64 protein-coding genes (2 of these 64 only partly in view) are annotated in these 54253 nt (G+C 63.5%); 51 read left to right on the top strand and 13 right to left on the bottom strand.

Annotation, left to right across the window (positions count from 1 at the left end; genetic code table 11):
- The 3 genes from CHB90_RS07065 to CHB90_RS07055 form a co-directional block, all read right to left on the bottom strand.
- Positions 1 to 197: the 5' portion of a VOC family protein gene (locus CHB90_RS07065; RefSeq protein ID WP_089277155.1), read on the bottom strand. It extends 187 nt beyond the left edge of the window; only the first 197 of its 384 coding nucleotides appear in the window; it begins with the start codon at positions 195 to 197; its stop codon lies off the left edge, out of view.
- Positions 197 to 1195, bottom strand: coding sequence for a pyruvate dehydrogenase (acetyl-transferring) E1 component subunit alpha (pdhA, locus tag CHB90_RS07060; RefSeq protein ID WP_089277154.1), 999 nt, complete (start codon positions 1193 to 1195; stop codon positions 197 to 199). The genes CHB90_RS07065 and pdhA overlap by 1 nt, the downstream gene beginning before the upstream one ends.
- A gap of 113 nt (positions 1196 to 1308) precedes the next feature.
- A complete protein-coding gene (locus CHB90_RS07055) occupies positions 1309 to 1611 on the bottom strand; it encodes an FtsB family cell division protein (protein WP_089277153.1) in 303 nt (100 codons plus the stop codon).
- 228 nt (positions 1612 to 1839) lie between these two features.
- On the opposite strand from CHB90_RS07055, the gene CHB90_RS07050 reads away from it, so the two are divergent.
- Both CHB90_RS07050 and CHB90_RS07045 read left to right on the top strand, forming a co-directional pair.
- A complete protein-coding gene (locus CHB90_RS07050) occupies positions 1840 to 2850 on the top strand; it encodes an alpha/beta hydrolase (protein WP_141135812.1) in 1011 nt (336 codons plus the stop codon).
- Between the two features lie 84 nt (positions 2851 to 2934).
- Positions 2935 to 3972, top strand: a complete 1038-nt coding sequence (locus tag CHB90_RS07045; protein WP_089277151.1) for an alpha/beta hydrolase — start codon at positions 2935 to 2937, stop codon at positions 3970 to 3972.
- A gap of 24 nt (positions 3973 to 3996) precedes the next feature.
- Here the strand turns inward: CHB90_RS07045 and CHB90_RS07040 are convergent, their stop codons facing one another.
- The gene (locus CHB90_RS07040) at positions 3997 to 5199 is read right to left on the bottom strand and encodes a phosphoglycerate kinase (protein ID WP_089277150.1); all 1203 of its coding nucleotides are present in this window, start codon (positions 5197 to 5199) and stop codon (positions 3997 to 3999) included.
- A gap of 124 nt (positions 5200 to 5323) precedes the next feature.
- On the opposite strand from CHB90_RS07040, the gene CHB90_RS07035 reads away from it, so the two are divergent.
- The 3 genes from CHB90_RS07035 to CHB90_RS07025 all read left to right on the top strand — a co-directional run bounded on the left by CHB90_RS07035 (position 5324) and on the right by CHB90_RS07025 (position 7569).
- Entirely contained in the window at positions 5324 to 5836 is a 513-nt protein-coding gene (locus CHB90_RS07035) for a peptidylprolyl isomerase (RefSeq protein ID WP_089277149.1), read from the top strand.
- Positions 5823 to 6500, top strand: a complete 678-nt coding sequence (locus CHB90_RS07030) for a peptidylprolyl isomerase (protein ID WP_089277148.1) — start codon at positions 5823 to 5825, stop codon at positions 6498 to 6500. The genes CHB90_RS07035 and CHB90_RS07030 overlap by 14 nt, the downstream gene beginning before the upstream one ends.
- 94 nt (positions 6501 to 6594) lie before the next feature.
- On the top strand, positions 6595 to 7569 hold the full coding sequence (locus tag CHB90_RS07025; protein WP_089277147.1) for a DUF3179 domain-containing protein: 975 nt from the start codon (positions 6595 to 6597) through the stop codon (positions 7567 to 7569).
- A 4-nt stretch (positions 7570 to 7573) separates the two neighbouring features.
- On the opposite strand, the gene CHB90_RS07020 is transcribed toward CHB90_RS07025, so the two are convergent.
- A complete protein-coding gene (locus CHB90_RS07020) occupies positions 7574 to 8467 on the bottom strand; it encodes a GNAT family N-acetyltransferase (protein WP_089277167.1) in 894 nt (297 codons plus the stop codon).
- A gap of 48 nt (positions 8468 to 8515) precedes the next feature.
- On the opposite strand from CHB90_RS07020, the gene CHB90_RS26500 reads away from it, so the two are divergent.
- Positions 8516 to 8665: a hypothetical protein gene (locus tag CHB90_RS26500; RefSeq protein WP_170940998.1), complete on the top strand. Its 150-nt coding sequence runs from the start codon at positions 8516 to 8518 to the stop codon at positions 8663 to 8665.
- A gap of 13 nt (positions 8666 to 8678) precedes the next feature.
- Here the strand turns inward: CHB90_RS26500 and CHB90_RS07015 are convergent, their stop codons facing one another.
- Both CHB90_RS07015 and tyrS read right to left on the bottom strand, forming a co-directional pair.
- The gene (locus CHB90_RS07015; protein ID WP_089277146.1) at positions 8679 to 9857 is read right to left on the bottom strand and encodes a COG3904 family protein; all 1179 of its coding nucleotides are present in this window, start codon (positions 9855 to 9857) and stop codon (positions 8679 to 8681) included.
- Positions 9858 to 9973: 116 nt separating this feature from the next.
- Positions 9974 to 11227: a tyrosine--tRNA ligase gene (gene tyrS, locus CHB90_RS07010; protein WP_089277145.1), complete on the bottom strand. Its 1254-nt coding sequence runs from the start codon at positions 11225 to 11227 to the stop codon at positions 9974 to 9976.
- Between the two features lie 62 nt (positions 11228 to 11289).
- Between tyrS and CHB90_RS07005 the strand changes: the two genes are divergently transcribed.
- Positions 11290 to 12396, top strand: a complete 1107-nt coding sequence (locus CHB90_RS07005; protein ID WP_089277144.1) for an anhydro-N-acetylmuramic acid kinase — start codon at positions 11290 to 11292, stop codon at positions 12394 to 12396.
- A 338-nt stretch (positions 12397 to 12734) separates the two neighbouring features.
- Here CHB90_RS07005 and moaA read toward each other — a convergent pair whose 3' ends face one another.
- Positions 12735 to 13742 (bottom strand): GTP 3',8-cyclase MoaA, encoded by a 1008-nt coding sequence (gene moaA, locus CHB90_RS07000; protein WP_089277143.1) that lies wholly within the window; start codon positions 13740 to 13742, stop codon positions 12735 to 12737.
- A 75-nt stretch (positions 13743 to 13817) separates the two neighbouring features.
- Between moaA and CHB90_RS06995 the strand changes: the two genes are divergently transcribed.
- The gene (locus CHB90_RS06995; RefSeq protein WP_245823187.1) at positions 13818 to 14315 is read left to right on the top strand and encodes a hypothetical protein; all 498 of its coding nucleotides are present in this window, start codon (positions 13818 to 13820) and stop codon (positions 14313 to 14315) included.
- 4 nt (positions 14316 to 14319) lie between these two features.
- Here the strand turns inward: CHB90_RS06995 and CHB90_RS06990 are convergent, their stop codons facing one another.
- Genes CHB90_RS06990 through glmU form a run of 3 tightly spaced genes read right to left on the bottom strand, consistent with a single transcriptional unit; the run spans position 14320 to position 18230 of the window.
- The gene (locus CHB90_RS06990) at positions 14320 to 14997 is read right to left on the bottom strand and encodes a DNA alkylation repair protein (protein ID WP_089277142.1); all 678 of its coding nucleotides are present in this window, start codon (positions 14995 to 14997) and stop codon (positions 14320 to 14322) included.
- A 20-nt stretch (positions 14998 to 15017) separates the two neighbouring features.
- Positions 15018 to 16835 carry a glutamine--fructose-6-phosphate transaminase (isomerizing) gene (gene glmS / locus CHB90_RS06985; RefSeq protein WP_089277141.1) on the bottom strand — a complete coding sequence of 606 codons (1818 nt, stop codon included), beginning with the start codon at positions 16833 to 16835 and terminating at the stop codon, positions 15018 to 15020.
- Positions 16836 to 16874: 39 nt separating this feature from the next.
- Entirely contained in the window at positions 16875 to 18230 is a 1356-nt protein-coding gene (glmU, locus tag CHB90_RS06980; protein WP_089277140.1) for a bifunctional UDP-N-acetylglucosamine diphosphorylase/glucosamine-1-phosphate N-acetyltransferase GlmU, read from the bottom strand.
- A 107-nt stretch (positions 18231 to 18337) separates the two neighbouring features.
- Here glmU and CHB90_RS06975 point away from each other — a divergent pair, with 107 nt between their 5' ends.
- Positions 18338 to 19012, top strand: a complete 675-nt coding sequence (locus CHB90_RS06975; protein WP_089277139.1) for an HAD hydrolase-like protein — start codon at positions 18338 to 18340, stop codon at positions 19010 to 19012.
- 113 nt (positions 19013 to 19125) lie between these two features.
- Here the strand turns inward: CHB90_RS06975 and CHB90_RS06970 are convergent, their stop codons facing one another.
- The gene (locus CHB90_RS06970) at positions 19126 to 20427 is read right to left on the bottom strand and encodes an MmgE/PrpD family protein (protein WP_089277138.1); all 1302 of its coding nucleotides are present in this window, start codon (positions 20425 to 20427) and stop codon (positions 19126 to 19128) included.
- Positions 20428 to 20541: 114 nt separating this feature from the next.
- On the opposite strand from CHB90_RS06970, the gene CHB90_RS06965 reads away from it, so the two are divergent.
- Entirely contained in the window at positions 20542 to 21753 is a 1212-nt protein-coding gene (locus CHB90_RS06965) for a DegT/DnrJ/EryC1/StrS family aminotransferase (RefSeq protein ID WP_089277165.1), read from the top strand.
- Positions 21754 to 21784: 31 nt separating this feature from the next.
- On the opposite strand, the gene CHB90_RS06960 is transcribed toward CHB90_RS06965, so the two are convergent.
- The gene (locus tag CHB90_RS06960; protein ID WP_170940997.1) at positions 21785 to 23392 is read right to left on the bottom strand and encodes a tetratricopeptide repeat-containing sulfotransferase family protein; all 1608 of its coding nucleotides are present in this window, start codon (positions 23390 to 23392) and stop codon (positions 21785 to 21787) included.
- A 133-nt stretch (positions 23393 to 23525) separates the two neighbouring features.
- On the opposite strand from CHB90_RS06960, the gene CHB90_RS06955 reads away from it, so the two are divergent.
- The 41 genes from CHB90_RS06955 to nuoL form a co-directional block, all read left to right on the top strand.
- The gene (locus CHB90_RS06955; RefSeq protein ID WP_089277136.1) at positions 23526 to 24689 is read left to right on the top strand and encodes an isovaleryl-CoA dehydrogenase; all 1164 of its coding nucleotides are present in this window, start codon (positions 23526 to 23528) and stop codon (positions 24687 to 24689) included.
- Positions 24690 to 24787: 98 nt separating this feature from the next.
- Positions 24788 to 25150, top strand: coding sequence for a hypothetical protein (locus tag CHB90_RS06950; protein WP_212591575.1), 363 nt, complete (start codon positions 24788 to 24790; stop codon positions 25148 to 25150).
- Between the two features lie 11 nt (positions 25151 to 25161).
- The gene (locus CHB90_RS06945; protein ID WP_089277135.1) at positions 25162 to 25650 is read left to right on the top strand and encodes a lysozyme inhibitor LprI family protein; all 489 of its coding nucleotides are present in this window, start codon (positions 25162 to 25164) and stop codon (positions 25648 to 25650) included.
- Complete coding sequence (locus CHB90_RS06940; protein WP_089277134.1) at positions 25650 to 27191, top strand: AMP-binding protein; 1542 nt, start codon at positions 25650 to 25652, stop codon at positions 27189 to 27191. The genes CHB90_RS06945 and CHB90_RS06940 overlap by 1 nt, the downstream gene beginning before the upstream one ends.
- 40 nt (positions 27192 to 27231) lie before the next feature.
- Positions 27232 to 28830 carry a carboxyl transferase domain-containing protein gene (locus CHB90_RS06935; protein WP_089277133.1) on the top strand — a complete coding sequence of 533 codons (1599 nt, stop codon included), beginning with the start codon at positions 27232 to 27234 and terminating at the stop codon, positions 28828 to 28830.
- Positions 28831 to 28858: 28 nt separating this feature from the next.
- Positions 28859 to 29284 carry an ASCH domain-containing protein gene (locus CHB90_RS06930; protein ID WP_089277132.1) on the top strand — a complete coding sequence of 142 codons (426 nt, stop codon included), beginning with the start codon at positions 28859 to 28861 and terminating at the stop codon, positions 29282 to 29284.
- 24 nt (positions 29285 to 29308) lie between these two features.
- Positions 29309 to 31249: an acetyl/propionyl/methylcrotonyl-CoA carboxylase subunit alpha gene (locus CHB90_RS06925; RefSeq protein ID WP_089277131.1), complete on the top strand. Its 1941-nt coding sequence runs from the start codon at positions 29309 to 29311 to the stop codon at positions 31247 to 31249.
- A complete protein-coding gene (locus CHB90_RS06920; protein WP_089277130.1) occupies positions 31246 to 31932 on the top strand; it encodes a glutathione S-transferase family protein in 687 nt (228 codons plus the stop codon). The genes CHB90_RS06925 and CHB90_RS06920 overlap by 4 nt, the downstream gene beginning before the upstream one ends.
- 117 nt (positions 31933 to 32049) lie before the next feature.
- On the top strand, positions 32050 to 32904 hold the full coding sequence (locus CHB90_RS06915; RefSeq protein ID WP_089277129.1) for a hydroxymethylglutaryl-CoA lyase: 855 nt from the start codon (positions 32050 to 32052) through the stop codon (positions 32902 to 32904).
- A gap of 89 nt (positions 32905 to 32993) precedes the next feature.
- Entirely contained in the window at positions 32994 to 33770 is a 777-nt protein-coding gene (locus CHB90_RS06910) for a crotonase/enoyl-CoA hydratase family protein (RefSeq protein ID WP_089277128.1), read from the top strand.
- A gap of 152 nt (positions 33771 to 33922) precedes the next feature.
- Positions 33923 to 34303 carry a hypothetical protein gene (locus CHB90_RS06905; RefSeq protein ID WP_089277127.1) on the top strand — a complete coding sequence of 127 codons (381 nt, stop codon included), beginning with the start codon at positions 33923 to 33925 and terminating at the stop codon, positions 34301 to 34303.
- A 357-nt stretch (positions 34304 to 34660) separates the two neighbouring features.
- Positions 34661 to 35026 (top strand): NADH-quinone oxidoreductase subunit A, encoded by a 366-nt coding sequence (locus CHB90_RS06900; RefSeq protein ID WP_089277126.1) that lies wholly within the window; start codon positions 34661 to 34663, stop codon positions 35024 to 35026.
- Entirely contained in the window at positions 35017 to 35550 is a 534-nt protein-coding gene (locus tag CHB90_RS06895) for a NuoB/complex I 20 kDa subunit family protein (RefSeq protein WP_089277125.1), read from the top strand. The genes CHB90_RS06900 and CHB90_RS06895 overlap by 10 nt, the downstream gene beginning before the upstream one ends.
- 10 nt (positions 35551 to 35560) lie before the next feature.
- Entirely contained in the window at positions 35561 to 36172 is a 612-nt protein-coding gene (locus tag CHB90_RS06890) for an NADH-quinone oxidoreductase subunit C (RefSeq protein WP_089277124.1), read from the top strand.
- Positions 36169 to 36294: a hypothetical protein gene (locus CHB90_RS27295; protein WP_281256083.1), complete on the top strand. Its 126-nt coding sequence runs from the start codon at positions 36169 to 36171 to the stop codon at positions 36292 to 36294. The genes CHB90_RS06890 and CHB90_RS27295 overlap by 4 nt, the downstream gene beginning before the upstream one ends.
- Positions 36294 to 37514: an NADH-quinone oxidoreductase subunit D gene (locus CHB90_RS06885; RefSeq protein WP_089277123.1), complete on the top strand. Its 1221-nt coding sequence runs from the start codon at positions 36294 to 36296 to the stop codon at positions 37512 to 37514. The genes CHB90_RS27295 and CHB90_RS06885 overlap by 1 nt, the downstream gene beginning before the upstream one ends.
- Complete coding sequence (locus tag CHB90_RS06880; RefSeq protein ID WP_089277122.1) at positions 37511 to 38071, top strand: hypothetical protein; 561 nt, start codon at positions 37511 to 37513, stop codon at positions 38069 to 38071. The genes CHB90_RS06885 and CHB90_RS06880 overlap by 4 nt, the downstream gene beginning before the upstream one ends.
- A gap of 56 nt (positions 38072 to 38127) precedes the next feature.
- Complete coding sequence (locus tag CHB90_RS06875; protein ID WP_089277121.1) at positions 38128 to 38433, top strand: hypothetical protein; 306 nt, start codon at positions 38128 to 38130, stop codon at positions 38431 to 38433.
- Between the two features lie 92 nt (positions 38434 to 38525).
- Complete coding sequence (locus tag CHB90_RS06870) at positions 38526 to 39725, top strand: NADH-quinone oxidoreductase subunit E (RefSeq protein ID WP_089277120.1); 1200 nt, start codon at positions 38526 to 38528, stop codon at positions 39723 to 39725.
- A 76-nt stretch (positions 39726 to 39801) separates the two neighbouring features.
- Entirely contained in the window at positions 39802 to 40809 is a 1008-nt protein-coding gene (locus tag CHB90_RS26750; protein ID WP_212591574.1) for an NADH-quinone oxidoreductase subunit E, read from the top strand.
- 166 nt (positions 40810 to 40975) lie between these two features.
- Positions 40976 to 41824 (top strand): NADH-quinone oxidoreductase subunit E, encoded by an 849-nt coding sequence (locus CHB90_RS06860; RefSeq protein WP_089277119.1) that lies wholly within the window; start codon positions 40976 to 40978, stop codon positions 41822 to 41824.
- A gap of 14 nt (positions 41825 to 41838) precedes the next feature.
- Positions 41839 to 42057, top strand: coding sequence for a DUF5337 family protein (locus tag CHB90_RS06855; protein ID WP_089277118.1), 219 nt, complete (start codon positions 41839 to 41841; stop codon positions 42055 to 42057).
- A gap of 3 nt (positions 42058 to 42060) precedes the next feature.
- Positions 42061 to 43359, top strand: a complete 1299-nt coding sequence (gene nuoF, locus CHB90_RS06850; RefSeq protein ID WP_089277117.1) for an NADH-quinone oxidoreductase subunit NuoF — start codon at positions 42061 to 42063, stop codon at positions 43357 to 43359.
- A gap of 4 nt (positions 43360 to 43363) precedes the next feature.
- Positions 43364 to 43594 carry a hypothetical protein gene (locus CHB90_RS06845; RefSeq protein ID WP_089277116.1) on the top strand — a complete coding sequence of 77 codons (231 nt, stop codon included), beginning with the start codon at positions 43364 to 43366 and terminating at the stop codon, positions 43592 to 43594.
- A 2-nt stretch (positions 43595 to 43596) separates the two neighbouring features.
- Positions 43597 to 44001 (top strand): hypothetical protein, encoded by a 405-nt coding sequence (locus CHB90_RS06840; protein WP_089277115.1) that lies wholly within the window; start codon positions 43597 to 43599, stop codon positions 43999 to 44001.
- The gene (locus CHB90_RS06835; RefSeq protein WP_089277164.1) at positions 43998 to 44477 is read left to right on the top strand and encodes a DUF3291 domain-containing protein; all 480 of its coding nucleotides are present in this window, start codon (positions 43998 to 44000) and stop codon (positions 44475 to 44477) included. Before CHB90_RS06840 ends, CHB90_RS06835 begins: the two co-directional genes overlap by 4 nt.
- A 2-nt stretch (positions 44478 to 44479) precedes the next feature.
- Positions 44480 to 44962 carry a DUF3291 domain-containing protein gene (locus CHB90_RS06830; protein WP_425426592.1) on the top strand — a complete coding sequence of 161 codons (483 nt, stop codon included), beginning with the start codon at positions 44480 to 44482 and terminating at the stop codon, positions 44960 to 44962.
- Positions 44963 to 44979: 17 nt separating this feature from the next.
- Positions 44980 to 45312: a hypothetical protein gene (locus CHB90_RS06825; protein ID WP_089277113.1), complete on the top strand. Its 333-nt coding sequence runs from the start codon at positions 44980 to 44982 to the stop codon at positions 45310 to 45312.
- A 1-nt stretch (position 45313) separates the two neighbouring features.
- Complete coding sequence (locus tag CHB90_RS06820) at positions 45314 to 45658, top strand: hypothetical protein (protein WP_089277112.1); 345 nt, start codon at positions 45314 to 45316, stop codon at positions 45656 to 45658.
- A gap of 126 nt (positions 45659 to 45784) precedes the next feature.
- On the top strand, positions 45785 to 46177 hold the full coding sequence (locus tag CHB90_RS06815) for a DUF5333 domain-containing protein (RefSeq protein WP_089277111.1): 393 nt from the start codon (positions 45785 to 45787) through the stop codon (positions 46175 to 46177).
- Positions 46178 to 46388: 211 nt separating this feature from the next.
- Positions 46389 to 48407: an NADH-quinone oxidoreductase subunit NuoG gene (gene nuoG, locus CHB90_RS06810; protein ID WP_089277110.1), complete on the top strand. Its 2019-nt coding sequence runs from the start codon at positions 46389 to 46391 to the stop codon at positions 48405 to 48407.
- Positions 48408 to 48800, top strand: coding sequence for a hypothetical protein (locus CHB90_RS06805; protein WP_170940996.1), 393 nt, complete (start codon positions 48408 to 48410; stop codon positions 48798 to 48800). It begins immediately after the preceding gene.
- A gap of 7 nt (positions 48801 to 48807) precedes the next feature.
- Positions 48808 to 49845, top strand: coding sequence for an NADH-quinone oxidoreductase subunit NuoH (gene nuoH, locus CHB90_RS06800; RefSeq protein WP_089277109.1), 1038 nt, complete (start codon positions 48808 to 48810; stop codon positions 49843 to 49845).
- Positions 49846 to 49980: 135 nt separating this feature from the next.
- Entirely contained in the window at positions 49981 to 50301 is a 321-nt protein-coding gene (locus CHB90_RS06795; RefSeq protein WP_089277108.1) for a hypothetical protein, read from the top strand.
- Position 50302: 1 nt separating this feature from the next.
- On the top strand, positions 50303 to 50797 hold the full coding sequence (gene nuoI / locus CHB90_RS06790; RefSeq protein WP_089277107.1) for an NADH-quinone oxidoreductase subunit NuoI: 495 nt from the start codon (positions 50303 to 50305) through the stop codon (positions 50795 to 50797).
- A 22-nt stretch (positions 50798 to 50819) separates the two neighbouring features.
- Positions 50820 to 51326 carry a hypothetical protein gene (locus tag CHB90_RS06785; RefSeq protein ID WP_089277106.1) on the top strand — a complete coding sequence of 169 codons (507 nt, stop codon included), beginning with the start codon at positions 50820 to 50822 and terminating at the stop codon, positions 51324 to 51326.
- Positions 51323 to 51730 (top strand): carboxymuconolactone decarboxylase family protein, encoded by a 408-nt coding sequence (locus tag CHB90_RS06780; protein WP_089277105.1) that lies wholly within the window; start codon positions 51323 to 51325, stop codon positions 51728 to 51730. The genes CHB90_RS06785 and CHB90_RS06780 overlap by 4 nt, the downstream gene beginning before the upstream one ends.
- Complete coding sequence (locus tag CHB90_RS06775) at positions 51727 to 52329, top strand: NADH-quinone oxidoreductase subunit J (protein WP_089277104.1); 603 nt, start codon at positions 51727 to 51729, stop codon at positions 52327 to 52329. The genes CHB90_RS06780 and CHB90_RS06775 overlap by 4 nt, the downstream gene beginning before the upstream one ends.
- Positions 52326 to 52523 carry a hypothetical protein gene (locus tag CHB90_RS06770; RefSeq protein ID WP_089277103.1) on the top strand — a complete coding sequence of 66 codons (198 nt, stop codon included), beginning with the start codon at positions 52326 to 52328 and terminating at the stop codon, positions 52521 to 52523. Before CHB90_RS06775 ends, CHB90_RS06770 begins: the two co-directional genes overlap by 4 nt.
- A gap of 150 nt (positions 52524 to 52673) precedes the next feature.
- Positions 52674 to 52979 (top strand): NADH-quinone oxidoreductase subunit NuoK, encoded by a 306-nt coding sequence (gene nuoK, locus CHB90_RS06765; RefSeq protein WP_023849383.1) that lies wholly within the window; start codon positions 52674 to 52676, stop codon positions 52977 to 52979.
- A 4-nt stretch (positions 52980 to 52983) separates the two neighbouring features.
- A protein-coding gene (gene nuoL / locus CHB90_RS06760) for an NADH-quinone oxidoreductase subunit L (protein WP_089277102.1) crosses the window boundary here: on the top strand, positions 52984 to 54253 show its 5' portion. 860 nt of this gene lie beyond the right edge of the window; 1270 of the gene's 2130 nt are visible here — the first part of the coding sequence; it begins with the start codon at positions 52984 to 52986; its stop codon lies beyond the right edge, outside the window.

Genomic DNA, 54253 nt, shown 5'->3' with positions numbered 1-54253 from the left:
GGCCCACGCGGGGCAGGGGCCGCGCCCATGCGTTTCATCAGGCCGCCGGACAGTCCTGAACCAAGGTCAGACCCGGAGATCAGGTGATAGTCGACCTCCTCGGCACCGTCCATCGGGTCAAAGCCCCAGCCAAACAGCCCGGCGTAGAACCGGCGCGCGCGCGCCGTGTCGGTCGCGTGAATTTCAAAATGCGGCATCAGCCGGCCTCCGCGTAAATGTCCGTCCACAACTCATCCAGCGCCGGCTCGGGGCTTTCGCGGGCGAAATCGGCCGAGGCGCTGACCACGGCCTTGATCTCTTTGTCGATGGCCTTCAGGTCGTCCTCGGTCGCGTGGCCGCCTTGCACCAGCAATTCGCGCACATGGTCGATGGCGTCGCGTTCCTCGCGCATCTTCGACACCTCTTCGCGGGTGCGGTACTTGGCCGGGTCGGACATCGAATGGCCGCGATAGCGGTAGGTCTTGACCTCTAAGATATATGGCCCCTTGCCAGAGCGGCAGTGTTTGACCGCCTTCAGACCCGCATCGCGCACTGCCAGCACATCCATGCCGTCGACCATCTCACCGGGGATGCCAAATGCCGCGCCGCGGTGGTAGATATCAGGCGTCGAGGTGGACCGTTTCATCGCCGTGCCCATGGCATACTGGTTGTTTTCAATCACAAAAATCACCGGCAAGTCCCGCAGCGCCGCCATGTTGAAGGTCTCATAGACCTGACCCTGATTGGCCGCACCGTCGCCGAAATAGGTGAATGTCACACGGTCGTTGCCCCGGTACTTGTCAGAGAACGCCAGCCCCGCGCCCAGCGGCACCTGCGCGCCCACGATGCCGTGCCCGCCGTAGAAATCCTTTTCCCGGCTGAACATGTGCATGGAGCCGCCCTTGCCCTTGGAATAGCCGCCCTCGCGCCCGGTCAGTTCGGCCATCACCCCCTTTGGGTCCATCCCGCAGGCCAGCATATGACCGTGATCGCGGTAGGATGTGATGCGCTTGTCGCCCTCTTCGGCGGCGGCCTCCAGGCCGACCACCACGGCCTCCTGACCGATATAGAGGTGACAGAACCCGCCGATCAGACCCATGCCGTACAACTGGCCGGCCTTTTCCTCGAACCGGCGGATCAGCAGCATGTCACGGTAGAATTGCGTCAGTTCCTGAGGCGCAACATTGGGCTTTGCACTCGTCTTTCGGGCTGCCATGCCGTCTCCTCCCAGGGACTCGTTCAAGGCTGAACTACTTCTGGAAAGGATAGGCGGGCAAAGCGGCGGCGTAAAGCCTTGCGGTTGCGCCGGAAGAGGGGCGGATCAGTTGGTCAGCGCACCACGATCTCGTCGCTGCGCACCAGTCCCAGAACGTCGCGCGCCTGCCGATCCAGCAGGTCGAGGTCGAGAAAATCATCCGACAGCCGATGTGTCAGGTTCTCCATCCGCGCCACTTCGGCTTGCAGGCCAGTCAATTCCCGGTCCAACCGATCACCCTCGACGGCGATCTCGGCGCGACGGAACAGGCCAAAATCCCCCTGCACGGCGGCAAAGGTGAAATAGGCGGCCAAACCCAATGTCGCGGTGAAAAAGACGAGAGCCCCCAATGAGGGGCGCGGTCGACGGGTTGTCATCTGTCTGCCTCATGCCCGCGCCTCTTGGTTCGGGCGCGTCCGTGGACTGTGGCACAGCCTTTGGCCAAAGAGAATCCCGGACCGGCCCCGGACTGGACGGTCCCGCAAATAAGGCTTGGTGCGTTGCATTTCTGCATATGTCGCGGCGGCGCAGACCCTGTTGAAGAGATCGTGACGCAGGCAAAGAAGGGGTCGACCTTGGCGTGGGATTGGTGGATTGTCCGCCGCATGACTCGTGCACTGTTTGTCCTGTTTTTGAGTGTGAATTTTGTCCTCGTGGGCTGCGGCCCGCGTGGATTCATCACCCTTTTGCCAACGGCAAAGTCCGACCTCGATGAGGCGGCGATCCAGACTGTGTTTATCGCCACCGACCGCCGGATCGAAGGATCCGGGCCGGACGGGTTGATCGAGCAAGGCTTTGGTGAGGCGCGCGACCCCCAGCTGCGATTTGGCCGGATCGATATTTCGGTGCCGCCAGTGCATGTGCCCGGCCAGATCGAATGGCCCGGCAATCGCCCGCCTGACCCCGCGTTGCATTTCGTTGCCCGCGAAGGCACGCGCTATGTCAACGAACACGCGTTTTTCAGGGATATTCCACGCGGCGACACCGGCACGGTCGTGCTGTTTGTGCATGGCTTCAACGTCAACAACGCCGAGGCGATCTACCGGCTGGCCCAGATTGCGCATGACTACAAGACTGAGACCCCGGTGGTCTCCTTTTCATGGCCCTCGGCGGGCGATGCGCGCGGCTATGTCTATGACCGCGACAGCGTGATCTTTGCCCGTGACGATCTGGAAACTCTGTTGCTGGGGCTGGCGCGCGACGGGCGCAAGACCGTCATCCTGGCCCATTCCATGGGCGGTCAACTGGTGATGGAAACGCTGCGCCAGATGTCGATTTCGGGTAAGGGCAACGCGCTAAAGCCCATTGCGGGCGTCGCCCTGATCAGCCCGGACATCGACGAGGATGTGTTTCTGCGGCAGGCAAAACGGATCTCTCCGTTTCCCCAACCGTTCATGCTGATGGTGTCGAAACGGGACAAGGCGCTGGGGCTTGCGGCGCTGATCACCGGCAAGCCGTCGCGGCTTGGCTCTATTGAGGATCCATCGCGCCTTGAGGGATTGCCGATCGAGATCATCGACCTCAGCGATATCGAAGGCGGCGACAGGGCCGGGCATTCCACCGCCTTTACCGCACCCGCCGCCATTCGCCTGTTGCAGGATCTGGGGCCGACCTAGACGCCGTTGCATTCCTGCACGACTCGCTGGCCAAGACGCAACAAAAGGCTGGCATCGAATCAACTTGTCAGTGAATTTCCCCGCATGAAGAGAGGGTTATTCATACTGTGGCTGGGCCTGATCATGGTCGGCTGCGCCCCAAGGGGGGAAATCGACCATGTGCCGCTGGCCGTGGGCGGTGAGGCGGCGATGCGGCGCGTGTTTGTCGCCACCAACCGTAACCTTGCACCGGACGGCGATCTGAACCTTGTGCGGCAGAACTTTGGCGCGCCGCGCTCGCGGGAACTGCGCTATGGCTGGGCGGATGTTTCGATCCCGCCCACGCATCAACAGGGGGAAATCGAATGGCCCGGCCGGGCCAAACCCGATCCCCGACGCCATTTCGTCACCCGCGACGGTGGCCCCTATCCGGGGGATGCGGACAAGGCCCGGCAGAGCTTTCTCGGCGGTCTCACAGCCTCCTCGCAGCCGGGCCGCAAGGACGTTGTGGTCTTTGTCCACGGGTTCAACGTCAACAACGCAGAGGCCGTCTATCGCGTCGCGCAGGTGTCGCATGACTTTGACGCGCAGATCCCGGTGGTGCTGTATTCCTGGGCCTCGGCAGGCAAGATGCGCGGCTATGTCTACGACCGCGACAGCGTGATCTATTCGCGCGATGGGTTGGAAAAGGTGCTGACCGATCTTGCCGACAACGGCTGGCGGGTTACGCTGGTGGCGCATTCCATGGGATCGCACCTGACCATCGAAACGCTGCGGCAGGCCGCGATAGCCGGAAACACCAAGGCGTTGAAGGCGCTGCGCGGCGTCGCGCTGATCAGTCCCGACATTGATGAGGACGTGTTTATCCAGCAGGCCTCACGGATCGAACCCTTTCCGGAACCGTTCCTGGTGCTGGTCTCTACCGCCGACTCGGCGCTCAGTGCCTCGGCCTGGCTGACGGGCAAACAATGGCGGCTGGGGTCGATGCAGGACAAGACGCGGTTGGCGGGGCTTCCCGTGGACATCGTTGACCTGACAGAGTTCACCGGCGGCGACAAACGCAAGCACAACACCGCCTTTACCGCGCCGGCCGCGATCAAGTTGCTGTATGAACTGGAGCGCGGCATCGACAAGCGCCGCTAGAGCGCGGCACTTGTCACACACAGATCAGGCGTCGGTCGCCGCCTGCAGCGCCGCGACGCCTGGCAGGGTCTTGCCCTCCATCCATTCCAGAAACGCACCGCCTGCGGTCGAGATATAGGAAAAGCCGGACGCCGCGCCCGCCTTGTTCAGCGCCGCCACCGTGTCACCGCCACCGGCAACCGATACCAGCTTGCCCACTTCGCTGAGCTCGGCGGCATGTTTCGCAGCGGCATTGGTGGCCGCGTCGAAAGGCGCGATCTCGAACGCGCCCAGCGGGCCGTTCCAGATCAGCGTTGCCGCCTCGTCGATGGCCTCGATGATCGCCTCGACCGATTTGGGCCCGGCATCAAGGATCATCGCATCCGGCGGACAGGCGTCCGCCGCGACGGTTTCATTTTCAGCGCCTTCCTTGAATTCACGCGCCACGACCACATCGACCGGCAGGATGATCCGGCACCCGGCGGTCTCTGCCTTGGCCATGATGTCCTTGGCGGTGCCCGTCATCTCGTGTTCGGCCAGCGATTTGCCTACATCGATGCCCTGCGCGGCAAGGAATGTGTTGGCCATACCGCCGCCGATCACCAGCATGTCGACCTTTTCGACAAGGTTGCCCAACAGCTCCAACTTGGTAGACACCTTGGCCCCGCCGACCACCGCCAGCACCGGGCGTTCCGGGGTGCCCAGTGCGCTTTCCAGCGCCTCCAGCTCGGCCTGCATCAACCGTCCCGCGCAAGAGGGCAGGGCGTGCGCCAGCCCTTCGGTCGAGGCGTGCGCCCGGTGCGCGGCGGAAAACGCGTCGGAACAATAGATGTCGCCAAGTGCCGCCATCCCGGCGACCAGCTCGGGGTCGTTCTTTTCTTCACCTGCGTGAAAACGGGTGTTTTCCAGCAAAGCGACCTGATTTTCACCAAGCGCGTCGATCACGGCCGCAGCCGCCGGCCCGATGCAATCGGCGGCAAAAACCACCGACACGCCCAGCACGTCTTCCATTGCCGGGATCAGGTGTCGCAGGCTCATCTCGTCGCGGCGTTCCCCCTTGGGACGGCCGAAATGCGCCAGCAAGACCGGCTTGCCGCCTTTATCAAGGATGGTCTGCACCGTGGCGGCGATCCGCTCTATCCGGGTGGTGTCGGTGACCCGCCCATCCTCCATCGGCACGTTGATGTCGACCCGGGTCAGCACGCGCTTGCCCTCCAGATCCATGTCGTCAAGGGTGTTCCAGGCCATCTTTATCCCTCCGGTCCACTGTCGCGGACCACTAGACCCGATCCGCGCCGCAGGTCAACGCCGTCTTGGCATCCCCGGCGTCACGGGCTACCTCTCGTCGCAGTTTGAAAACGGAGAAACAGACATGGCCGAGATCAAGGATCCCGAAAACACCATCCTGATGGAACTCAAGGGCGGCACCGTCACGATCGAGCTTATGCCCGACGTGGCGCCCGACCACAGCGCCCGGATGAAGGAACTGGCCCGCGCCGGTGCCTATGACAACGTGTGCTTTCACCGCGTCATCGACGGCTTCATGGCCCAGACCGGCGATGTGGCCAACGGCAACATGGAAAAGGATTTCAACCTGCGCCGCGCGGGCACCGGCGGCTCTGAACTGCCCGACCTCAAGGCCGAGTTTTCCAAGCTGCCGCATGACCGTGGCACGCTGGGTGCGGCGCGGTCGCAGAACCCCAACAGCGCCAATTCGCAGTTCTTCATCAACTTTGGCGACAACCATTTCCTGAACGGTCAGTACACGGTCTATGGCCGGGTGATTTCCGGCATGGACCATGTCGACGCCATCACCCGAGGCGAGCCGCCTGCCGCGCCCGACCGCATGATCTCGGTAAAGGTGGCCGCTGATGTCGCGGACTAAGGCCCTTATTGGTGCCATTGCGGCGGTGCTTGTCATCGTCGGTGCCTTTACGATCTTCCGGAGCGTGGAACCTGAACCCGCTCCGGTGCCGGACGCGCCTGAGGTTGCAACCACACTGCCCGCGCCAGAGGTCACGCCAATTCCCGAAGGCGCCGACCTTGGCCTGCGGGTTGAGGTGGCAGGCGACGCCAATGGCACCATCGTCATTGACCTGTTCGAGGATGTCGCTGCTGGCCATGTGGCCCAGATCGCGGCCCTTGCGCGGGCAGGCTATTATGACGGTGTTGTCTTTCACCGCGTCATCGACGGCTTCATGGCCCAGACCGGCGATGTGCAGTTCGGGCGCGTGGGGGGCGAAGAATTCGACATGCGCCGCGCGGGCATGGGCGGCTCCCCCTTGCCGGATCTCAAGGCCGAGTTTTCGGACATGCCGTTTGAACGCGGCGTTCTTGGCATGGCCCGGTCGCAAAGTCCGGACAGTGCCAATTCGCAGTTCTTCATCATGTTTGAACCGGGTCCGTTCCTGAACGGACAGTACACCGTGGTGGGCCGCGTGACCGAGGGCATGGACATCGTCGATGCCATCAAACGCGGCGATGAGCGCGCCAATGGCTCTGTGACCGGCGAGCCGGATCGCATGGTCAAGGTGACCGTCACCGAATGATCCCTTCCCACGCGTTTTCACAAGCGCGTGGGAAAGACTGGGCAGACCGCGCAACAACGGGCATCCTGTGGGCAGCAACCCCGGAGGAAACCCCATGCGCTTGTTGCCAACCCTCGCCGCTGCCGCCCTGTCTGCGGCGCTGGCCATGCCCGCCGCCGCCAATCCGTCGTCGTGGAAGGCCGAATGGCCCGACACGGATTTCGAGACGACCAGCATCACCAACTGGGCAGAGATCATGTCTGGCGGCCCGCCCAAGGACGGCATCCCGGCGTTGTCGGACCCGCAGTTCATCGAGGTCGCTCAGGAAACCCGCATCAAGGGGACAGAGCCGGTCATCACCGTGGTGGTCGATGGACAGCGCCCGCGCGCCTATCCGATCCGCTATCTGACATGGCATGAGATCGTCAACGACACGATCGGCGACACCCCCGTGGCCGTCACCTTTTGCCCGCTGTGCAATTCCGCGCTGAGCTTTGACCGCCGTGTGGGCGACCGGGTGCTGACCTTTGGCGTGTCCGGCAAGCTGCGCAATTCCGACATGGTGATGTATGACCGCGAAACGCTCAGTTGGTGGCAGCAGGCCATCGGCACTGGCATCGTCGGTGAGATGACCGGCACCGAACTGACCCTGCTGCCCAGCTGGATGGAGGGATTCGCCCAGTTTGCCGACCGTCACCCGGACGGCGTTGTCATGGCGGAACCGGCGTGGAACCGGCCCTATGGGCAGAACCCCTACCGCAACTACGACAGCTCCAAACGGCCTTTCCTGTATTCGGGTGAGATGCCGCCGCATGACGTCCCGCCGCTGATGCGGGTGGTCCGCGTCGGCGACCGCGCCTGGCCGATGGACCGGCTGGCCGCCGAAAAGGAAATCGCTGAGGCAGGCGTGGTGATCACTTGGCGCGAAGGGCAGGCTTCGGCGCTGGACGCGGGGGTGATCGCCGCCGGGCGCGACGTGGGTTCGGTGCGGGTGCGCGATGCGGCGGGGGCCGACCTGCCGCATGACGTGCTGTTCGCCTTTGCCTTTCACGCCTTTTGGCCGGACGGGGACTGGATGATGGGCAACTGACGGATCACTGCAGCAACCGCCGGGGCAGGCGCCGCGCCAGCGGGGCCAGCGCCCCCATATGCAGCCACGTCCCGCCCAGGCGGTGCGCACGCGCCCCGGTGCCCAGCTTGAAATGCGCCAATCCCGGCGCGTCCTGCGCGTTGAGGATACCCAGATCAAGGCAATCATGCCCCTGCGCGGCAAGGCTCTGCATCGCGCGCCACAGCAGCAGGTTCATGGCGTGGCGCTGTCGTCCGTCGGGTGTGGTCACGCCGATCTGCCAGGTGGCCATGCGGCCATGCCGCAGCATCAGGGCCGCCGCCACAGGTGCGCCCCGCAGCCGCGCCTCAAACACCTGCGCGGCACCGGGATTGACCTGCGCATAGGCCGCGCTGAAACCGGGCGGCATCCCGCGATAGCGCCGCGCGCGCGCCTGCGCTGCCTCGGCGGTCAACAGCCAGTGATCGGGCGTCAGCGATGTCTCACGCACCTCCAGCCCCTCACGACCAGCCCGGTTCAGCCGGTTGCGCCATTTCTGTGCCATGGCGGCGCGCATGTCCGCATCTGGCCCCAGCGGCAACAGCGCAAGACTGGCCGGTGTCATCAGCGGCCAGAACCCGGCGCTGCGCAGCGCGCCCGGCTCCAGCCCGTCGGCGTTCAGCACCAGCGGCCGCCCGTCGTGCCAGCGTTGCCAGCGCGCGGTCCAGTCCGCCAGGTCACCCGCCTCTGCCGCAACCGGCCCGCGCGACACCAGATCGACCCGGCCCAGAACACCGATCCTGTGCGACTGGATCTGCCACCACAGCCGCACCCGGCGGCCAGACTCACGCTTGCACCGGCGCAGCGGGCGGCCAAGCGCCTGACAGGTGGCGGCGAACTCTTCGGATTGGGGCAAGGGAAGGGGCAGGGTGGCTGTCATGCCCCGCATTAACGGGATGGAAAGTTTCCATGCGATTAACTGCGGGCCATGAAAAGACATCCCCTGCGCCCCGCATCGTCCCGCCCCACAGCCGCCGTGCTGGCCCGTCCCCGTCCCACAGCGGCCTCCGCCCTTCTGCTGGCGGTGATGCTATCGCTGCCCTTCGCGGCAATCGCGCTGGTGCAGGCGCTGATCTGACCTCTGACCGGTGTCAGGGCTGCGGCGGGTCCATGTAGATGTCGGTGATCCGGGCATCGGGTGGAAAGACACCCATGCAGCCCAGTTCAACGTCGATATCGCAGTCATAACAATCGACCTGCGCAACAAGTTTTACCCGTGGATTCGCGCAATTGAAGCGCAGGCGCTTCATCCAGGAAGGGCTGTATTCAAAATTGGGTCCGAGCCCCCATTGCAGTCGTTCCCAGTTGGCGACCGGGATTTCACATTCGTATGGGCGCCCTGTGAGCGTGTCGACAAAAGCGCCGGTGGAGCGCATGATCTCGCCGTCCTGCCGCATCCGAAGCGCGTTGCCCTGCCGCTGCAGGTCGAAATGATTTGCCGCATAGGCGGCACTGTTCAGGCAAACCGACTCAAAAAAGGTTTCCCGTGAGTATGGGTAGACTCCGTAATTCAACACGTTCGGCTCCACGTCGATCCGCCACCTGACGGCCTGGCCGACGGTTTCAGGCACCAACATGTCGGATGGGGGATAGGTCAGCATTTCGGAAAACAGGGCATTCGGCATGAATATGTTGCCGTTGGCAATCTGACGGGAAATCAACGATGTGGCTTCCATGCCGATGCGCCAGATCTCGCGTACCGTTTCGCCGGAGTAGGCGGAGTCCCGGAATTCGATAAACGGAGCGTGAAAGCCCAGCCGCCCCAAAGGGTGCAGCAGGTGATTCGACCGTCCTTCGTAGTTCTCATTGCCCGCGAAGCGGACAAATCGACCGGCGAGGAAGACATAGGCGCAGGCGCTTTCGCAATGATCTCCCTCGGCCACGGCGGTCTGGATGCCACCCCAGCCTGATCCATTTCCGGTGCTTGCCTTGCGAAAGTAGTCAATGATCCGGATTGCCTCGGACAAGGACCCGCCCGGGCTGTTCAGGCAGAGCCGATGTGAAAAAAGGCCGTCAGGCGCATAGTCCAACGCCGGGCTGAACCGTCGAAAAACGATGTCCTCATCAAAGCCGGGGTCGCCGAAATCCGGCGACAATGGCGTCTCGAGAAACGGCTGGATACGCTCCAGATCACCCTCCTCGATCACCCCGGAGAGCCGGGCGGTACAGCCCATCTCGGCCATCTTGGGCGTGATGTCGGTCTCCAACGTGGCGGCAAACGCGGGGCTGGCAAAACACCAGATCGCGGTCAGCAGGGGAATAAGGCGCATGTCAAAACTCGTTTGAAAAATCTCATGATCCCGCAGCTTGCGACAGGATCAGGACGATTTGCAAACGATTACGCGCGGCAGACACCCAGCCCGCCGGCGCGCAAGGCCCAGTGGCCTCAGTCCTCCAGCTTGACCAGCGCGTGCCGCTTCTTGCCGGCCGACAGTTTCACCGGTGACGACAGCGCGCCGGCATCCAGCATCAGCCCGGCGTCTGTCAGCGGGGCATCGTCGATGCGCGCGCCGTTTTCAGCAATCAGGCGCTTGGCTTCTTTGCCGGACTTGGCCAGGCCTGCCCGGACGATCAGTTGCACGATGGAAATCCCCTCTGCCACGTCCGCACGCGTCAGCGCCAAAGTCGGCAGATCGTCCCCGACGCCGCCTTTTTCAAACACTTCGCGCGCCGTCGCCTCGGCGGTCGCCGCCGCCTCTGCGCCGTGGCACAGGGTGGTGACCTCATTGGCCAGCACGATCTTGGCGTCGTTGATCTCGGACCCCGCCAGCGCGCCCAGACGTGTGCATTCGTCCAGCGGCAGCTCTGTATACAGCTTGAGGAACCGGCCAACATCTGCATCGGTCGAGTTGCGCCAGAACTGCCAGAACTCATAGGGCGACAACATATCGGCGTTCAGCCACATGGCCCCGCCCTGCGACTTGCCCATCTTGCGCCCGTCCGAGGTCGTCAGCAGCGGTGAGGTCAGCCCATAGATCTGATGATCCAGAACCCGGCGCGTCAGGTCGATCCCGTTGACGATATTGCCCCACTGGTCCGACCCGCCCATCTGCAAGACACAGTCATAGCGGCGGTTCAGTTCAAGAAAATCATAGGCCTGCAGGATCATGTAGTTGAATTCGAGAAAGGACAGCGATTGCTCGCGGTCCAGCCGCGACTTCACCGATTCAAACGACAGCATCCGGTTGACGGAAAAATGCCGCCCGATGTCGCGCAGAAAATCGAGGTAGTTCAGCTCATCCAGCCATTCGGCATTGTTCAGCATCAACGCGCCGGTCGGCCCTGTCCCATAGTCGAGGTACTTGGCAAAGACCTGCTTCATCCCGTCGATATTGGCGTCGATCTGCTCGGGTCCAAGCAGCGGGCGTTCGTCGGACCGGAATGACGGATCGCCCACCTTGGTGGTGCCGCCACCCATCAGGGTGATCGGCTTGTGCCCGGTCTTTTGCAGCCAGCGCAGCATCATGATGTTCAGCAGATGGCCCACATGCAGCGACTGCGCCGTTGCGTCATAACCGATGTACGCGGTGACCACCCCGGTGCTCAAGGCGTCGTCCAACGCCTGATAATCGGTACAGTCGGCAAGGTAGCCGCGTTGCATCATCACGGCCATGAAGTCCGATTTGGGATGGTAGGTCATGCAAGAGCCCCTGTATACTGCGCGCGCCACCTATAAGCACGGGCAAGGCCGAGGGAAAGAGCATGTTGAAGGAGGGGGCCGTCTGGGCGCTCGGTGCCATGTCGGGAACATCTCTGGACGGGGTGGACGCGGCGATGTTGCATACCGACGGCGTGCGGATTCTCGATTTCGGCACCTGCGGCTATCGCGCCTATTCCGCACAGGAACGCGCCACACTGAAGGCCGCGCTGGGGCGCTGGCCCGGTGCGGGGCTGGAAAACGCGCAAGCGGTGGTGGAAGCCGCGCATGTCGAACTGTTGTCACAATTTCCCGGCGCGCAAATGATAGGGTTTCACGGCCAGACCCTGGCGCATGAGCCCAAGGGGCGCGGCACCCATCAACTGGGCGATGGCGCCGCGCTGGCAAAACAGCTGAAATGCCCGGTGGTCTGGGATTTCCGATCTGCCGACGTGGCCTTGGGGGGCGAAGGCGCACCACTCGCGCCCTTTTTCCATTGGGCCTGCGCCCGTCACATCGGTGCCACGCGCCCGCTCTGTTTTCTCAACCTCGGCGGCGTCGGTAATCTGACCTGGGTCGATCCGTCCTCCAACAGACCAGAGGCGGACGGTGCGTTGCTGGCTTTCGACACCGGACCGGCCAATGCGCCGATCAACGACCTGGTGGGCGAACGGCTCGGCCTCGATTGTGACCGCGACGGCGCACTGGCCCGCAAGGGGCAGGTCGAGGAAGGCGCCCTGGAACTTTTCCTGGACGAAGGCTACTTTCGCAAGATGCCGCCAAAGTCCTTGGATCGCGACGACTTCTCGCTGATGTTGGACCTTGTCCGCGAACTCTCGGATGCGGATGCGGCGGCGACCATGACCGGCATGGCGGCCGCCGCGGTCATGCAGGGGATGGAACATTGCCCCAGCCCGCCCGACCGTGTTCTGGTCACCGGCGGTGGACGCAAGAACCCGGTAATGATGCGGATGCTGTCCGTCGGGCTGGACTGCCCGGTTCACCCGGTCGAAGACGTGGGCCTGGATGGCGACATGCTGGAGGCACAGGCCTTTGCCTACCTTGCCGTCCGGGTGGCACGCGGCCTGCCGACATCGGCTCCGGGTACGACGGGCGTTGCGGCGCCGGTGGGTGGCGGCCAGATCAGTCGGCCCGAGGGTGTCCGATACTGAAACGCGCCTGCGGCGCGTAGCCTCCGGCGGGGATACTTTCAGCCAGAAGAAACAGGGCGCGGCGCAAGGTTCCGACCCGTCCATTGGGAACAGAGGCGCGCAAGCTGACCATTTGTTAAGCATGATGCCGGAGGCTGGGTCTTGCGGTACAGGCGGGGACGCCGATGACCGCGACAGGAGAAGCGTTGGCTTCTTGGGTCCGTCTCGCGCGGCGGGGCGGACCCATTCAAACCGGTCCGGATTTCTTCTGTCCAAAAATATCCCGGGGAGCACGAGGGGCAGCGCCCCTCGTCAAACAAACCTGTGCGGCGCAGCCGCTCCATTGTGTTCAGCTGAATTCAGCCGCCCGTGTGGGACATGTGACGCGACACGCGCCCATCGACCTTCTGACGGGAGTAGTCGAAGTCATGCCCCTTGGGTTTGAGCGCAATCGCCGCGCGGATCGCGTCTTCCAGCGGGGAGTCATCCTCCGGGAAATTGCGCAGGGCGACGCGTAGATCCGCGTTATCCTCCTGACCCAGACACATGAACAACTCACCCGTGCAGGTCAGGCGCACGCGGTTGCAGCTTTCGCAGAAATTGTGCGTCAAGGGGGTGATAAAGCCGGTTTTCTGCCCGGTTTCTTCCAGCCGCACATAGCGCGCCGGGCCGCCGGTGCGTTCCGGCAGGTCCGTCAGCGTATAGCGCTCCGCCAGCCGGGCGCGCAGGTCGTCGAGCTTCCAGTACTGGTCCAGCCGGTCCTCGTTGCCGATGTCGCCCATCGGCATGACCTCGATCCAGGTCAGGTCCATGTCGCGTTCGGCGCACCATTCCGTGATGCTGAACAGCTCATCCTCGTTGAACCCCTTCAGCGCCACCGCGTTGATCTTGACCCGCAGGCCCGCCTTCTGCGCCGCGTCGATGCCCTTGATCACCTGCGGCAGGCGTCCCCAGCGGGTGATGTCGGCGAATTTCTTCTCGTCCAGCGTGTCGAGCGACACGTTCACCCGGCGCACGCCCGCGTCGTAAAGGTCATCCGCAAACCGCCCCAACTGAGAGCCGTTGGTCGTCAGCGTCAGTTCCTTGAGCGCGCCAGCGTCCAGATGCCGGGTCATGGCGCGGAAAAACGTCATGATATCGCGCCGGACCAGCGGTTCACCGCCGGTGATGCGCAGTTTTTCGACCCCCAGTCGCACAAAGCTCGAACACATGCGATCCAGTTCTTCGAGCGTCAGAAGATCCTTTTTCGGCAGGAACGTCATGTTCTCCGACATGCAGTACACGCAGCGAAAATCGCAGCGGTCGGTGACGGAGACCCGCAGATAGGAAATCGGGCGTTGGAACGGGTCGATAAGGGGCTGTGTCATGGCGGTGACACTAGCTGTCGGCCCCTGTATGGGCAAGAGTGACAAAGGTCGCGTTTCGGTGAAGGGAGCCAGCCAGTGCGCAACGTAACAATCGCGGCAAGATTAGGTATTGTGATCCTTGGGGGGCTGTCATTGACGGCCTGCGGCAAGCTGCCGTTCCTGAAGGACCGCCCCGAGGCAGAGCGCAAGACCCCCGCCGCCAGTCGGCCCGAGCCGGTCAGCCCGCCGCCCGCCGCCAGTGCGCGCACGGTGGACCAGTTCGACACGACCACCGCGGATGAGCGCAAAAAGGCCGCCGCCGCGCCGAAACCGGGCGGCGAGACATCCTTGGGCGATACGGTGGCCAGTCTTGGCGATCCGGCCGCGCCGGGGTTCTGGCTCGAAACGCCGCTGGTCTCTGCGCCAGCCAAGGGCCGGGTGCTGAACCCGGCCACCGGCAAATCCGCGCAGGTCGATCTGATCCCCATTGACGGGCCAAAGACCGCAGGCAGTCGCATTTCTCTGGCCGCCATGCGGTTGATAGAGGCGCCGCTGACCGATTTGCCGACGCTCAGGGTTTTTGCCGGAGGGTGATGGATCAGTGCAGGTATTTGCCCGCTTCCTTGCGGGCAAACGCTTTCATGTCCGCGCCATGTGCCTCCAAAAAGGCGCGGGCGGCATCGGCGTCATGTTTCGACAGGTCGCGCACCCACCAGGCCACGGCCTTTTGAATGAACCAGTCCCGGTCCGGCACATAGCCCGCCGCCCAGTCCAGCACCCGCGCCCGGGCCTCTGATTCGTCCGGTTTGGGAAAGTTCAGCTTGGTCAGGGGCAGGGTGATCACCAGCGCCGCGCGCCGGGTCCACATGTGTGCGCTTGTGGTCCAGCCCTCGATCTCGTCCAGCCGTGACAGATCCGCCATGACGCGGCGCTGACCGGCGATGCAGGCATGATCTGCCACCGCCCAGCCGTCAAAGGACGGCACCCAGGAACAGATCAGATGCCAGACCGCCTCGTCGGGCCGGATGCGTGCCTGGGTCAGCAGTTTGGTCGCCGCCACGCGTGCCTCGTGGATGTTGCTCTGCCAAAGCGCGTCGGCCAGGGCCACCCGCGCCTCCAGATCCATCTCACGCCGCCAGCCGCGCACCATTTCGTCCAGCACAGGATTGGCCACCCCCAGATAGGGGCGGTCCACCTTGTGGTAGCTGGCCATCTGGGATGCCTTTTCAGGGTCACCTGCTGCGCGAAGCGTGTCTATTGCCGCGTCGGCGGTCATCGGGTCGTTTGGTGATGGGGTCACTCGACCGTCACCGATTTCGCCAGATTGCGCGGCTGGTCGACGTCCGTGCCCTTGGCGATGGCGGTGTGATAGGCCAAGAGCTGCGCAGGCAGCGCGTAGAGGATGGGGGACAGCACATCCGGAACCGATGGCATCTGGATCACCCGCCAGACATCCTGACCCGCCGCCGCAGCCCCTTCGGAATCGGTGATCAGGCAGACCTTGCCGCCGCGTGCCATGACCTCTTGCATGTTGGACACGGTCTTTTCGAACAGCGCGTCCTTGGGGGCCATGACCACCACCGGCACATGTTTGTCGATCAGCGCGATGGGCCCGTGCTTCAACTCGCCTGACGCATAAGCCTCGGCATGGATGTAGCTGATTTCCTTCAGTTTCAGCGCGCCTTCCAGCGCCAGTGGATACATCAGCCCGCGCCCCAGGAACAGGATGTCGCGCGCCTCTGCCAGCTTGCGGGCCACGCTGGCGATCACCTCGTCGCGGTCCAGGGCTGCGTTGAACGTACCGGGCAAGGCGCGCAGCCCGGTCAGGATCTCGTCGCGCTGCTCTGGCGTCAGACGTCCGCGCGCCTCTGCCGCCTTCAGCGCCAGCAGCAGCAGGACATTCAACTGACAGGTGAACGCCTTGGTCGAGGCCACGCCAATTTCCACACCTGCATGGATCGGCAGCGCCAGATCGCTTTCGCGGGCGATGGAACTGTCGGGCACGTTGACCACGGAAAAGATATGATCCGCCTTGTCCCGGCAGAAGCGCAGCGCCGCCAGCGTGTCGGCGGTTTCGCCCGATTGCGACACAAACAGCGCCGCGGTGCGCGGCACAATCGGCGGTTCGCGGTAGCGGAACTCGGACGCGACATCGACCTCCACCGGCAGGCCCGCCAGTTGCTCGAACCAGTATTTGGCCGTGAAACAGGCGTAATAGGCGGTGCCGCAGGCGACCATGGTCATCCGGTCGATCTTGGTGAAATCGATGCCGGGATCGGGCAGGGCGATGCCGTCGTCGGTCAGGTAGGCGTTCAGCGCGTTGGACAGGACCGACGGCTGTTCCGCGATCTCCTTGGCCATGAAATGCTTGTACCCGGCCTTGTCCACCCGCGCCGCGTCCATCTGGACCGTGCGCATCTCGCGGTTCACCAGCCGCCCCTCGGCATCGCGGATCGTGGCGCCTGCGCGGGTCAGCACCGCGCGGTCGCCTTCTTCGAGATAGGTGATGTGCGGCGTCAGCGGGGCAAGGGCGATGGCGTCGGACCCGACATACATCTCGCCCTCGCCATGACCAATCGCCAAGGGCGATCCCTTGCGGGCCGCCACCATCAGGTCCTCTTCACCGTCGAACAGAAAGGCCAGCGCAAAGGCACCCTCCAGCTTGTCGATACAGGCCATCGCGGCCTCGACCGGGCCCAGCCCGCCTTGCATCAGGTGGTGGGTCAGTAGCGCGATGGTTTCGGTATCGGTCTCGGTCTGCGGGTCCAGACCGGCGGCGGACACCTCGGCGCGCAACTCCTTGTAGTTCTCGATGATACCGTTGTGCACAACCGCCACCGGGCCAGAGCGATGCGGATGCGCGTTGTCGGTCGAGGGTTGGCCATGGGTGGCCCAGCGGGTGTGTCCAATGCCGGATTTCCCGGCCAAAGGCTGATGCACCAGCAGATCCGACAGGTTCACCAGCTTGCCCATGGCCCGCCGACGGTCCAGATGCCCGTCGTGTACGGTCGCAATCCCCGCGCTGTCATAGCCGCGATATTCCAGCCGCCGCAGCGAGTCGACCAGTTGGGGGGCCACTTCGTGCTTGCCCAGAATGCCTACGATTCCACACATGTTTTCAAATCCCTTGCCTGTAAAATCACGCGGGGCCGCTCAGCCCTGCGTCTGCTGTTGTTTTGCCTTCTTGGCGCGCAGCATGTTCATCAGCTTGGTGGCAAAGCCGGGCTTGACCTCCTGCTTGCCACGCGCCAGCGCCAGCGCCCCGGCGGGCACATCCGCCGTGATGGTCGATCCCGACCCGGTCATCGCGCCGTCCCCCAGCGTCACCGGGGCCACCAGCATGGTGTCCGACCCGATAAAGGCATCTTTGCCAATGACCGTGCGGTGTTTGAACACACCGTCGTAATTGCAGGTGATTGTCCCCGCGCCGATATTGGTGCGCGCGCCGATCTCCGCGTCGCCGATATAGGTCAGATGGTTCGCTTTGACCCCTTCGTGCAGCTGCGCATTCTTGATCTCGACAAAATTGCCCACATGCACGTCTTCGGCCAGTTCCGCGCCGGGACGCAGACGGGCATAGGGTCCAACCACCGCGCCGCGGCTGACGTGACAGCCTTCTAGGTGGGAAAACGCGCGGATGCGCGCGCCGGATTCGATGGTGACGCCGGGGGCAAAAACCACATAGGGCTCAATTTCCGCGTCGCGGCCCACCACCGTGTCCCAGCTCAGTTGCACCGTGTCGGGCGCTTGCAGGGTGACGCCGTCCGCCAGCAACGCGGCGCGGGCCGCTGTCTGAAACGCCGCTTCGGCAAAGGCCAGATCGGCGCGCGAGTTTACGCCCAGCGTCTCGGCCTCAAGGCAGCGCACAACCGTTGCGGTCCGGCCTTCAACCCGGGCCAGTCCCGGCACATCCGTCAGGTAGTATTCGCCGCTGGCATTGTCGTTGCTGACCTTTGACAACATTCCGGCCAACAGTCTCGCATCGGCGGCAATCACGCCGGAATTACAGAGCGTTATGGCGCGTTCTTCATCCGTGGCATCCTTGAACTCGACAATCCGCGTCAGATCATCGCCCTGCATGACCAGCCGCCCATAGCGGGCCGGGTCTGCCGCCTCGAATCCCAGCACCACAACATCATGGGTGGCGCGGGCGGCGCGCATCGCCTCCAGCGTCTCGGCGGAGATAAACGGCGTGTCACCATACAGGACCACCACATCGCCCTCAAACCCGTCGAGCGCGGGCAGCGCCTGCGACACCGCGTGGCCGGTGCCCAGTTGCTCGGCCTGTTCCACAACCGTGACGTCGGGGTCATAGTCGCGGGCGGCGGCGGCCACGGCGTCGAACCCATGACCCGCGACAACCACGGTGCGTTCCGGTTCCAGTGCCGCGCCTGCACGCATGGTATGCCAGAGCATCGGGGCTCCGGCGATCTGGTGCAGGACCTTGGGCAATTCCGATTCCATGCGGGTGCCTTTGCCGGCAGCCAGTATGACGAGGGCAATGCTCATGATCTGCTCCGTAATTGCGTCTTTTCGCTGCCCGTTCTATCGGGTTGGCATGGTGGCGCAAGGTGGCGTCGTTCACTCTGCATTGCGGCATGTGACAGGAGACGCAAATGACCCGGAATTGCGTAATTTTCGATCTGGATGGCACTTTGGCCGACACAAGCGGCGATCTGATCGCGGCGGCCAACGCCTGTTTTGATGGGATGGGGAATGACGTGCGGCTGGATCCGGTCGCCGATGCGGCCATCGCCGTGCGCGGCGCGCGGCGGATGCTGACAGAGGGGCTGACCCGGTCGGGGCGCTATGACGCCGCGCTGGTCGAGGAATGGTTTCCCCGGTTTCTGGACATTTACGGCGATGCCATCGACGTCCACACCCGGATGTATGACGGCGCGGTCGCGGCGGTCGAGGCACTGCGCGTGGCGGATTACGCGGTGGGCATCTGCACCAACAAGCCAGAGGCCCTGGCACAGACCCTGTTGCAGCGCCTTGGTGTGCGCGATCTGTTCGGCTCCTTGATCGGGGCCGACACCGGCCCCACGCGCAAACCCGATGTCGCGCCCTACTGGGCGGCGGTGGACGTTTGCGGCGGTCGGCGGACGGCGTCCTTGTTGGTGGGCGACAGCGACACGGACCGCAACACGGCGCTGGCGGCGGGGGTGCCTTGTGTGCTGGTCACCTTCTCGCCCGACGGGCAGGCGGTGCGCGCGCTGAACCCCGAGGCGGTGATTGACCATTTCGACGAATTGCAGGGCGCGGTGGGGCGGCTGATCGGGACACCGTGAGCCGCGCTGTTTGACCTGTCCCGGTTGGGCGCGCGGGTTAACAACAGGTGAAATCGTCTCTGTAACCTATTGAATTTTCTATGCCGTGATCGGCGCCACATGTGGACATACCCTCAGGGGGCGCGAAACAGATGTTCCGTCAGCGCCGCCAGAGGGGTCTCTTCCAGCCGGTCGATGGCCGCCGCGATTGCCTCTGCCCGGTCCCGGCCCAGAACCGGATCGGCAAGGGCATGGAACTTGTCGATCAGCTCCGCGTCCGAGGGCGGATCCTCCGCATCCCAGCGCGGCCTCATCCAATCGCCTTGCAAAACGCGCCCGTCGCGCAACACCAGCCGCACCCGTGCCAGTCTTGTGCCCGGAAAGACCCTGTTGGCCTGCGCATCCTCCGCCATGATCAGCCCCTCTGACAGGCGCAAGATCTCGGGATCACGCAGCGCCGCGCCGTCCAGATCGGCAGGCGTCAGACCGCCGCGCACCATCGCCACGGCACAGGGGAAAGTGGTCGAATACTGCGCCTCTTCGGTGGTGGCGGGCCGTGCCGTCGCCAGCCGGGTCGCCTCGTGAAAGCTGTCCACCTCGATATGATCCACGTCAGCGGCGGTCAGCCCATGAGCACGCCGCAGCGCCAATACGCCCTCAATCGGGGCCTGCGCCCAGCGGCACACCGGGTCAGGTTTGAAATACTGCCGCAAGATGCGCCAATCGGTGCCCAGACCCGTCCAATGCTCCGGCGCATCCTCAACCGTGATCGCGGGCGCGCCGGTAAAGCCGCGCCGCGCCAGCTGTACCGCCGAGACACCGCTCATCGCGCCCCAGCCCGCGCCGTCCTTGACCATGGTGGGAAAATCAATGCAGCGCATCATCTGGCTGCGCGGCCCGTGGTATTCCGCGATCCCCAGCGCGTGCCGCGTCTGGTCCCGGTCCAGCCCCAGCAGGCGCACACCCGCCGCCGCCGCCGTCACCGCGCCCCAGCTGCCCGAGGTGTGATAATCGGGGCAGGTGGCGTGCTGCGCCTCTGCTGCGCGGGCGCCAAACTCATACCCCATGACCAGCGCGGTCAGAAATGCCTCCCCCGAGATTTGCGCCTGATCGCCGAACACCAGCAGCGCGGGCAGCAGCGGGCAGCCGATGTGCCCCTTGGCCGGGTTATATCCGTCGTGACCGTCCAGACTGTCGATGCTGGTGGCCATCGCCGTGGCCGCCGTCGCGGGCGCCGAGGTGCGGGTGTCGAACAGGATCGGCGCGGCGCCGGGGAAATCCTCGGCCGCGTGGTCGCGGATGATCCGTGACATATCGGTCGCCAGCCCCCCGGCCGCCACGCCGATCAAATCCAGCAAACAGCGTTTGGTCTGTGCGCGGACGGGGTCGGGCAGGTCGCCCCACTGTAGGCCGTGGATGAAATCAATGGGTGTCATTCGTCCAGCGTAGCGCAGGCCATGTGCCCACAATTCATGAAAAGCGACGCGCTGGGTGCGGCAAAGGTCGCGAATGGATTGACCGTTGCGCCATGCCTGCGCCAAAACACGGATATGACAGAGCGTTTCACCGGCAGCTTCACCCAGCAGGAACCCATCCCCGAAGAGGCCATCGCCGCAGCGGTCGAGGTCATGCGGGGCGGGCGTCTGCATCGCTACAACACGCTTGCGGGCGAGACGGCACAGACGGCGCTTTTGGAACAGGAGTTCGCGGCGCAGACCGGCGCGCGCTTTTGCGTGGCTGTGGCGTCGGGCGGCTATGCGCTTGGCTGCGCCTTGCGCGCGGTGGGGGTGCAGCCCGGTGAGACAGTGCTGACCAATGCCTTTACGCTGGCGCCGGTGCCGGGGGCCATTGCGGGCGTCGGCGCGGTGCCGGTCTATGTGGGCGTGACCGAAGACCTGGTAATTGATCTGGAGGACCTGGCGGCCAAGGCGGACCGTGCCGAGGTGCTGATGCTGTCGCATATGCGCGGCCATCTGTGCGACATGGACCGTTTGATGCAGATCTGCGGCGACGCCGGGATCACGGTGATCGAGGATTGCGCCCATACGATGGGCGCTGCGTGGAACGGCGTGCCCTCGGGGCGGCAGGGGGCTGTGGGCTGCTTTTCGATGCAGACCTACAAACACGTCAATTCGGGTGAGGGTGGTTTGCTGATCACCGATGATGAGGACATCGCTGCCCGCGCCATTATGCTGTCTGGATCATATATGCTGTACGAACGGCATCTGGCGGCCCCGGGGCCAGAGGTCTTTGAGCGGGTGAAATACATCACGCCGAACATTTCTGGCCGGATGGACAATTTGCGCGCGGCGATCCTGCGGCCGCAGTTGCGCGCGCTGGAGGCCCAAGTGGACCGCTGGAATGACCGCTACGCAGTGGTCGAAGAGGGCCTGCGCGGCACGCCGGGCCTGCGTCTGACGAAACGGCCGGTGGCAGAGCGGTTTGTCGGCTCGTCGATCCAGTTCCTGTTGCTGGACTGGACCCGGGAGGCGGTGCAGGAGGTGCTGGCGCGCTGCGCTGCGCGCGGGGTCGAGCTGAAATGGTTTGGCGGCGCGGAACCGGCGGGCTTTACCTCGCGCTATGACAGTTGGCGGTACGCCCCGTCGCAGCCGATGCCGTCCACGGATCGCGTGTTGCGCGGGATTGTCGACATGCGACTGCCGCTGACCTTCAGCCTTGAGGATTGCGCGCAGATCGCGCGGATCATCCGGGCCGAGGTCAGCGCGGTCTTTCAGGCACAGCCCCCGGTGCGGGCCGACTAAGCGCCGGGTCGGTGGGCCGGGCGCAGGCTGATCAGATCAGGCCATGGTGGCGCAACTGGTCGACCAGCGGGGCAAGGTGGCGCTCATACCGATGCCATGCCTGATCGCGGTCACGCTGAATGCCCTCGCGCACCTGCAGCGCGCTGGCGGTCACCACGGCGCGGTCGCTGCTGGCAAAGTCCACGCAGGCGGGATCGGGCGGCAATTGCAGTCCGGCCAACAGTGCCTGAACGGTGGCGTCCGGCGCGCGGGTCAGCGCGCCATAATCAAGCCGGTGAACCGCGACGCCGGAATCCTCCCAGAACCCGATCATCTGACGGTAGAGCGCCATGGCCTCGGCAATATCCCGCAAGTCATAGGCAAACCCGTTGCCAGTCCGCACGAAACACTGCCGGAAGATGGACCAGCCAAGCGCGCGCGGCTCTCTGTGCAGCGCGACAATCCGGGTGCCGGGGATCAGTTTCGCCAAGTAGCCAGCCAGCACAAAGTTGAGCGGCATCTTGTCGACAACAAAGGGGCGGCCTTTTGCATGGGTGCGCAGAATTGCCTGATAGGCGTCGCGGACCTCTGAAAGGGTGCTGTCTGTCGGTGGCGTATCCTCCCGCAAAAGCGGCAAAAGGCGTCTCCGCAGGAAGGTCAGTTCCCCTGCGGCGGCGACCTGAGGATGCGCGGCAAGAATGCTTTCCGTCAGGGTCGTACCCGAACGGGGCAAGCCGCAGACCAGGATCGGCAGTGGGTCTGGCGGTGTGGCTTCAGGCGGTCGCAGGGCGGCAAAAGCAGTCCGCACCCGCGCGCCGTCCTCGATGTCGCGGGTCGCGCCCAGCCCGTGCAGTTTCTTCTTGAGCGCGTTGCCGCGCGCGAAATGATCAAAGGCCTTGTCGGGCAGATCGAGATCGTCAAAGGCCTTGCCAAGCGCAAAGTGGAATTCCAGTTGTTCCGCCGCAGGCAGATTGCGTGACTTCAGCAGCCGCACCATCCGCTTTAGTTGCGGGTCGCGGCTGTCGGTAAACCGGTGCAATTCGGCAAAGCCGCGATGGGCCGCGCCGTTCTGCGGTTGCAGTTCGGCCAGCCGGGCAAACCGCGCGCGCGCCATGTCACGCTCCCCCCGGATCAGCGCGGCAATCGCCCCCATGCGCTGCGCCAAAGGGTCATCGCCCAATGCCTCGGCGGCATGTTGCGCCGGGGCGCCCATGGACTCGAATTCCCCCAGCTCATACAGCGCCAGCGCCAGTTCGCGGTACAGCGTGGCCCGGTCCGGGGCGCGGACCAATGCCGTCTGCGCCGCATCGCGCGCGGCGGCGAACCGGCGTCCGGCATTGAAGGCCAATGCCATCGCCTCATGCGGACTGGCGGCATGCGGATGGTGCGCGGCCAGCTTGCGCGCCAACGTCAGCGCCGCGTCCAGACGGCGCGCGTTCAATAGCGCCGACAGCTGGTGCGCGTCCTGCGCGCGCAGGGGCTGTTGTAACAGCGCCGGCATCGTGCGGGTGAACAGCAGGTGCCGCAGGGCAAACACCTCTGGCGCAGAGGCCCACCGCGCGGGCAGGCCATCCAGCAGGGCCTGTGCCGCTGCCGTGTCCTTAGTGTCGATCAGTGCGCTGGCCTGATCAAGGGTTTGGGCAAAACTGTCTGACTGCATGGGGATCCGCTGGTTTGGCATCCTATCATGGGCCTTCCGTCAGGGCGTGCCAAGGGGGGCGGCGCAAGACCATTGACCCGACTCACCTGAGAGCGTTAAATGAACAAGCGTTCAATACTTGGGAGGGACGGGCGTGTTCACGGCATCTATGAATTTCGACCTCGGCGAAGACGTAAACAGCTTGCGCGATATGGTCCACAAATGGGCGCAGGAGCGGGTCAAACCGATGGCGGCCAAGATCGACAGCTCCAACGAATTTCCGCCCGAGTTGTGGACGGAAATGGGCGACCTTGGCCTGTTGGGCGTGACCGTGCCAGAGGAATACGGCGGCGCGGGCATGAGCTATCTGGCCCACACCGTCGCGGTCGAAGAGATCGCGCGCGCCTCTGCCAGCGTGTCACTGTCCTACGGGGCGCATTCCAACCTTTGCGTCAACCAGATCAAGCTGAACGGCACCGATGCGCAGCGCAAGAAATACTTGCCCGGTCTGATTTCCGGGGAACATGTCGGCGCGCTGGCCATGTCCGAGCCGTCCGCCGGATCCGATGTTGTCAGCATGAAGCTGCGCGCCGAAAAGCGGAACGACCGCTTTGTGCTGAATGGCAACAAGTACTGGATCACCAACGGCCCCGACGCCGACACGCTGGTGGTCTACGCCAAGACCGATCCAGAGGCCGGGGCCAAGGGCATCACCGCCTTTCTGATCGAAAAGTCGATGACCGGGTTCAGCACCAGTCCGCATTTCGACAAGCTGGGGATGCGGGGCTCCAACACCGCCGAGCTGATCTTTGACAACGTCGAAGTGCCGTTCGAGAACATCCTTGGCGAAGAGGGCAAGGGCGTGCGCGTCCTGATGTCGGGTCTTGATTACGAGCGAGTCGTGCTGGCGGGCATCGGTCTTGGCATCATGGCGGCCTGTCTGGATGAGGTCATGCCCTACATGGTCGAACGTAAGCAGTTCGGCCAGCCGATTGGCAACTTCCAGCTGATGCAGGGCAAGATCGCCGACATGTATACGGCGATGAATTCGGCCCGCGCCTATGTCTATGAGGTGGCCAAGGCCTGCGACCGGGGGCAGGTGACGCGGCAGGATGCGGCGGCCTGTTGCCTGTACGCATCCGAGCAGGCGATGGTGCAATCGCATCAGGCGGTGCAGGCGCTTGGTGGTGCCGGGTTCCTGGCGGATGCGCCGGTGGCGCGGCTGTTCCGCGATGCCAAGCTGATGGAGATTGGCGCAGGCACGTCCGAAATCCGCCGGATGCTGGTGGGCCGTGAACTGATGGGGGCGATGACCTGAATGCCGGGCAGGGGCGTCCTTCCGGACCATCTGTCCGGAACGGCGGCTGAGCCGGACCCGGTGGAGCGCCGCTGGCCCGTTGCAGGTGCGCGGCGCTGATGCCGCGCTGGCTATGGTGGATGCCTTTGGTGGCCGTGGTCTCGCTGATGGCGGTTCATTTCTTTCGGCTGGGCTGGATCGCCGCCAACCTGACGGAGACCGACGTGATCGAATCCTATGCGCAGAGATACCTTGCGGATCGTGCCCGCGACGGCACCGGAGACGGCGCGCGCATATCCGATTGTGTCGGCTATCCGGGGGCGGAGGCGGGCATCTGGCTGCATGTTGTCTGCGGCCCACCCGGTGATCCGTCCCGACAGTACGAGTACGAGGTCGACCGTCTGGGCCAGTTCGTGAGAGGCTGGTCCCCACACAGTCAGGGTGTCGTTCCGGACAAGACCCCGCATCGCCCCGAAACCTGAGGAGATCCGCCGTGCGTACCCTTCCGATCCTGGCCTTGGCGTTGGCCTTGCCTGCCGGGCCCGTTGCGTCCCAGGACCTGGCCTTTTCCCCCAGTGCCACCGAAACCTGCCTGGGAACGGGCGCGGACTTTCGCAGTTGTGTGGGCCTGTCCGCCGAGGCCTGCATCAACGACTCGGACGGTGGATACAGCACTGTCGGAATGAGCGGGTGCTTTAGCCGCGAGTATGAATGGTGGGATGACCGGCTCAACCTGTCCTACGGTTTTGCGATGGACTTTGCCAAGCAGTCCGATGTGGACAACGCCGGCTTTGGCCCCTCGCAGGCCGACGCCCTGCGTGACATGCAGCGTGCCTGGATCACGTTCCGCGATGCGACCTGCGCCTATGAGCGCAGCCATTGGGGCGGCGGCACCGGGGCCGGACCGGCGGGGGCCGAGTGCATGATGCGCGAAACCGCCGAACAGACCTGGTATCTTGAAAGCATGGTGACGCCCGGCTGATGCTGACACCTGCACCCTCATATGACGCCCTGCGGGCCGGGTTTCGCTGGGATCTGCCCATGCGGTTGAACATGGCTGAACAGGCCTGCGACGGCTGGGCGCGGCGCGACCCGGGGCGGGTGGCGATCATCGATCACGCCAGCGGCGCGGGCGTGACCTACGCCGAACTGGCGCATCTGTCGCGCCAGGTGCAGGCGGCACTGGTGGTGCGCGGCGTGGGGGCGGGTGACCGGGTGGGCGTGCTGCTCAGTCAGTCGCCGCTCTGCGCCGCCGCCCATCTGGCTTGCTGGCGGATGGGGGCAATCTCTGTCCCGCTGTTCATGCTGTTCCGTGAGGATGCCTTGCGTGCACGGCTGGCTGATAGCGGCGCGCATGTGGTGGTCACGGATCAGGAAGGGACCGAGATGCTGGCATCCTTTGATCTGGACATTCTGCGCGAGGATGATTTGCCGGCGGACGGCGCGGAGGGTCCGGCGATTGAAAGCGGACCGGACACACCCGCCGTGCTGATCTACACCTCTGGTACAACGGGCAAGGCCAAGGGGGCCTTGCACGGCCACCGCGTTCTGACGGGTCATTTGCCGGGGGTGGAGATCAGCCATGATTTTCTGGGCCAGCCGGGTGACCTGCTGTGGACACCCGCCGATTGGGCCTGGATCGGTGGTTTGTTCGACGTCCTGATGCCGGGTCTTGCGCTGGGTGTGCCGGTTGTTGCCGCGCGGATGCGGCGGTTTGACCTGGAAGGTTGCGCGAAGATCGTCGCGCAACACGCTGTTCGAAATGTATTCTTTCCGCCGACAGCCCTGCGGATGATCAAGGCGGCGGACATGCAGTTGCCGGGCCTGCGCTCTGTCGCCAGCGGCGGCGAGCCTTTGGGCGTGGAAATTCTGGCGTGGGGGCGCGTGGCCTTTGGCGTCACCATCAACGAGTTCTACGGCCAGACCGAATGCAACATGGTGGCCAGTTCCTGCGGCGCGCTGTTCGACGCGCGCCCCGGCTGCCTTGGCCGTGCGGTGCCGGGTTTTGAGGTGGCGGTTATCGACGAGGCGGGGCAGGTCACGGGTGGCGAGGGCGACATTGCCGTGCGGCGCGGCTGTGCCTCGATGATGCTGGAGTACTGGCAGAACCCGCAGGCGACGGCGGACAAATATCGCGGTGACTGGCTGGTGACCGGGGATCGCGGTGTGGTCGAGGGTGGGTTCATCCGCTTTGTCGGGCGCGAGGATGATGTGATCACCAGCGCCGGATACCGCATCGGCCCGGCCGAGATAGAGGATTGCCTGCTGACCCATCCCGCCGTGGCGACGGTGGGTGTGGTGGGCAAACCCGACGCGCTGCGCACCGAGATCGTCAAGGCCTATGTGGTGCGCAAGGCGGGGGCCAAGGTCGCGGCGCAAGAACTTCAGATATGGGTCAAGGAGCGGTTGGCAAGCTATTCCTATCCAAGGGAAATCACCTTTGTTGATGCGCTGCCGATGACGGTCACCGGCAAGGTGATCCGCAAGCAGCTCAAGGCGATGGCAGCGGCGGAACGGACATGAGACAGCCCATCTGCGGGACAATGAAAAAGGGGTCGAGGACATGAAACTGCAATCCCAGGTGCTGACGGCGGGTGAGGCCTTTGCCACGAACCGCAAGGCGCATCTTGAGGCGCTCGCTCTGATCGAGACTGCCGCCGCCGAGGCCGCAGCGGGCGGCGGTGAGAAATCCCGCGACCGGCATGTGAGCCGGGGCAAGATGCTGCCACGCGAGAGGGTGACCAACCTGCTGGACCCCGGATCGCCGTTCCTTGAGGTCGGTGCCACGGCGGCGCATGGCATGTATGACGGGGCAGCGCCCTGTGCGGGCGTGATCGCGGGGATCGGGTTGGTCGAGGGGCGGCAGGTCATGGTGGTTTGCAACGATGCCACCGTAAAGGGTGGCACCTACTACCCGATGACGGTCAAGAAACACCTGCGCGCGCAGGAGATCGCCGAGGAAAACCACCTGCCGTGCGTCTACCTTGTGGACAGCGGCGGCGCGAACCTGCCCAATCAGGATGAGGTTTTTCCCGACCGCGACCACTTTGGCCGGATCTTTTACAATCAGGCGCGGATGTCGGCCAAGGGGATCGCACAGATCGCCGTGGTCATGGGGTCGTGTACGGCGGGCGGGGCCTATGTACCCGCGATGTCGGACGTGTCGATCATCGTCAAGGAACAGGGCACAATCTTTCTCGCCGGTCCCCCGCTGGTCAAGGCGGCGACGGGCGAGGTGGTCACCGCCGAGGATCTGGGCGGCGGCGATGTTCACACCCGCCTGTCCGGCGTGGCGGACTACCTGGCCGAGGATGACGCCCATGCGCTGGCGCTGGCGCGGCGGGCCGTCGGGTCGTTGGGCGGCAGCGGGGCGGATCTGTCCATGATCGGTGAGGCCCCCGCCTATGACCCGGACGAATTGCTGGGGGTGGTGCCCGCCGATCTGCGCACGCCCTACGACATCCGCGAAGTCATCGCGCGATTGGTCGATGGCTCTTACTTTGACGAGTTCAAACCGCGCTTTGGTGAGACGCTGGTGTGCGGCTTTGCCAAGGTACACGGCATGGATGTGGGCATCGTCGCAAACAACGGCGTGTTGTTTTCCGAAAGCGCCTCAAAGGGCGCGCATTTTGTCGAACTTTGTTCGGCGCGCAAGATCCCCTTGGTTTTCCTGCAAAACATCACCGGCTTTATGGTTGGGCGCAAATACGAAAACGAGGGAATCGCGCGGCATGGCGCCAAGATGGTGACGGCTGTGGCCTCAACGTCCGTGCCCAAGGTCACGATGCTGGTCGGCGGATCGTTTGGCGCGGGCAACTATGGCATGGCGGGTCGGTCGTACCAGCCGCGTTTCCTGTGGACGTGGCCCAACAGCCGCATCTCCGTCATGGGCGGCCCGCAGGCGGCGGGGGTTCTGGCCACCGTCAAACGCGACGCCATCGAACGGTCGGGCGGCACATGGTCGGCGGACGAAGAGGCCGCGTTCAAGCAGCCGACACTGGACATGTTCGAACGCCAGTCGCACCCGCTCTACGCCTCGGCGCGGCTGTGGGACGACGGCATTGTCGATCCGCGCAAGTCGCGCAGCGTGCTGGCGCTGAGCCTGCGGGCGGCGCTGAACGCACCCATAGAGGACACGCGCTTTGGCGTGTTCCGGATGTGAGGCGCGTTGTCATGAAGGAGATCCCCAGATGAGCGCGCAGACGCTGCAACAGATCATTGATGAGAACCCTGAGGCAGAGACCTTTCGCTATGGGGATACGCCGCAACTGTGCGCGCAGATCCTGGCGCTGGTGCGGTCGGGCAAGAAAACCGCCACCGTCGAGGCCAAGCGCGTCTTTGGCAAGGACGGCGATGGCGACGCGCTGCCGGTTGTGGGGCGGCGTGACGTGGCGCTGAACTGGGACGGCACGCCCGCGCTGATGGTCGAGACGGTCGAGGTGACCACCCGGAGGTTCGACCAGATGGATGAGGCCTTTGTCGCGAAGCAGGGAGAGTTTCGCGACCTTGCGCATTGGCAAAAGGCCTATCGCGCGTATTTCTCGCGCAATGGTGGTGTGTCCGAGGACATGGAGATCATCTGCGAACGGTTTCGCGTGGTGGAGGATTATGCATGACGGCGCTTTGGGAGAGGAAATACCATGTTTGACACCATCCTGATTGCCAACCGGGGCGAGATCGCCGCACGCGTCATCCGCACGGCGCGCGCCATGGGGTTGCACTGCGTGGCGGTGCATTCCGATGTGGACGCGGATGCGCTGCATGTGGAACTGGCCGATGAGGCGGTGTGCATCGGCGGGGCGGCACCGTCGCAAAGCTATCTGCGCGGCGATGTGATCATCGAGGCCGCCAAGGCCACCGGCGCGCAGGCGATCCATCCCGGCTATGGGTTCCTGTCGGAGAACCCCGATTTTGTTCAGGCGGTCGAGGCAGCGGGGCTGACCTTTATCGGACCATCGGCGCAGGCGATCCGGCAGATGGGCCTCAAGGACGCGGCCAAGCGGTTGATGGATGCGGCGGGCGTGCCCGTTGTGCCCGGCTACATGGGGGAGGACCAAGACCCCGGCCATCTGGAGGTCGAAGCGCACAAGGTCGGTTATCCGCTGCTGATCAAGGCCGTCGCGGGTGGCGGTGGCAAGGGGATGCGGCTGGTCGAGCGGCCAGAGGATTTTGTCGACGCGCTGGAACGGGCCAAGGCCGAGGCGCGCACCGCCTTTGGCAACGATGCCGTGTTGATTGAAAAGTTCATCCAGCGCCCGCGCCACATCGAGGTGCAGGTGTTTGGCGACGGCACCCGCGCGGTGCATCTGTTTGAACGCGATTGTTCGCTGCAACGCCGCCACCAGAAGGTGATCGAAGAGGCGCCCGCGCCGGGCATGACGCCCGAGATGCGCGCCGCCATGGGGCAGGCCGCGGTCAAGGCCGCCGAGGCCATCGCCTACAAGGGCGCAGGCACGGTCGAGTTCATCGTGGACGGGGCAAACGGGCTGCGGCCCGACGGGTTCTGGTTCATGGAGATGAACACGCGCCTGCAGGTGGAACACCCTGTGACAGAGGAAATCTGCGGCGTCGATCTGGTCGAATGGCAGATCCGCGTGGCGGCGGGGGAACTCCTGCCTGCGGTGCAGGACGATCTGAAGATCAACGGCCACGCCTTTGAGGCGCGGCTATACGCCGAGGACGTGCCGGCGGGGTTCCTGCCCGCCACAGGCACGCTTGCGGAATTGGCTTTCCCCGAAGGTGTCCGGGCAGAGGCGGGCGTGCGGTCAGGCGATGCGATCAGCCCGCATTACGATCCGATGATTGCCAAGCTGGTGGTACACGGACCCAGCCGCGCGGTGGCGTTGCGCCGTCTGGCGCGCGGGCTGCGCGACACGCGGGTGGCGGGGACCGTGACCAACCTTGGGTTCCTTGGCGCGCTGGCCGAACATGAGGGATTCGCGCGCGGCGAGGTGGATACCGGGCTGATCGGGCGTGACCTTGACGCGCTGATTGCCCCGGCCGAGGTGACACCGCAGATCTGGGCAGAGGCGGCGATGGCGGCCCTGGGCCTGCTGGCGGCGCAGGGCTGGGATGCAGGCTTTACCCTTTGGGGGGCGGAATGGCGCGCCGTGGTGCTGGAGCAGGGCGGCGAGACGCGTGAGATTGGCGTCAAACTGCGCGGCCCGGATGCGGCAGTGGTGCGCGTCGAGGGGCAGGAGGTCGCGGCGGCGCGCGGCGTGCGCGGCTGGACCTTTGACGGCAAACCCGGCGCGGGCGCGCATGTGACACGCGATCATGTGACGGTCTATGCCGACTACGGTGTGCGTTTTGCGCGGCCCGACCCCTTGGCACGCGGTGCGGGTGCGCAGGCGGCGGCAGGGGCGCTTGCGCCGATGCCGGGGCGGGTTGTCTCTGTCCATGTGGCAGTGGGACAGACCGTGGAAGAGGGCGACCGGCTGGTGGTGCTGGAGGCGATGAAAATGGAACACACGCTGCGTGCAGGCCGTGCCGGGCAGGTGGCCGAGGTGCTGGTGGCCGAAGGCGATCAGGTCGAAGCGGGCGCGCCGCTGGTGGTGCTGGTCGAGGAGGACGCGGCATGAGCGGTGCCAAACCGAATGTGACGCTGCATCATGTGCAATACGGACGGTCGTTCCGCGTGCTGTGGTTGTTGGAGGAAATCGGGCTGAACCGCTTTGGCGGGCTGGAGATTGTCGAACACCGGATCGGCACCAAGGAGATGCGCGAGAGCGATCTGGGCCGGATCTCACCGGCTGTGCGCATCCCGGCGATCGAGATTGACGGTCTGGAGATGAGCGAGAGCGGCGCGATCGTTCAATACATGGTGGAAACCTATGCGCCGGAGTTGGGCCGCGGGCCCGGCGATCCGGAGCGGCCTGCCTATCTGCAATGGATTCACTATGCCGAAACGCAGGCCAGCCTTGTGGAACAGCTCAACCTGATGATGGTGTTTCTGCGACCGCCTGCGAAACCGTCACCCATCGTGGTCAAACTGAACGTGGCGCGGCTGCGCCAGACCTTGCAGGGGATCGAGGACCGGCTGGGCGAACGGGACTGGCTGTTGCCATCGGGGTTTTCGGCGGCGGACGTGATGATGGGGTTCAACCTGTTCGCTGTGCCGTATTATGTCCGGCTGGACGCCTTTCCGCGTGTCGCCGCCTACAAGGCGCGCATCGAGGCGCGGGAGGCGAACCGACGGGCGGTGGCGCGCGAGGGGCCGCAGCGGTTTTACGACAAGGATTTCTACCCGGTGCCCGAGGCGTAGGGCTGCAGGCGTGATCCAATTGTGCGCCTGCGGCGCGCTGTTTGTCTCGCGCCCCGCCTGCGGCGGAGTGCTCGGGGGTTTTGGATATTTTTGGACAGAAGAAACCGGGGGTGTGTGATGGCGGATTACGTCGAGATCTTTGAGGTCGGGCCGCGCGACGGTCTGCAGAACGAAAAGCGCGCGATTCCGACGGCGGAGAAGGTGGCGCTGGTTGACCTGCTGTCAGGGGCCGGGTTTCGGCGCATTGAGTGCGCGTCTTTTGTCAGTCCGAAATGGGTGCCGCAGATGGCGGATTCCGGTGAAGTTCTGGCCGGGATCACCCGTGCGGCGGGGGTGTCCTACGCGGCGTTGACGCCGAACCTGAAGGGTTTGGAGCGGGCCTTGGCGGCAAAGGCGGATGAGGTTGCGGTGTTTGGTGCCGCCTCTGAGGGGTTCTCAAAGGCCAATATCAACGCGTCGGTCGATGAGGGGTTGGCGCGGTTTGTGCCGGTGGCCGAGGCGGCGCGGGAAGCAGGGTTGCCGGTGCGGGGCTATGTGTCCTGCGTTGTGGAGTGCCCCTATGATGGCTCTGTGGCACCTGCCGCGGTGGCGCGGGTTGTTGCGGCTTTGCGCGACATGGGCTGTTACGAGGTGTCATTGGGCGACACCATTGGGCAGGGCCGTCCGGAGGCGGTGGAGGCCATGCTGGACGCGGTGTTGCAGGAGTTGCCGGCGGCGCGACTTGCCGGGCATTTTCACGACACCTCTGGCCGGGCCTTGGCGAACATCGATGTGGCGTTGGCGCGGGGGGTTCGGGTGTTTGACGCTGCCGTCGGCGGTTTGGGGGGCTGTCCCTATGCGCCGGGGGCGGCGGGCAATGTGGCCACCGAGGCGGTACAGGCGCATCTTGAGGCACGCGGTTTCACGACCGGGCTGGACCCGGCGGTGCTGGCGCGCGGGGCGGAGATGGCGCGGGCGATGCGGGTGGGCTGAAGGGGGCCGGGCTGAAAAGGGTTGGGCCGCCTGTGAGCAATGGTTTCGGATCAGCTTGCTGCGGCGGGTGGAAGACAACGAGGGACGGTATGGAATTCATCGAGGTGCGCCGCGACGGGCGTGGAGTTGCGGAGATCCGGCTATGCCGCGCGGACAAGCACAATGCGTTGTCGGCGCAAATGATGACGGAACTGGAGGCGGCGGCAAAGGATTTGGCGGCTGACGACGCGGTGCGCGTTGTGGTGCTGTCCGCCGAGGGGCACAGTTTCTGCGCCGGGGGCGATCTGGCCTGGATGCAGGCGCAGTTCGAGATGGACAGCGCCACCCGGCGGGTTGAATCGGCGCGTATCGCCACGGCGCTGGGGGCGCTGTACGCGCTGCCGCAGCCGCTGATCGGGCGGGTGCAGGGCAACGCCTTTGGTGGCGGTCTGGGGTTGATTTCGGTCTGTGACGTGGCGGTGGCCGCGGACGCGGCGAAATTTGGCCTGACCGAAGTGAAACTGGGGCTGATCCCGGCCAATATCGGTCCTTATGTGATCCACCGCATGGGCGCGCGGAATGCGCAGGAAGTGTTCATGAACGCCCGGCTGTTCGGCGCGCAGGAGGCCGTGCGGCTGGGTCTGGTGAACCGGGTCGCGGCAGCAGAGGCGCTGGACGCGGCGGTCGAGGCCGAAGTGGCCCCCTATCTGGCCTGTGCGCCCGGCGCTGTGCGGGACGCCAAGGCGCTGTTGCGCCGGTTGGCGGGCGAGGTTTCCGCAGAGTCCGTTGACGGGGCGATTGATGCGCTGGCAGACCGTTGGGAAACCGATGAGGCACGGCAAGGAATCGCCGCCTTTTTCGACAAGCGCCCGACCCCTTGGGCCTGACGCCATCCGTTGATTGGGGCCAGAGACGGGGCCAGAGACGGGGCCAGTAACGGGGGGCAGGGCATGCGGTCGCGTCTCCCGGTGCGAGTGGTCATGTGGTGGAGCAACCCGGGGTGCGGTATGATCCAAAGACAAGACTTGGCGAGGGTGACATGCTGATCCAGATTGCCCATCTTTATGCCACAGCCTGCATGGCCATTGTCTTTTTCCAAATTGCGCTGATCGGTGGCGCGCCCCTTGGGCGTTGGACGCAAGGCGGGCAGCATCCGGGGCGGTTGCCGTTGCCCGGGCGGATCGTGGCAGGGCTTTCTATTTTTGTGCTCCTTTTTCAGGCGCTTGCGGTGTTGTCGGCGGCGGGCTTTCCGGGCATGGACTGGCCGCGCTGGACCGGGTGGGTGGCGCTGGCGGTGAGCGCAATCAGCGCGGTTCTGAACGGGATAACACCCTCTGCAAAAGAGCGCGCGGTCTGGTTCCCGGTGATCCTGGTGATGGCGGGAATGGCGGGCTATGTGATGATTTCCACCATTCGATGAGGGGACGGGACTCGGGCCCTTTGGGACCCATCGCCCGCCCGCTCCCCCTCTGTCAGGCCCTGCGCCTGGAGAGGCGTGCCGTTGACGCGGAAGCCGACTCTGTCGGCTTGGACGGTGCAGACCAAGCCGGGCGCTGTCAGGGTCACGGGCGCGACGCTTGGGCGCGGGATTGGTCAGCGGATCTTTTGGGCAGTGACCGCATCCCATTGTCAATAAAGGAAAATCTTGGGGGTCCAGCGAATTGCGTTTAATCGCAGGGATTTGAATGCTTTCGGGCCGTGTTGACCCTGCCCGGAGGCGGTTATATGGGACAGTAAGCCAAGCGCCCATGCGCCCGATCCCTGAAGGAGCCACGTCTTGGAAGAGATGCTGCGGGAATACCTTCCCATCCTTGTCTTTCTGGCCATTGCCATCGGTCTAGGCATTGTTCTGATCCTTGCCGCGGTGTTGATCGCCGTGCGCAACCCGGACCCCGAAAAGGTCTCTGCCTACGAATGCGGGTTCAACGCATTCGACGATGCGCGGATGAAGTTCGACGTCCGGTTCTACCTTGTCTCGATCCTGTTCATCATCTTCGACCTTGAGATTGCCTTTCTGTTCCCATGGGCAGTGGCGTTCAAGGATGTGTCGATGCTGGGCTTTTGGTCGATGATGGTGTTTCTGGGCGTGCTGACAATCGGCTTTGCCTACGAATGGAAGAAAGGGGCGCTCGAATGGGAGTGATGACCGGGGCGAACACTGCGGGGCCTGACCGCGAGGTGGCCACCCAGACCCTGAACCGTGAGTTGCAGGACAAAGGCTTCCTGCTGACCTCGACCGAGGATATCATCAACTGGGCGCGCACCGGGTCGCTGCACTGGATGACCTTTGGTCTGGCCTGCTGCGCGGTTGAGATGATGCACACCGCAATGCCGCGTTATGATGTCGAACGGTTCGGCTTTGCCCCGCGCGCCAGCCCGCGCCAGTCGGACGTGATGATCGTCGCCGGTACGCTGACCAACAAGATGGCCCCGGCGCTGCGCAAGGTTTACGACCAGATGCCGGAACCGCGCTATGTGATCTCGATGGGGTCCTGCGCCAACGGCGGTGGCTATTACCACTATTCCTACAGCGTTGTGCGTGGCTGTGACCGCGTTGTGCCCGTGGATATCTATGTGCCCGGCTGCCCGCCGACGGCAGAGGCGCTGGTTTACGGCATCCTCGCGCTGCAGAAAAAGATCCGCCGCACCGGCACGCTGGTCCGCTAAGGGGAAATCCATGACAGACGCACTCAAGGAACTGGGCGGCCATATCGAGAGCAAGCGCCCCGACTGTGTGATCGGCTGGGACGTCACCCATGACGAACTGAACGTCGATGTGGCACCGTCGAACATTCGCGGCTTTGTCGAGTTCCTCAAGACCGATCCGACCTGCAAGTTCTCGACGCTGGTGGACATCACGGCGGTGGACTATCCCGCGCGGCCCAAGCGGTTCGACGTGGTCTATCACTTTTTGTCGATGTACCAAAACCACCGTATCCGCCTGCGGGTCAGCATCCGTGAGGATGAGATGGTGCCATCTGTTGTGACGGTACACCCCAGCGCCAACTGGTTCGAACGCGAAGTGTTCGACATGTTCGGTATCCTGTTTTCCGGCCACCCGGACCTGCGCCGCATCCTGACGGACTACGGGTTCCGCGGCTATCCGCTGCGCAAGGATTTCCCGACCACCGGCTACACCGAGGTCCGCTACGACGAAGAGCAAAAGCGCGTCGTCTATGAGCCCGTGTCGCTGGTGCAGGAATACCGCCAGTTCGATTTCATGTCCCCGTGGGAAGGCGCGCAATATGTGCTGCCCGGTGATGAGAAGTCAGACGAGGCCAAGGGATGAGCGCGTTGCTGAACGGGTTTTGGCTGGCCCTGTTCGGGCCGCTGATGCTGTTGCCTGTGCTGATGCGCCAATTGAATATGGCGCGTGTGACCGCGACTTGCGCGAAAAAGGGGACGAAATAATGGACGGCTCCAAAGGTTTCGAAGACGCCCTGACGGGCGAGCAGAAAATCCGCAATTTCAACATCAACTTTGGCCCGCAGCACCCGGCGGCACACGGCGTGTTGCGTCTGGTGCTGGAGCTGGACGGCGAGATCGTCGAACGCTGCGATCCGCATATCGGCCTGCTGCACCGTGGCACCGAAAAGCTGATGGAAAGCCGGACTTACCTGCAGAACCTGCCCTATTTCGACCGGCTGGATTACGTGGCCCCGATGAACCAGGAACACGCCTGGTGTCTGGCGATCGAAAAGCTGACCGGCACGCCTGTGCCGCGCCGCGCCTCGCTGATCCGGGTGCTGTATTCGGAAATCGGCCGCATCCTGAACCACCTGCTGAACGTGACCACGCAGGCCATGGACGTGGGCGCTCTGACGCCGCCGCTGTGGGGCTTCGAAGAGCGCGAAAAGCTGATGGTTTTCTATGAGCGGGCCTGCGGCGCGCGTCTGCACTCGGCCTATTTCCGTCCCGGCGGTGTCCATCAGGATCTGCCGCCCGAGCTGATCGACGATATTGAGGAATGGACCAAGGATTTCCCGCGCGTTCTGGCGGATATCGACGGGTTGCTGACCGAAAACCGCATCTTCAAACAGCGCAACGCCGACATTGGCGTCGTGAATGAGGAAGAAATCAACGAATGGGGCTTTTCCGGCGTCATGGTGCGGGGGTCCGGCCTGGCATGGGATCTGCGCCGCGCGCAGCCCTACGAATGCTACGACGAGTTTGAATTCCAGATCCCGGTGGGCAAGAACGGCGACTGCTATGACCGTTACCTTGTCCGCATGGAGGAAATGCGCCAGTCGCTGAAGATCATGCAGCAGGCGATCGAGAAGCTTCGCGCGCCCGAAGGGCAGGGCGAGATTGTGGCCCGTGGCAAGATCACCCCGCCCAAACGCGGTGAGATGAAGCGCTCGATGGAGGCGCTGATCCACCACTTCAAGCTGTATACCGAGGGCTTTCACGTCCCCGCGGGCGAGGTATACGCCGCCGTCGAGGCGCCCAAGGGCGAATTTGGTGTGTACCTTGTGGCCGATGGCAGCAACAAACCCTACCGCGCCAAGATCCGCGCTCCGGGTTATCTGCATTTGCAAGCGATGGACCATGTCGCCAAGGGCCACCAGCTGGCCGACGTGGCGGCGATCATCGGCACGATGGATGTGGTTTTCGGGGAGATCGACAGATGAAACCTTGGCTGGTCCTGCTTTCACTGGTTGCAGTCCCTGCGCTGGCGCAGGATCTGCCAGAGTTCAATGAGCGGTTCAGCTATGAGATCAAGGGTGTCTTCGACGACGGCCTGATCATCGAAAGCGGCCGCCACATCTTTTACTGCGAACTCGACGAGGGACCGGACGACGCCTATCTCTTTATGGAGACCTGTGTGCCCGTCCTTGGCCCCGAGGCGGCGGCCAAGGCGTCCAAGGCGCGGATGGCGAATTTGACCGATGAGGGTGACTTTCTCGAGGCGCTGGAGCGGATGCCGATCGAGACTCTGATGCCTGCGGTGATCGACTCGCTGAAGGACATCAACTGCGTGGTGAACTTCCGTGACGGCGAAGACCATTTTCAGGCTGTGCTGGCCGACAACCTGGCCACGCTGACCGGATACAAAGGGCCGCTCACGCCCGATGGCATCGAGGAAATCGGTGAACTGGCCGAAGACGCGGCCGAGATGCTGGTCAAGAACGGTCAGATTGTTGTCGACCGCGATGCCGGGACGGCGCGGCTGTTGGACTGCCCTTAAGCCGGGTGGGGATTGATGCCGCAGGAAAACGGCGATGTGACGTGAGGGACACCTGGATGAAGAAGAACGCGTTTGCCTTGGTTGCGGCTGTGCTTGTTGCAGGCTGTATCCTGCCCGAAGGTGTGACCGAGGAAGATCTGTTGTCTTTTGACGCTGCTGTGGCCTCGATTGGCTGCGATCTGGCGGATGAAAGCGATTACCTGCCGGTCGAACTGCAAACCGGGATGCCGCGCGAAAAGCTGGTGACCATTGCACAATACAAGGTTGAGCAGGAAGAAGCGGTGACACTGTCCAACGGCGGTGTGCGGATCAAGACCGGCGCCTGCGCCCCGACACCCGCGCCTGCCGCCGCCGCGACCTGATGTGATCGGTCCAGCGGGACCGGAGACGATAAGTTGTAACCCAAGGGGGTGCCGCCCGGCGGCGCCCGACGTAAGACGGAAAGCCGAAAGTCATGCTGCGCCGACTGCACCCCGAGCAACCCGAGAGTTTTGCCTTTGCCCCCGCCAACCTGGATTGGGCGCATGAGCAGATCACCAAATATCCCGCTGGACGTCAGGCCAGCGCGATCATCCCGCTGTTGTGGCGCGCGCAGGAACAAGAGGGTTGGCTGACCCGTCCGGCGATCGAACATGTCGCGGACATGCTGGGCATGGCCTATATCCGGGCGCTGGAAGTGGCCAGTTTCTACTTCATGTTCCAGCTGCAACCCGTTGGGTCCATTGCCCATATTCAGATTTGCGGCACGACGTCCTGCATGATCTGCGGGGCCGAGGATTTGATTGCGGTGTGCCGTGACAAGATCGCCGCAAAACCGCACGCGCTGTCAGCGGATGGCAAGTTCAGCTGGGAAGAGGTTGAATGCCTTGGCGCCTGCGCCAACGCGCCCATGGCCCAGATCGGCAAGGATTACTTTGAGGATCTGACCGCCGAAAGGCTGGGAGAGCTGCTGGACGCGCTGGCCCGAGGGGAACTGCCGCAGGTGGGGCCGCAGAACGGTCGCTTTGCGTCGGAACCCAAGTCGGGGATCACCACGCTGACCGATTTCGTCAACGGCTCGATCAAGTTGAACGCCAGCGCGCAGTTCGCGCATGACATCGGTGAGACGGTCAAGCGGATTGACGGGACCGAGGTGCCGCTTTCAGCGCCGTGGACCGATCAGTCCGGCACCCGTGACATGGAACGCAAGCAGCCCAAGGCACCAGAGACCGATGTGCCCGCAGAGGCCAAGCCAGAGCCGGTTCCCGAGAAAATCGCCGAGGCCCCGGTCGAGGTGCAGAATGCGCTGATCCAGCCGACAACACGTCTGGAGGGCCAGGCGGAATTGGCGGCGCGCAAGGGCATCTGGCGGTACGAGGCACCGACATCACAGGCCGACTCTGCTTACGCCGGTTCCGTGTCCGGGGAAAAGCCTGCAGGGCTTGACGCCGCACGCGACGGCAAACCCGACGATCTCAAGGAGATCAAGGGTGTCGGGCCAAAACTTGAAAAGCTGCTGAACTCACTGGGGTTCTATCACTTCGATCAAGTTGCGGCCTGGACGGACAGGGAACTGGCTTGGGTCGATGACAACCTTGAAGGGTTCAAGGGCCGGGCGACTCGGGATGAATGGGTGGCTCAGGCGCGCGATCTGGCCAAGACCGCCAAGGGCTGAACCGGTACTTTCATCCCCCTTTGCGACGATCATGCCCGCATGTATCGTCGCAGGCAAAGGGTTGGGAGGCCGATACATGACCAATACGAAATCACGGGGCGATTGCCCGGCGATCTGCTGGGGCCTTGCCGGGCTGGCGGCTTTGCTGACATTTGTACTGCTGTTGGCTGTGGCTGAGTGGCGTTTCATTGCAGCGCTTTTGGTGGCGATCCTGCTGTTGGTGGGGCTGGGTCTGCTGTTCAAGACGGTCCTGTGCGGGTCACAGGCCGCAAGTGGCCAGGGGGCTGCGGCACCTGCGCGCTCTGGCAAAGATGCTGTCAAAGCACCAGCAGTTGCGCCACAAGGCACGCCCGAGACTGCCCCAAAGGCGGCTCCGGTTGATGTGGCCGACCCGCTTGTGCGTCCCTCCGCGCCTCTGGCCGGTGAAGCTGAACTGGCGGGGCGCAAGGGCAGTTGGACGTATTCAGAGACAGCAACTCTGCCGGGTGCAGAACCCGCTCCGCCGGTTGTCACGGCCCCAGACGGTGATGCGGCCGTTGAGCCGGCAGAAGTGCCCGATGATTCAGTGCCCGGCGTTCCAGTGCCCGATGTTTCGGTGCCCGATGTTGCCGTGATCGACGTACCCGAGGATGCCGGACCGCGTATCCTGCCGTCGACCCCTCTGACGGGAGAGGCGGAACTGGCCAGCCGAAAGGGGACGTGGACCTACACCGCGCCCGCCGCTGACCCGGCCCCGATCCTTGCCCAAGACCCCGAGGACTATGACAAGGACGGGATTGTCGAAGGCACGGACGAGGGCGAAAAGCCGACCATGCTGAACGGCCCGCGCGACGGCGGTGCGGATGATCTCAAACAGGTGAAGGGCATCGGGCCAAAACTGGAAAAGCTGTGCAATGATCTGGGCATCTACCATTTCGATCAGATTGCCTCCTGGACCGATCAGGAGATTGCCTGGGTCGATGCCAACCTCGAAGGGTTCAAGGGGCGTGTCAGCCGGGATCAATGGGTCAGTCAGGCGCGGGTTCTGGCCGAAGGGGGAGAGACCGAGTTCTCGTCCCGTGTCAGGGACGGCAACGTCTATTGATGCATCGCACCTGCGTTCCCGGCCCGCCGATCCGGGCAGTGCGACAACGCCATACCTTGCATGCCGCGCTGCAGTATGCAAGGCGTGGCACCGGCACTGTTGGGGAGGAACGGCGCTAAGACATGCGCAGTAGACTGCGCCCGATTAGTGGAGCGAGGACGTGACCATGACGACCCCGAATTATGCGATGACACCCGATTTTACCCCCTTTCTGCGTCTGATCGAGTTTCAGACCCGTTTCGCGATGGAAGCGAGCCAGGGCATGATGAAACTGGCCATGATGCCGTGGGCAGGGTTGCCGACTGGCTTTGGCTCGGTCTGTGGCCCGATGGGCCGCGTGACCGTTGCGGTCGCGGCCAAGCCGGTCGAGAAGCCTATCGAGACTGTTGCCAAAACCGCGGACGACGTGGTCGAGGCTGTCGCCGAAACGGTGGAAGACGTGGCTGTTGCCCCGGTCGAGACCGTCGCGCCAAAGGTCGAAACCGTGGTGGAAACTGCGGCTGCAGCCCCCAAGGCCGACACAGCCCCGGCCAAGACGCCCGCCGCCGCGCCCGCAGAGGTGATGGAAAAGATGGTCGAATCCGCAGTCGCGCCCACAGCGAAGCCGGTCAAGGCTGAGGCAGAGCCCGTCAAAGCCGTCCCTGTCAAAGCTGACCCTGTCAAGGCCGAGTCCACCAAGGCAGAGCCCGCCAAGGCTGCGCCGACCAAGGTTGCGCCGACCAAGGCAGAGCCCGCGCCGGTTGTGACAGAGGCTACGGCAGACGCCAAGGCGCCGACTATGACCAAACCCGGAACGCTGGCCGCCCCCAAGGGCACGGCAGACGATCTAACGGTCCTGAACGGCGTCGGTCCCAAACTGGCCGAGGCGCTGAACGCCGAGGGCATCTATCATTTCACGCAGATTGCCGCTTGGTCCGAGGCCAACGTTCTCTGGGTGGATGAGAACCTGCCGGGTGTGCGCGGGCGCGCCTCGCGCAATGGCTGGGTGGCGCAAGCCGCCGATCTGGCCAAGTAAACCCGGGGTCGCGGATGGCCGACAAGCAGGATTTCAACCGGCGGGGGCGCATGATTGCGCTGGTCATCGCCGGGACCGGCATCGGCTGGATCGCGGCCATTGCAATAGGCGCGGCGCTGGACCTGAGCCAGCGCCTGCGCGCGCTTTTGGATCTTGCCGCACTTGGAGGCTTTTTCTGGGCGCTGTGGATGTTATACGGGCTCTGGCGGGACCGCCAGAAAGACAAGGATTGAGAGATGCTGCAGGACCAGGACCGGATCTTTACCAACCTCTACGGCATGCATGACCGGACGCTTGATGGCGCGAAAAAGCGCGGCCATTGGGACGGCACCAAGGACATCATCGGCAAGGGGCGCGAGTGGATCGTCGAGGAAATGAAGGCATCCGGCCTTCGCGGGCGTGGTGGCGCCGGCTTTCCGACGGGTCTGAAATGGTCCTTCATGCCCAAGGAATCGGACGGGCGTCCGTCCTATCTGGTGGTGAACGCTGACGAATCAGAGCCGGGCACCTGCAAGGACCGCGAGATCATGCGCCATGATCCGCATACCCTGATTGAGGGTTGCCTGATCGCCTCTTTCGCGATGCAGGCGCATGCGTGCTACATCTACATTCGCGGCGAATACATCCGCGAGCGTGAGGCGCTGCAAGCGGCGATTGACGAGGCGTATGACGCCGGTCTCCTGGGCAAGAACGCGGCTGGCTCCGGCTGGGACTTTGAGTTGTTTTTGGCGCATGGGGCAGGGGCCTATATTTGCGGTGAGGAAACCGCCCTTTTGGAAAGCCTTGAGGGCAAAAAGGGCATGCCTCGGATGAAGCCGCCGTTCCCGGCGGGCGCGGGCCTCTATGGTTGCCCGACCACGGTGAACAACGTCGAATCGATTGCCGTGGTGCCGACCATCCTGCGCCGTGGCGCAGAGTGGTTTTCCGGCTTTGGCCGCGACAACAACAAAGGCACCAAGCTTTTCGCCATCTCTGGCCACGTCAACAACCCCTGCGTTGTCGAAGAGGCGATGTCGATTTCCTTTGAGGAATTGATCGAAAAGCATTGTGGCGGCATTCGCGGCGGTTGGGACAACCTCAAGGCGGTGATCCCTGGAGGGTCATCAGTTCCTTGCGTGCGCGGCGAAAAAATGCGCGATGCGATCATGGATTTCGACTATCTGCGCGGTGAGCTGGGGTCGGGCCTTGGCACGGCGGCCGTCATCGTGATGGACAAGGAAACCGACATCATCAAGGCGATCTGGCGACTGGCCAAGTTCTACAAACATGAGTCGTGCGGTCAGTGTACCCCGTGCCGCGAAGGCACCGGCTGGATGATGCGGGTCATGGAACGTCTGGTCAAAGGTGAGGCCGACGAGGAAGAGATCGACATGCTGTGGGACGTGACCAAGCAGGTCGAGGGCCACACCATCTGCGCCCTTGGCGATGCGGCGGCCTGGCCGATCCAGGGCTTGATCCGCAACTTCCGCGATGAGATCGAGGACCGCATCAAGGCGCAGAAATCCGGCCGGATGAGCGCGGTCGCGGCGGAGTGACCCCGTGAAGTTCGTTCTGGGGCGCGTCCTGAGAACCTTGCAAAACCTGGTGGCGGCGGTCTTGACTGCCGCCTTTTGCTTTGTCCCCGCATGGTTTGCCCATATCGCGATCACCGTGCAGCTTGCCCCGGTCTGGGTCTACGGCGCGGTGGCCGGGCTGGTGTTCGTGGGGGCAGGAGTGACTCTGTCGTTTCTGGAAAAGGCATGGAACGGGCGCAAACCGTTGGGGGAATGAGAGTGCGGAAAACAACAACCAAGATTGGATATGTCGCCGTCCTGATGCTGGCGTGCTTTGGGACGACACAGGTCGAGGCACAGGGAAAATCACCGTTCTACATCGACGACACCGTCGTCTTTGGCACACGGGAGTTTCAAGCCACATTCTCTTTGTTTGAGCGTGAGGATGTCAGGGCCGCCCCGGGAACGGGTGAGCCTCAGAAAGAGTGGATCGAGGAAAGCAGCGTTGCGATCTACGCGGTCAACGCACCTGACCTTGGTGCCAATGACCGGGCGCTTGCCCTGAAACTGGCGCGCGCCTTTTGCGAACATTACGGTCTGAAGGTGAACGCAAAGCCCGACAGCAGCGCCTTCAGCGGGTCTGAGTGGACCTTTGTCAACCTGTGCTGGAAAACCGGCTGGTGACAAAGCTGCACCTTGCCGAGTTCAACATTGGCACTTTGAAATACGACTGGGACGATCCGCGGGTGGCGGACTTTCAGAACAACCTGGATAGGGTTTTTGCCATTGCGGAACGCTTTGACGGGTACATCTGGCACCTGAAGGGGCCAGAGATGGAGGCGGCGCAACTGGATCCGACGGGCCCTTTGGGAGGCGATCCGCGCACCGCTTCGACATTGTCGGTCTGGCGCGATCTGGCCGCGCTGGAACGCTTTGTCTGGAAAACGGTCCACAAACGTTTTTATGATCGGCGGGCCGAATGGTACGGACCGCAAAATGCCTGGGGTGGTCTGCGGCTGGTGATGTGGTGGGTGCCGATCGGACAGATCCCCACGATCACGGAGGCCGCCGCGCGTTTGCGCCAGCTGGTCCGGGACGGGGACAGCGACACGGCTTTTGGCTGGGACTACGCACGGGCAACCTGGGGAGAGACGGAATGACAATGCAACTGGCTGAATTAAACATCGGGCGGTTGCTGGCCCCGACGGACGATCCTCGCGTGGCGGAGTTCATGGCAAACCTTGACCGCATTAACGGGCTGGGCAAAAGGATACCCGGTTTTGTCTGGATGATGGAAGGCTCGGGTGAGCCGGGGACGGGCAATACAGAAAACGCCATTGGCGATGACCCTCAGTTTGTCGCCAACATGACGGTCTGGGAAGACGTCGAAAGCCTGGAACGGTTTGTCTGGGGCACCTTGCACAAGCAGTTTTATGAACGCCGGGCCGAGTGGTTCGAGTTGATGGGCGACCATCATTTTGTCATGTGGTGGGTTCCGGCAGGACATCGCCCAACGCTGCAAGAGGGTCTGGCGCGGCTTGACCTCCTGCGGCGCAACGGGGACAGTGACGACGCGTTCGGCTGGACGCATCTGGCCGAGGCCCGGATGTGGCGCTCTGGGCTGTGCGCATCCGAGGCGAGCTAGAAAAAACAGGACGGGACATGAAACGGATTTTGGGGACGGCAGTGCTTGTCGCGGCGCTGGCGCCGATGGCGCAGGCGGAAACCGTGCGTTCGAAGAGTTTTGTTGCGGACATCCAGCGCCGCGCGGTGACCCTGCAGGCGCGCGACGGTGCCGGTTCGGCAGCAGCGGTGCAGGCCTATGTCAGTGTGACAACCGTGGCGGGCGCGGCCCCGGCGCAGGGACAGATCAATGCGGCAGGTGCCTTTGCCGCCAAGGCGGGCTGCCGCGACGGTCAGGCGCTGGCCACGATCATGGCGGGCGTGACGACATCGGCGGCAGACTTTGAAGTGCTCTGCCGGGGAGGCCAATAAGATGATGGTTCGAGTGATTTGCATTCTGGCCGTTGCAGCCACGCTGGGTGGCTGTGAGCGCGCGGGAATGTTCCAGCGCAACGCGCCGGTCTTTGACGGTGAACGGTTCCGCACCAAGGCAAAGGCCGAACGCAAGAATCGACAGGATTTCGCGGTCACGGTCAGCGGTGTGTCCAGGTCGATGAAGGGTGCCATCGCCGCCGGTGAATACAAGGCGGTGCAGCACTGTATCGAATTCTTCGGCACGTCCGAGATCGACTGGACCGTGGGGCCCGACACCGACCCGCAGGCATTGCCAATCACAGGCGACAGCCTGACGCTTCGGGGCACATGCCGCGACGTCTGACCGGCAATGTCCCGCGCAAGGAGCGTGGAATCCCGCCGGAAACGGTGCGCACAGGGCCCGGATATTGAATATCCGGGCCCTGTGTCCCCACTTCAGGGCCAGTAGTTTCATTTCGGAGTGCCGTGCATGCGCCTGTTTCTTACCCCGATCCTCTGCCTGACCCTCGCCGCGCCGGTCTGGGCCAAGACGCCGCTCAGCCAGGTGTCGGAAATTGACGACGGTTTGATGGCGATCGCCATCGCCGATGAGATTCGCAAGAATTGCGACGACATCAGCGCCCGGATGATCCGGGCCTATCGCCAGATCAAGGCATTGGAAGACCGGGCCAAGGCGCTGGGGTATTCCGACGATGAGATTGACGCCTATGTGAATTCCTCCGCCGAGAAAAAGCGCATGCGCAAGAAGGCGGAAACCTGGCTGGCCTCCAAGGGGATCGCCGCGTCGGATGAAAAGGCGCTGTGCAAGTTCGGTCGGGACGATATCGCACGCGGCGGGCCAGTGGGTTTCTTCCTGCGCTGAGTCGCCTGACGTCCCGAACAGACGGTAGCGTATTCAAAAGTTGTGATAGACAAAGCGCGGCGGCGGGCCAAAACCCGCAGGCCGCGTCGTTTTTTCCTGCCTTTTCGCTGCACCTGCATCTGGTATCGTCCGGCAGGGCAGGCTAAACCCGGGGAACTGCGGCCTGCGTGCCAGTGGGCGCTGCCAGCCGAAGAACGGGAGAGGCACGGGCATGTCCGATTTGCGTAAGATCATCATCGACGGACAAGAGGTCGAAGTGGACGGGGCGATGACCCTGATTCAGGCCTGTGAGCAGGTCGGGGTCGAAGTCCCGCGATTCTGTTATCACGAACGTCTGTCGATTGCCGGAAACTGCCGGATGTGTCTGGTAGAGGTTGTGGGCGGTCCGCCCAAGCCCGCCGCCTCCTGCGCGATGCAGGTGCGCGACGTGCGCGGTGGCCGCAATGGCGAGCTGCCAGAGGTCAAGACCAACTCACCCATGGTGAAAAAGGCCCGCGAGGGGGTGATGGAGTTCCTGCTCATCAACCACCCGCTGGATTGCCCGATCTGCGATCAGGGCGGCGAATGCGACCTTCAGGATCAGGCGATGGCCTATGGCGTCGACTTCAGCCGCTTCCGCGAGCCAAAGCGCGCGGTGGACGATCTGGATCTTGGTCCGCTGGTCGAAACGCACATGACCCGCTGCATCTCCTGCACCCGTTGCGTGCGCTTTACGTCCGAGGTGGCCGGGATCACCCAGATGGGCCAGACCGGACGTGGTGAGGACGCCGAGATCACGAGCTATCTCAATGAGACGCTTGATTCGAATTTGCAGGGCAACATCATCGACCTGTGCCCGGTGGGCGCGCTGGTATCGAAACCCTATGCCTTTACCGCCCGTCCGTGGGAACTGACCAAGACAGAGACCATCGACGTGATGGATGCGCTGGGGTCGAACATCCGGGTGGACACCAAGGGCCGCGAAGTGATGCGCATTCTGCCGCGCAACCATGACGGCGTGAATGAGGAATGGATTTCCGACAAGACGCGCTTTGTCTGGGACGGGTTGCGCCGCCAGCGGCTGGACACGCCCTATATTCGCGAAAACGGCAAGCTGCGCCCCGCAAGCTGGGGTGAGGCGCTGTCAAAGGCCGCCGAGGCGCTCAAAGGTGCCAGCAAACCGGCAGGCATCATCGGCGATCTGGCCCCGGTCGAGGCGATCTATAGCCTGAAGCAGATGATCGAGGGGCAGGGCGGTGTTGTCGAATGCCGCACTGATGGGGCCAAGCTGCCGGCAGGCAACCGTTCTGGCTATGTGGGCACCGCGACGGTCGAGGAAATCGACACCGCGGAGATGATCCTGCTGATCGGGACCAACCCGCGCGATGAGGCGCCTGTGCTGAACGCGCGCATCCGCAAGGCTTGGGCCGCAGGTGCCAAGGTGGCGCGCATCGGCAAGCCGGTCGATCTGACCTATGAGGTGATCGAACTGGGCACCGGACGTGAGGCGCTGGCCAAGCTGGCCGAGATGGATCACTCCGACAAACACGGCACGCCGGGCGTGATGATCATCGGGCAAGGCGCGCTGACTGAGGCGGATGGCGCCGCGGTTCTGGGAACGGCCATGCAGACAGCAGCGGCCGGGCAGTCGAAATTCATGGTTCTGCACACGGCTGCGTCCCGCGTTGGCGCGATGGACGTCGATGCCACCAATGAGCGCGCTATGGAGGCCGTGCAGGACGCGGACGTGATCTACAACCTCGGGGCCGACGAGGTTGAAATCGGCGAGGGCGCCTTTGTCATCTATCAGGGGAGCCATGGCGACCGGGGCGCGCACCGCGCCGACGTGATCCTGCCGGGCGCCGCCTATACCGAGGAGCAAGGCCTGTTCGTCAACACCGAAGGCCGCCCCCAGCTGGCGCTGCGGTCGGGCTTTGCGCCGGGCGACGCCAAGGAGAACTGGGCGATCTTGCGGGCCTTGTCCGCTGAGTTGGGCGCAACTCTGCCGTGGAACAACCTCGCAGAGCTGCGTCATGCGCTGGTCGCCGATGTGCCGCATCTGCAAGCCATCGACGAGGTGCCGGAAAACGACTGGCAACCGCTGGAGTCGGGCCAACTGGGCGATGTGGATTTCCGCTACGCCCTGCGGGACTTTTACCTGACCAACCCGATTGCGCGCGCCAGTGCCTTGATGGCGGATCTGTCCAAAGCTGCGCAAGACCGGGCATCAACGGCGCTTGCGGCGGAATAGGTGCGCGGGGTGGCGATCATATCCTTGCTGGCTGTGGCCAGCGGCCTTTCGGCCTGCACGCCCGAAGACCCGGAGCCACCGTTCATGCCGATCTATTCGGGCATCGAGACGCGGCTACTGGACGGCGATCTGGTGCAGTTCGAGGTCGAGATGCGCGGCGCGCGAAACGCTGCGGATGTCGAGGATTACGCTGAATGCGCGGCGGCGCAGTACGCGCTGATCCGGGGTTACGGATTTGCGCGTCATTTGCGCACGACTGCTTACGAAGAGGGTGGCCTATGGCGCGGAGATGCGGTTTACACCATCTCGGCGGCGCTGCCCCGCGGGCTCAAGACCATCGACGCCGAAGTGGCGACGCTGGCCTGTGCCGAGAACGGAATACCGATGGTGTGAGGACCTGATGGAAAACTTCTTCGCCACGCCTTTGGGCATCTTTGTCATCATCTTTGCGCAATGCCTTGCGGTACTTGCCTTTGTGATGATCTCGCTGCTCTTTCTTGTCTACGGCGACCGCAAGATCTGGGCTGCGGTCCAGATGCGGCGCGGTCCGAACGTGGTCGGCATTTACGGCATCCTGCAATCCGTGGCCGACGCGCTGAAATATGTCGTCAAAGAGGTGGTCATCCCGGCAGGTGCCGACAGGACCGTCTTTATGCTGGCCCCCTTGGCCAGCTTTGTGTTGGCGATGATCGCCTGGGCCGTGATCCCGTTCAGCGACGGTTGGGTGCTGGCGGACATCAATGTGGCCATTCTGTATGTCCTCGCGATCTCTTCGCTTGAGGTGTACGGCGTGATCATGGGGGGCTGGGCGTCCAACTCCAAATATCCGTTCCTCGGCTCGCTCCGCTCTGCGGCGCAGATGATCTCTTACGAGGTGTCGATCGGCCTGATCATCATCGGCGTGATCCTGTCGACCGGGTCGCTGAACTTTGGCGATATTGTCGCCGCACAGGACGGTCGGTTTGGCTTCTTCAGCTGGTATTGGCTGCCGCACTTCCCGATGGTCTTCCTTTTCTTCATCTCCTGCCTTGCAGAGACGAACCGCCCGCCCTTCGACCTGCCAGAGGCGGAATCGGAACTGGTGGCCGGGTATCAGGTCGAATATTCGGCAACTCCTTTCCTGCTGTTCATGGCCGGTGAATACATCGCCATCTTCCTGATGTGCGCGCTGACCTCGCTTCTGTTCTTCGGCGGCTGGCTGTCGCCGATCCCGGGTCTGCCGGACGGTGCGCTGTGGATGGTCGGCAAGATGGCGTTCTTCTTCTTCATCTTCGCAATGGTGAAGGCGATCACGCCGCGCTACCGCTACGACCAGTTGATGCGCCTTGGCTGGAAGGTCTTCCTGCCGTTCTCTCTGGTCTGGGTGGTCTTTGTGGCCTTCGCGGCCAAGTTCGGCTGGTTCTTTGACAGCTACGCACGCTGGGCAACCGGGGGCTGAGAATGTTGCCGGATCGGAAACACATCGTTTCGGACAGCCAGAGGGTGGTTGACCCCAACACGGGTGCGCCTGTGAGTGGTATCCTCGGGGCAGGGCTGCGCAAACTGCGTCGCCCCGTCCAAAAGGGAGACACCCATGTCTGATCTGAAATCCGCCATCCTCGACGCGAAATACGTCGACATGATCGACCTCGGCGATTTTGTCGTGCGTGACACCGGCCTGCCGGATGTGGACAGCGACGGCAACTTGATGCCGCAGGCGACAGAGATCGCGGCCGCCGTGTTCCGCTGGGCTGCTGACATGCAGGCTGCGGAGGTCGCGCGTGCCAAGGCTCCGGAGCCGTCCAAACCGGCGGCGTTGAACGAATACGACGAGCAGGGCGATCCGCTGATGGACGCGCCCACGGCCGAAAAGTTTGAGGCCGATCTGAACCAGATGACAGGGGAGCAAGGATAGCATGGCGACCATCGACTACGGCCGGGCCGCAAAGTACTTTCTGCTCGCGGACTTCATAAAGGGATTTCAGCTTGGCCTGAAATACTTCTTTGCGCCCAAGGCCACGCTGAACTACCCGCATGAAAAGGGGCCGCTCAGCCCGCGCTTTCGCGGCGAACACGCGCTGCGCCGCTATCCCAACGGCGAAGAACGCTGTATCGCGTGCAAACTGTGTGAGGCGATCTGCCCGGCGCAGGCCATCACCATCGATGCGGAACCGCGCGATGACGGCAGCCGCCGCACCACGCGCTACGACATTGACATGACCAAATGCATCTACTGCGGTTTCTGCCAGGAGGCGTGCCCGGTGGATGCCATCGTCGAGGGACCGAATTTCGAATTCGCCACCGAGACTCGCGAAGAACTGTACTACGACAAGACCAAGCTGCTGGAGAATGGCGACCGCTGGGAAGCCGAGATTGCCCGCAACCTTGAACTTGACGCGCCTTACCGCTGATATCGAAAGACCGAGATCGATCATGCCCCGTCGCCTGAATTCTGCTGTTGCTCTCTGCGCGCTCGCCCTAGCGGCGGGCGGCGGCATTGCGCAGGAACCGGGCAGCGAGGCGTGGAACGCCCAGCGGGCGACGCTGTTTTCGCAGGTCTGCATGGCCTCGGCACCGGATTATGACGATATCGACGATCGCGCCAAGGCCGCCGGCATGGCGCGGCAGGACGGGGTCTGGGTCGCAGAGCCGGAAATCGTGATCAACCTGATTGAACACGACGGTTTTTGCGATTGCATTATGAGCGTCTCCGCCCCGGATCAGCGGGCGATGATCGACAAGGTCTTTGCCCAGTTGATGGCGGATTTCGGCGCGGAGTTTACCGGCGCCCCGGACGGGCTTGCCAGTGTGGCACCGTTCCAGCGCGACGGGATCGAAGTGGTTTCGATCCTGGAGCCGCGCAGTTATGAAGACGGAAAATGGCTGTCCGCCCGCACGGCCGTCTTTGGCAAATGCCCTATCCGCGAGGCTGGCAAATGACCGATCCCAAGACCCCATTCGAGCTGATGATGGAACAGGCGCAAGAGATGGCCAAGGCCTTCAATCCCGCAATGTCCGGGTTTGATCCCAAAGGCTTTGAAAAACTGTGGCCGACCATGTCCAAGGACGCCATGGAAATGTGGTTCGGCAAAGGTATGTCCAAAACCGGACTGGATGCCAAGACACGGCTTTTGCTGACGATTTCCGGCCTGACCATGCAGGGCGCGCAGGCGGAAACGCCGTTCCGCCTGACCGTGCGCCACGCGCTGGAGGCCGGGGCCACCCCCGAAGAGATCGCGGAAACCATCGGCCACATGTCGATGTTCGCAGGTATTCCCGCGATGACCCGCGCCATGGATCTGGCACGTGAGGTCATTGCCGAAAACAAGGATGACGAGACATGATGGTCTTTGCCTTCTACCTCTTTGCACTGGGCGCCATCGCGGGCGGGTTGTTCACCGTCGTCAGCCGAAATCCGGTGCATTCGGTGCTCTGGTTGATCCTTGCCTTTCTTTCGTCGGCAGGGCTGTTTGTGCTGATGGGCGCGGAATTTGTCGCCATGTTGCTGATCATCGTCTACGTCGGCGCTGTGGCGGTTTTGTTCCTGTTTGTGGTCATGATGCTGGACGTCGATTTTGCCGAGCTGAAGGCGGAGATGGCCAAATACATGCCGCTGGCGCTGCTGATCGGTCTGGTGATCCTGATGCAACTGGCCATGGCCTTTGGCGTCTGGGAAGCGTCCGAGATGGCGGCCGGGCAACTTGCTCAACCCACGCCCGAGGGGATGCACAACACTCAGGCGCTGGGGATGATCCTATATGACCAGTATTTCCTGCTGTTCCAACTGGCCGGTCTGATCCTGTTGGTTGCCATGATTGGTGCCATTGTGCTGACCCTGCGCCACCGCACTGACATCAAACGTCAGGATGTTCTGGCACAGATGTACCGCGATCCGGCCAAGGCGATGGAACTCAAGGATGTCAAACCGGGGCAGGGTTTGTGAGCGGTTTGTGGGACATCGTCCTGTCGCCGACGGGATTGGCACTTTATGCCGCGTTCTGGGCCTTCAAGATCCTCGCGGGGGCCTGGATGCTGCGAAAGGCCATGCTGTTGTTGCCAGTGCGGGCCCAAAGCTGGACCGAGGACAAGCTGGGCCGGCTAAAGCTGCGGGGACGCGGGCCGCGTCGATTGGGATGACACTGTCCCGGGCCTGACCCGGGACCGCCTGTCCAACACAGGACAGGGACAAAGAGCCAAATGGCCCCGGATCAAGACCGGGGCGCGGGTCCGACCACTTTCGGACGCACAAGTTAGGACTGAAACGGGCAAAAGCCCGGAGGGACGCACATGATCGGATTGGAACATTACCTGACGGTGGCGGCGGTGCTCTTCGTCATCGGCATCTTCGGGCTTTTCCTGAACCGCAAGAACGTGATCATCCTGCTCATGAGCATCGAACTCATGTTGCTGGCGGTGAACATCAATCTCGTTGCCTTCTCGACGCACCTCGGCGATCTGGTCGGACAGGTCTTCACGCTGTTCGTGTTGACCGTCGCTGCCGCGGAGGCCGCGATTGGTCTGGCCATTCTGGTCTGTTTCTTCCGCAACCGCGGCACCATCGCCGTGGAAGACGTCAACGTGATGAAAGGCTGACCCGATGGAGAGCATCATCCTCTTTGGCCCGCTGGTGGGCGCGCTCATCGCGGGCTTTGGCTGGAAACTGACGGGCATTCGTGGCGCGCAGTGGATTTCCACCGGCCTGTTGTTCCTGGCCTGCGCCTTTTCCTGGATCGTGTTTTTCACGCACGGGCCGGAAACGCAGCACATTCAGGTCATGCGCTGGATCGAGAGTGGCACGCTGTCGACCGACTGGTCGATCCGTCTGGACCGCTTGACCTCGATCATGCTGATTGTCGTGACCACGGTTTCGGCGCTGGTCCACCTGTATTCGTTTGGGTACATGGCGCACGACAGCCAGTTCCGTGAGGGCGAAGAAAGCTACAAACCGCGCTTCTTTGCCTACCTGTCGTTCTTTACCTTCGCCATGCTGATGCTGGTGACTTCGGACAACCTGGTCCAAATGTTCTTTGGCTGGGAGGGCGTGGGCGTCGCCTCGTACCTGCTGATCGGCTTTTACTACCGCAAACCGTCGGCCAATGCCGCCGCCATCAAGGCCTTTGTGGTCAACCGGGTCGGCGACTTTGGCTTTGCGCTTGGGATCTTTGCGATCTTCTTTTTGACCGACAGCGTCCGGTTCGACGACATCTTTGCGGCTGCTCCGGCACTGGCGGAAACGCAGATGACCTTCCTCTGGCGCAGCTGGAACGCGGCCGAGGTTGTGGCCCTGTTGCTGTTTGTCGGCGCGATGGGTAAATCGGCGCAGCTGTTCCTGCACACATGGTTGCCGGACGCGATGGAAGGCCCGACACCCGTGTCGGCCCTGATTCACGCGGCCACCATGGTGACGGCGGGTGTTTTCCTGGTCTGCCGCATGTCGCCGATCATGGAGTTCGCACCCAACGCCACCACGTTCATCACCTTTCTTGGTGCCTCCACGGCTTTTGTCGCGGCGACCATCGGTCTGGTACAGAACGACATCAAACGCGTCATCGCCTATTCGACCATGTCGCAGTTGGGCTACATGTTCGTGGCCGCCGGTGTGGGGGTCTATTCGGTCGCCATGTTCCACCTGTTCACGCACGCCTTTTTCAAGGCGATGCTGTTCCTTGGCGCCGGTTCGGTGATCCACGGGATGCACCACGAACAGGACATGCGGAACTATGGCGGTCTGCGGAAAAAGCTGCCGATGACCTTTTGGGCCATGATGATCGGCACGCTGGCCATCACCGGCGTCGGCATTCCGCTGACGCACATCGGATTTGCCGGTTTCCTGTCCAAGGACGCGGTGATCGAAAGCGCCTTTGCAG

The organism is Antarctobacter heliothermus (genome assembly GCF_900188425.1).
Classification (GTDB): Bacteria; Pseudomonadota; Alphaproteobacteria; order Rhodobacterales; family Rhodobacteraceae; genus Antarctobacter; species Antarctobacter heliothermus.
The sequence above is the reverse complement of the archived record's forward strand: the minus strand, read 5'-3'. Positions and strand labels throughout refer to the sequence as shown.

Excerpts from the sequence above, each read along its gene's own strand:
- CHB90_RS07040 (WP_089277150.1), bottom strand. The coding sequence starts at position 5,199 with ATGGCCTGGAACACCCTTGACGACATGGATCTGGAGGGCAAGCGCGTG.
- CHB90_RS07015 (WP_089277146.1), bottom strand. The coding sequence starts at position 9,857 with ATGCGCCTTATTCCCCTGCTGACCGCGATCTGGTGTTTTGCCAGCCCC.
- glmU (WP_089277140.1), bottom strand. The coding sequence starts at position 18,230 with ATGAGCATTGCCCTCGTCATACTGGCTGCCGGCAAAGGCACCCGCATG.
- CHB90_RS26500 (WP_170940998.1), top strand. The coding sequence starts at position 8,516 with ATGAAAAGACATCCCCTGCGCCCCGCATCGTCCCGCCCCACAGCCGCC.
- CHB90_RS06780 (WP_089277105.1), top strand. The coding sequence starts at position 51,323 with ATGACCGATCCCAAGACCCCATTCGAGCTGATGATGGAACAGGCGCAA.
- nuoH (WP_089277109.1), top strand. The coding sequence starts at position 48,808 with ATGGAAAACTTCTTCGCCACGCCTTTGGGCATCTTTGTCATCATCTTT.
- tyrS (WP_089277145.1), bottom strand. The coding sequence starts at position 11,227 with ATGACCTACCATCCCAAATCGGACTTCATGGCCGTGATGATGCAACGC.
- moaA (WP_089277143.1), bottom strand. The coding sequence starts at position 13,742 with ATGACACAGCCCCTTATCGACCCGTTCCAACGCCCGATTTCCTATCTG.
- CHB90_RS06890 (WP_089277124.1), top strand. The coding sequence starts at position 35,561 with ATGACAGACGCACTCAAGGAACTGGGCGGCCATATCGAGAGCAAGCGC.
- nuoK (WP_023849383.1), top strand. The coding sequence starts at position 52,674 with ATGATCGGATTGGAACATTACCTGACGGTGGCGGCGGTGCTCTTCGTC.
- CHB90_RS06915 (WP_089277129.1), top strand. The coding sequence starts at position 32,050 with ATGGCGGATTACGTCGAGATCTTTGAGGTCGGGCCGCGCGACGGTCTG.
- CHB90_RS06970 (WP_089277138.1), bottom strand. The coding sequence starts at position 20,427 with ATGACACCCATTGATTTCATCCACGGCCTACAGTGGGGCGACCTGCCC.
- CHB90_RS06825 (WP_089277113.1), top strand. The coding sequence starts at position 44,980 with ATGAAACGGATTTTGGGGACGGCAGTGCTTGTCGCGGCGCTGGCGCCG.
- CHB90_RS06895 (WP_089277125.1), top strand. The coding sequence starts at position 35,017 with ATGGGAGTGATGACCGGGGCGAACACTGCGGGGCCTGACCGCGAGGTG.
- CHB90_RS06860 (WP_089277119.1), top strand. The coding sequence starts at position 40,976 with ATGACGACCCCGAATTATGCGATGACACCCGATTTTACCCCCTTTCTG.
- nuoG (WP_089277110.1), top strand. The coding sequence starts at position 46,389 with ATGTCCGATTTGCGTAAGATCATCATCGACGGACAAGAGGTCGAAGTG.
- pdhA (WP_089277154.1), bottom strand. The coding sequence starts at position 1,195 with ATGGCAGCCCGAAAGACGAGTGCAAAGCCCAATGTTGCGCCTCAGGAA.
- CHB90_RS27295 (WP_281256083.1), top strand. The coding sequence starts at position 36,169 with ATGAGCGCGTTGCTGAACGGGTTTTGGCTGGCCCTGTTCGGGCCGCTG.
- CHB90_RS07035 (WP_089277149.1), top strand. The coding sequence starts at position 5,324 with ATGGCCGAGATCAAGGATCCCGAAAACACCATCCTGATGGAACTCAAG.
- CHB90_RS06930 (WP_089277132.1), top strand. The coding sequence starts at position 28,859 with ATGAGCGCGCAGACGCTGCAACAGATCATTGATGAGAACCCTGAGGCA.
- CHB90_RS06830 (WP_425426592.1), top strand. The coding sequence starts at position 44,480 with ATGCAACTGGCTGAATTAAACATCGGGCGGTTGCTGGCCCCGACGGAC.
- CHB90_RS07045 (WP_089277151.1), top strand. The coding sequence starts at position 2,935 with ATGAAGAGAGGGTTATTCATACTGTGGCTGGGCCTGATCATGGTCGGC.
- CHB90_RS06960 (WP_170940997.1), bottom strand. The coding sequence starts at position 23,392 with ATGCAGTCAGACAGTTTTGCCCAAACCCTTGATCAGGCCAGCGCACTG.
- CHB90_RS06785 (WP_089277106.1), top strand. The coding sequence starts at position 50,820 with ATGCCCCGTCGCCTGAATTCTGCTGTTGCTCTCTGCGCGCTCGCCCTA.
- CHB90_RS06795 (WP_089277108.1), top strand. The coding sequence starts at position 49,981 with ATGTCTGATCTGAAATCCGCCATCCTCGACGCGAAATACGTCGACATG.
- CHB90_RS07020 (WP_089277167.1), bottom strand. The coding sequence starts at position 8,467 with ATGACAGCCACCCTGCCCCTTCCCTTGCCCCAATCCGAAGAGTTCGCC.
- glmS (WP_089277141.1), bottom strand. The coding sequence starts at position 16,835 with ATGTGTGGAATCGTAGGCATTCTGGGCAAGCACGAAGTGGCCCCCCAA.
- CHB90_RS06775 (WP_089277104.1), top strand. The coding sequence starts at position 51,727 with ATGATGGTCTTTGCCTTCTACCTCTTTGCACTGGGCGCCATCGCGGGC.
- CHB90_RS06820 (WP_089277112.1), top strand. The coding sequence starts at position 45,314 with ATGATGGTTCGAGTGATTTGCATTCTGGCCGTTGCAGCCACGCTGGGT.
- CHB90_RS06940 (WP_089277134.1), top strand. The coding sequence starts at position 25,650 with ATGCTGACACCTGCACCCTCATATGACGCCCTGCGGGCCGGGTTTCGC.
- CHB90_RS06910 (WP_089277128.1), top strand. The coding sequence starts at position 32,994 with ATGGAATTCATCGAGGTGCGCCGCGACGGGCGTGGAGTTGCGGAGATC.
- CHB90_RS07050 (WP_141135812.1), top strand. The coding sequence starts at position 1,840 with ATGACTCGTGCACTGTTTGTCCTGTTTTTGAGTGTGAATTTTGTCCTC.
- CHB90_RS07030 (WP_089277148.1), top strand. The coding sequence starts at position 5,823 with ATGTCGCGGACTAAGGCCCTTATTGGTGCCATTGCGGCGGTGCTTGTC.
- CHB90_RS06990 (WP_089277142.1), bottom strand. The coding sequence starts at position 14,997 with ATGACCGCCGACGCGGCAATAGACACGCTTCGCGCAGCAGGTGACCCT.
- CHB90_RS06880 (WP_089277122.1), top strand. The coding sequence starts at position 37,511 with ATGAAACCTTGGCTGGTCCTGCTTTCACTGGTTGCAGTCCCTGCGCTG.
- CHB90_RS06965 (WP_089277165.1), top strand. The coding sequence starts at position 20,542 with ATGACAGAGCGTTTCACCGGCAGCTTCACCCAGCAGGAACCCATCCCC.
- CHB90_RS06855 (WP_089277118.1), top strand. The coding sequence starts at position 41,839 with ATGGCCGACAAGCAGGATTTCAACCGGCGGGGGCGCATGATTGCGCTG.
- CHB90_RS06975 (WP_089277139.1), top strand. The coding sequence starts at position 18,338 with ATGACCCGGAATTGCGTAATTTTCGATCTGGATGGCACTTTGGCCGAC.
- CHB90_RS06870 (WP_089277120.1), top strand. The coding sequence starts at position 38,526 with ATGCTGCGCCGACTGCACCCCGAGCAACCCGAGAGTTTTGCCTTTGCC.
- CHB90_RS06885 (WP_089277123.1), top strand. The coding sequence starts at position 36,294 with ATGGACGGCTCCAAAGGTTTCGAAGACGCCCTGACGGGCGAGCAGAAA.
- CHB90_RS07025 (WP_089277147.1), top strand. The coding sequence starts at position 6,595 with ATGCGCTTGTTGCCAACCCTCGCCGCTGCCGCCCTGTCTGCGGCGCTG.
- nuoF (WP_089277117.1), top strand. The coding sequence starts at position 42,061 with ATGCTGCAGGACCAGGACCGGATCTTTACCAACCTCTACGGCATGCAT.
- nuoI (WP_089277107.1), top strand. The coding sequence starts at position 50,303 with ATGGCGACCATCGACTACGGCCGGGCCGCAAAGTACTTTCTGCTCGCG.
- CHB90_RS07055 (WP_089277153.1), bottom strand. The coding sequence starts at position 1,611 with ATGACAACCCGTCGACCGCGCCCCTCATTGGGGGCTCTCGTCTTTTTC.
- CHB90_RS06815 (WP_089277111.1), top strand. The coding sequence starts at position 45,785 with ATGCGCCTGTTTCTTACCCCGATCCTCTGCCTGACCCTCGCCGCGCCG.
- CHB90_RS06905 (WP_089277127.1), top strand. The coding sequence starts at position 33,923 with ATGCTGATCCAGATTGCCCATCTTTATGCCACAGCCTGCATGGCCATT.
- CHB90_RS06950 (WP_212591575.1), top strand. The coding sequence starts at position 24,788 with ATGCCGCGCTGGCTATGGTGGATGCCTTTGGTGGCCGTGGTCTCGCTG.
- CHB90_RS06935 (WP_089277133.1), top strand. The coding sequence starts at position 27,232 with ATGAAACTGCAATCCCAGGTGCTGACGGCGGGTGAGGCCTTTGCCACG.
- CHB90_RS06925 (WP_089277131.1), top strand. The coding sequence starts at position 29,309 with ATGTTTGACACCATCCTGATTGCCAACCGGGGCGAGATCGCCGCACGC.
- CHB90_RS06920 (WP_089277130.1), top strand. The coding sequence starts at position 31,246 with ATGAGCGGTGCCAAACCGAATGTGACGCTGCATCATGTGCAATACGGA.
- CHB90_RS07005 (WP_089277144.1), top strand. The coding sequence starts at position 11,290 with ATGTTGAAGGAGGGGGCCGTCTGGGCGCTCGGTGCCATGTCGGGAACA.
- CHB90_RS26750 (WP_212591574.1), top strand. The coding sequence starts at position 39,802 with ATGACCAATACGAAATCACGGGGCGATTGCCCGGCGATCTGCTGGGGC.
- CHB90_RS06875 (WP_089277121.1), top strand. The coding sequence starts at position 38,128 with ATGAAGAAGAACGCGTTTGCCTTGGTTGCGGCTGTGCTTGTTGCAGGC.